The sequence below is a fragment of the Nostoc sp. genome, from assembly GCF_036919675.1.
Lineage (GTDB): Bacteria > Cyanobacteriota > Cyanobacteriia > Cyanobacteriales > Nostocaceae > Nostoc.
The window spans coordinates 1-57,671 of record NZ_JBALCP010000134.1; the positions used below are offsets into that span (position 1 = coordinate 1).

At 42.4% G+C, this 57,671-nt stretch carries 53 protein-coding genes and 4 pseudogenes (1 of these 57 running past the window's edge); 32 read left to right on the top strand and 25 right to left on the bottom strand.

Translation table 11 applies throughout. The features are described 5' to 3' along the window. Positions 1-58: 58 nt before the first annotated feature. Together V7K49_RS29960 and V7K49_RS29965 are read right to left on the bottom strand one after the other, a co-directional pair. Positions 59-460, bottom strand: a pseudogene (locus V7K49_RS29960) (DUF262 domain-containing protein); the annotation flags it as partial. A gap of 14 nt (positions 461-474) precedes the next feature. Beyond that, positions 475-621: pseudogene (locus V7K49_RS29965) on the bottom strand (NUDIX hydrolase); the annotation flags it as partial. Positions 622-723: 102 nt separating this feature from the next. On the opposite strand from V7K49_RS29965, the gene V7K49_RS29970 reads away from it, so the two are divergent. The 3 genes from V7K49_RS29970 (at position 724) to psb34 (ending at position 3,500) form a co-directional block, all read left to right on the top strand. Then, positions 724-1,776 carry a dipeptide epimerase gene (locus V7K49_RS29970; protein ID WP_335208879.1) on the top strand — a complete coding sequence of 351 codons (1,053 nt, stop codon included), beginning with the start codon at positions 724-726 and terminating at the stop codon, positions 1,774-1,776. After that, positions 1,760-2,806: a DUF1611 domain-containing protein gene (locus V7K49_RS29975; protein ID WP_335208881.1), complete on the top strand. Its 1,047-nt coding sequence runs from the start codon at positions 1,760-1,762 to the stop codon at positions 2,804-2,806. Before V7K49_RS29970 ends, V7K49_RS29975 begins: the two co-directional genes overlap by 17 nt. Positions 2,807-3,311: 505 nt before the next feature. After that, positions 3,312-3,500: a photosystem II assembly protein Psb34 gene (gene psb34 / locus V7K49_RS29980; RefSeq protein WP_335208883.1), complete on the top strand. Its 189-nt coding sequence runs from the start codon at positions 3,312-3,314 to the stop codon at positions 3,498-3,500. On the opposite strand, the gene V7K49_RS29985 is transcribed toward psb34, so the two are convergent. Next, positions 3,466-5,766, bottom strand: coding sequence for a glycoside hydrolase family 10 protein (locus V7K49_RS29985; RefSeq protein ID WP_335208885.1), 2,301 nt, complete (start codon positions 5,764-5,766; stop codon positions 3,466-3,468). The two genes, psb34 and V7K49_RS29985, sit on opposite strands and share 35 nt — an antisense overlap. 240 nt (positions 5,767-6,006) lie before the next feature. Further along, positions 6,007-6,231: a hypothetical protein gene (locus V7K49_RS29990; RefSeq protein ID WP_335208887.1), complete on the bottom strand. Its 225-nt coding sequence runs from the start codon at positions 6,229-6,231 to the stop codon at positions 6,007-6,009. Positions 6,232-6,432: 201 nt separating this feature from the next. On the opposite strand from V7K49_RS29990, the pseudogene V7K49_RS29995 reads away from it, so the two are divergent. The 3 genes and pseudogenes from V7K49_RS29995 to V7K49_RS30005 form a co-directional block, all read left to right on the top strand. After that, positions 6,433-6,891 (top strand): annotated as a pseudogene (locus V7K49_RS29995) (IS630 family transposase); the annotation flags it as partial. Between the two features lie 40 nt (positions 6,892-6,931). Further along, positions 6,932-7,192, top strand: a complete 261-nt coding sequence (locus V7K49_RS30000) for a threonine dehydratase (protein WP_334866436.1) — start codon at positions 6,932-6,934, stop codon at positions 7,190-7,192. 54 nt (positions 7,193-7,246) lie between these two features. After that, positions 7,247-7,384, top strand: a complete 138-nt coding sequence (locus tag V7K49_RS30005) for a CHAT domain-containing protein (RefSeq protein ID WP_334866434.1) — start codon at positions 7,247-7,249, stop codon at positions 7,382-7,384. Between the two features lie 402 nt (positions 7,385-7,786). Here the strand turns inward: V7K49_RS30005 and V7K49_RS30010 are convergent, their stop codons facing one another. From V7K49_RS30010 to V7K49_RS30020, 3 genes are all read right to left on the bottom strand, one after another. Further along, the gene (locus tag V7K49_RS30010) at positions 7,787-7,996 is read right to left on the bottom strand and encodes a hypothetical protein (protein ID WP_273764590.1); all 210 of its coding nucleotides are present in this window, start codon (positions 7,994-7,996) and stop codon (positions 7,787-7,789) included. Positions 7,997-8,508: 512 nt separating this feature from the next. Further along, the gene (locus tag V7K49_RS30015) at positions 8,509-9,108 is read right to left on the bottom strand and encodes a hypothetical protein (protein ID WP_335208889.1); all 600 of its coding nucleotides are present in this window, start codon (positions 9,106-9,108) and stop codon (positions 8,509-8,511) included. 98 nt (positions 9,109-9,206) lie between these two features. After that, positions 9,207-9,773, bottom strand: a complete 567-nt coding sequence (locus V7K49_RS30020; RefSeq protein WP_335208891.1) for a DUF6658 family protein — start codon at positions 9,771-9,773, stop codon at positions 9,207-9,209. A 339-nt stretch (positions 9,774-10,112) separates the two neighbouring features. Between V7K49_RS30020 and V7K49_RS30025 the strand changes: the two genes are divergently transcribed. After that, the gene (locus tag V7K49_RS30025) at positions 10,113-11,033 is read left to right on the top strand and encodes a lysylphosphatidylglycerol synthase domain-containing protein (RefSeq protein WP_334866428.1); all 921 of its coding nucleotides are present in this window, start codon (positions 10,113-10,115) and stop codon (positions 11,031-11,033) included. Between the two features lie 12 nt (positions 11,034-11,045). Here the strand turns inward: V7K49_RS30025 and V7K49_RS30030 are convergent, their stop codons facing one another. Together V7K49_RS30030 and V7K49_RS30035 are read right to left on the bottom strand one after the other, a co-directional pair. Then, a complete protein-coding gene (locus tag V7K49_RS30030) occupies positions 11,046-12,368 on the bottom strand; it encodes a hypothetical protein (RefSeq protein WP_334866426.1) in 1,323 nt (440 codons plus the stop codon). A gap of 443 nt (positions 12,369-12,811) precedes the next feature. Further along, positions 12,812-13,114, bottom strand: coding sequence for a ribbon-helix-helix protein, CopG family (locus V7K49_RS30035; RefSeq protein ID WP_335208893.1), 303 nt, complete (start codon positions 13,112-13,114; stop codon positions 12,812-12,814). Between the two features lie 104 nt (positions 13,115-13,218). On the opposite strand from V7K49_RS30035, the gene V7K49_RS30040 reads away from it, so the two are divergent. The 9 genes from V7K49_RS30040 (at position 13,219) to V7K49_RS30080 (ending at position 23,793) form a co-directional block, all read left to right on the top strand. Beyond that, on the top strand, positions 13,219-14,223 hold the full coding sequence (locus tag V7K49_RS30040) for a DEAD/DEAH box helicase (RefSeq protein ID WP_335208895.1): 1,005 nt from the start codon (positions 13,219-13,221) through the stop codon (positions 14,221-14,223). Then, the gene (locus V7K49_RS30045; RefSeq protein WP_335208897.1) at positions 14,183-15,304 is read left to right on the top strand and encodes a hypothetical protein; all 1,122 of its coding nucleotides are present in this window, start codon (positions 14,183-14,185) and stop codon (positions 15,302-15,304) included. Before V7K49_RS30040 ends, V7K49_RS30045 begins: the two co-directional genes overlap by 41 nt. A 21-nt stretch (positions 15,305-15,325) precedes the next feature. Beyond that, positions 15,326-18,025: a DDE-type integrase/transposase/recombinase gene (locus tag V7K49_RS30050; protein ID WP_335208899.1), complete on the top strand. Its 2,700-nt coding sequence runs from the start codon at positions 15,326-15,328 to the stop codon at positions 18,023-18,025. 2 nt (positions 18,026-18,027) lie between these two features. Then, the gene (locus V7K49_RS30055; protein WP_335208900.1) at positions 18,028-19,179 is read left to right on the top strand and encodes an AAA family ATPase; all 1,152 of its coding nucleotides are present in this window, start codon (positions 18,028-18,030) and stop codon (positions 19,177-19,179) included. Then, on the top strand, positions 19,169-20,551 hold the full coding sequence (locus tag V7K49_RS30060) for a TniQ family protein (RefSeq protein WP_335208901.1): 1,383 nt from the start codon (positions 19,169-19,171) through the stop codon (positions 20,549-20,551). The genes V7K49_RS30055 and V7K49_RS30060 overlap by 11 nt, the downstream gene beginning before the upstream one ends. 863 nt (positions 20,552-21,414) lie before the next feature. After that, positions 21,415-21,660: an NAD(P)H-quinone oxidoreductase subunit L gene (ndhL, locus tag V7K49_RS30065; protein ID WP_334866424.1), complete on the top strand. Its 246-nt coding sequence runs from the start codon at positions 21,415-21,417 to the stop codon at positions 21,658-21,660. Positions 21,661-21,684: 24 nt separating this feature from the next. Beyond that, positions 21,685-21,996 carry a DUF3007 family protein gene (locus V7K49_RS30070; RefSeq protein WP_273764580.1) on the top strand — a complete coding sequence of 104 codons (312 nt, stop codon included), beginning with the start codon at positions 21,685-21,687 and terminating at the stop codon, positions 21,994-21,996. A 77-nt stretch (positions 21,997-22,073) separates the two neighbouring features. Further along, a complete protein-coding gene (trpA, locus tag V7K49_RS30075) occupies positions 22,074-22,901 on the top strand; it encodes a tryptophan synthase subunit alpha (protein ID WP_334866421.1) in 828 nt (275 codons plus the stop codon). Positions 22,902-23,136: 235 nt separating this feature from the next. Beyond that, entirely contained in the window at positions 23,137-23,793 is a 657-nt protein-coding gene (locus V7K49_RS30080) for a heterocyst differentiation related protein (RefSeq protein WP_335208903.1), read from the top strand. A gap of 237 nt (positions 23,794-24,030) precedes the next feature. Here V7K49_RS30080 and V7K49_RS30085 read toward each other — a convergent pair whose 3' ends face one another. After that, complete coding sequence (locus V7K49_RS30085) at positions 24,031-25,953, bottom strand: serine/threonine protein kinase (RefSeq protein ID WP_335208905.1); 1,923 nt, start codon at positions 25,951-25,953, stop codon at positions 24,031-24,033. Positions 25,954-26,116: 163 nt separating this feature from the next. Between V7K49_RS30085 and V7K49_RS30090 the strand changes: the two genes are divergently transcribed. Further along, positions 26,117-26,605, top strand: coding sequence for a hypothetical protein (locus V7K49_RS30090; RefSeq protein ID WP_334866415.1), 489 nt, complete (start codon positions 26,117-26,119; stop codon positions 26,603-26,605). A gap of 603 nt (positions 26,606-27,208) precedes the next feature. On the opposite strand, the gene V7K49_RS30095 is transcribed toward V7K49_RS30090, so the two are convergent. Beyond that, the gene (locus V7K49_RS30095) at positions 27,209-27,721 is read right to left on the bottom strand and encodes a DUF6174 domain-containing protein (protein ID WP_335208906.1); all 513 of its coding nucleotides are present in this window, start codon (positions 27,719-27,721) and stop codon (positions 27,209-27,211) included. Positions 27,722-27,978: 257 nt separating this feature from the next. Here V7K49_RS30095 and V7K49_RS30100 point away from each other — a divergent pair, with 257 nt between their 5' ends. Continuing rightward, positions 27,979-28,164, top strand: a complete 186-nt coding sequence (locus tag V7K49_RS30100; RefSeq protein ID WP_335208907.1) for a DDE transposase family protein — start codon at positions 27,979-27,981, stop codon at positions 28,162-28,164. A gap of 99 nt (positions 28,165-28,263) precedes the next feature. On the opposite strand, the gene ctpC is transcribed toward V7K49_RS30100, so the two are convergent. Continuing rightward, complete coding sequence (gene ctpC / locus V7K49_RS30105) at positions 28,264-29,547, bottom strand: carboxyl-terminal processing protease CtpC (RefSeq protein WP_335208909.1); 1,284 nt, start codon at positions 29,545-29,547, stop codon at positions 28,264-28,266. A 265-nt stretch (positions 29,548-29,812) separates the two neighbouring features. Then, complete coding sequence (ispG, locus tag V7K49_RS30110; protein WP_273764568.1) at positions 29,813-31,039, bottom strand: (E)-4-hydroxy-3-methylbut-2-enyl-diphosphate synthase; 1,227 nt, start codon at positions 31,037-31,039, stop codon at positions 29,813-29,815. Positions 31,040-31,465: 426 nt separating this feature from the next. Here ispG and V7K49_RS30115 point away from each other — a divergent pair, with 426 nt between their 5' ends. The 3 genes from V7K49_RS30115 (at position 31,466) to V7K49_RS30125 (ending at position 33,064) form a co-directional block, all read left to right on the top strand. Continuing rightward, on the top strand, positions 31,466-31,588 hold the full coding sequence (locus tag V7K49_RS30115) for a hypothetical protein (RefSeq protein ID WP_334866406.1): 123 nt from the start codon (positions 31,466-31,468) through the stop codon (positions 31,586-31,588). Between the two features lie 93 nt (positions 31,589-31,681). Continuing rightward, the gene (locus V7K49_RS30120) at positions 31,682-31,915 is read left to right on the top strand and encodes a type II toxin-antitoxin system RelE/ParE family toxin (RefSeq protein ID WP_334866404.1); all 234 of its coding nucleotides are present in this window, start codon (positions 31,682-31,684) and stop codon (positions 31,913-31,915) included. A gap of 111 nt (positions 31,916-32,026) precedes the next feature. Beyond that, complete coding sequence (locus tag V7K49_RS30125) at positions 32,027-33,064, top strand: isochorismatase (RefSeq protein ID WP_335208910.1); 1,038 nt, start codon at positions 32,027-32,029, stop codon at positions 33,062-33,064. A gap of 98 nt (positions 33,065-33,162) precedes the next feature. Here the strand turns inward: V7K49_RS30125 and V7K49_RS30130 are convergent, their stop codons facing one another. Then, on the bottom strand, positions 33,163-34,056 hold the full coding sequence (locus tag V7K49_RS30130; protein ID WP_335208912.1) for a M23 family metallopeptidase: 894 nt from the start codon (positions 34,054-34,056) through the stop codon (positions 33,163-33,165). A gap of 37 nt (positions 34,057-34,093) precedes the next feature. On the opposite strand from V7K49_RS30130, the gene V7K49_RS30135 reads away from it, so the two are divergent. Both V7K49_RS30135 and V7K49_RS30140 read left to right on the top strand, forming a co-directional pair. Beyond that, complete coding sequence (locus V7K49_RS30135) at positions 34,094-34,354, top strand: hypothetical protein (protein ID WP_335208913.1); 261 nt, start codon at positions 34,094-34,096, stop codon at positions 34,352-34,354. 32 nt (positions 34,355-34,386) lie between these two features. Further along, positions 34,387-35,595 carry an HhoA/HhoB/HtrA family serine endopeptidase gene (locus tag V7K49_RS30140; protein ID WP_335070482.1) on the top strand — a complete coding sequence of 403 codons (1,209 nt, stop codon included), beginning with the start codon at positions 34,387-34,389 and terminating at the stop codon, positions 35,593-35,595. Positions 35,596-36,040: 445 nt separating this feature from the next. Here the strand turns inward: V7K49_RS30140 and V7K49_RS30145 are convergent, their stop codons facing one another. From V7K49_RS30145 to ispD, 3 genes are all read right to left on the bottom strand, one after another. After that, a complete protein-coding gene (locus V7K49_RS30145) occupies positions 36,041-36,388 on the bottom strand; it encodes a DUF760 domain-containing protein (RefSeq protein ID WP_273764562.1) in 348 nt (115 codons plus the stop codon). A 180-nt stretch (positions 36,389-36,568) separates the two neighbouring features. Next, positions 36,569-37,111: an SMC-Scp complex subunit ScpB gene (scpB, locus tag V7K49_RS30150; RefSeq protein ID WP_322728545.1), complete on the bottom strand. Its 543-nt coding sequence runs from the start codon at positions 37,109-37,111 to the stop codon at positions 36,569-36,571. Positions 37,112-37,284: 173 nt separating this feature from the next. Further along, entirely contained in the window at positions 37,285-37,965 is a 681-nt protein-coding gene (gene ispD, locus V7K49_RS30155) for a 2-C-methyl-D-erythritol 4-phosphate cytidylyltransferase (RefSeq protein WP_335208915.1), read from the bottom strand. A gap of 69 nt (positions 37,966-38,034) precedes the next feature. Here ispD and V7K49_RS30160 point away from each other — a divergent pair, with 69 nt between their 5' ends. Continuing rightward, the gene (locus V7K49_RS30160) at positions 38,035-38,994 is read left to right on the top strand and encodes a glycosyltransferase family 9 protein (RefSeq protein ID WP_335208916.1); all 960 of its coding nucleotides are present in this window, start codon (positions 38,035-38,037) and stop codon (positions 38,992-38,994) included. A 410-nt stretch (positions 38,995-39,404) separates the two neighbouring features. Here the strand turns inward: V7K49_RS30160 and V7K49_RS30165 are convergent, their stop codons facing one another. Continuing rightward, positions 39,405-40,319, bottom strand: a complete 915-nt coding sequence (locus V7K49_RS30165; protein ID WP_335208917.1) for an aromatic alcohol reductase — start codon at positions 40,317-40,319, stop codon at positions 39,405-39,407. A 401-nt stretch (positions 40,320-40,720) separates the two neighbouring features. After that, the gene (locus tag V7K49_RS30170; RefSeq protein WP_335023805.1) at positions 40,721-41,191 is read right to left on the bottom strand and encodes a CRR6 family NdhI maturation factor; all 471 of its coding nucleotides are present in this window, start codon (positions 41,189-41,191) and stop codon (positions 40,721-40,723) included. An 810-nt stretch (positions 41,192-42,001) separates the two neighbouring features. On the opposite strand from V7K49_RS30170, the gene V7K49_RS30180 reads away from it, so the two are divergent. The 6 genes from V7K49_RS30180 (at position 42,002) to V7K49_RS30205 (ending at position 51,096) form a co-directional block, all read left to right on the top strand. Then, positions 42,002-43,348: a glutamate-cysteine ligase family protein gene (locus V7K49_RS30180; protein ID WP_335208918.1), complete on the top strand. Its 1,347-nt coding sequence runs from the start codon at positions 42,002-42,004 to the stop codon at positions 43,346-43,348. Between the two features lie 906 nt (positions 43,349-44,254). Continuing rightward, positions 44,255-44,701, top strand: coding sequence for a Fur family transcriptional regulator (locus V7K49_RS30185; protein WP_334866385.1), 447 nt, complete (start codon positions 44,255-44,257; stop codon positions 44,699-44,701). 1,116 nt (positions 44,702-45,817) lie between these two features. Further along, entirely contained in the window at positions 45,818-47,599 is a 1,782-nt protein-coding gene (locus tag V7K49_RS30190; RefSeq protein WP_335208919.1) for a DUF3685 domain-containing protein, read from the top strand. Positions 47,600-47,656: 57 nt separating this feature from the next. Then, positions 47,657-48,367: a diacylglycerol/polyprenol kinase family protein gene (locus V7K49_RS30195; RefSeq protein WP_335208921.1), complete on the top strand. Its 711-nt coding sequence runs from the start codon at positions 47,657-47,659 to the stop codon at positions 48,365-48,367. 1,459 nt (positions 48,368-49,826) lie between these two features. Further along, a complete protein-coding gene (locus V7K49_RS30200; protein ID WP_335208922.1) occupies positions 49,827-50,435 on the top strand; it encodes a DUF4360 domain-containing protein in 609 nt (202 codons plus the stop codon). 136 nt (positions 50,436-50,571) lie between these two features. Next, entirely contained in the window at positions 50,572-51,096 is a 525-nt protein-coding gene (locus tag V7K49_RS30205; RefSeq protein WP_335208923.1) for a hypothetical protein, read from the top strand. A gap of 159 nt (positions 51,097-51,255) precedes the next feature. Here V7K49_RS30205 and V7K49_RS30210 read toward each other — a convergent pair whose 3' ends face one another. Next, positions 51,256-51,501, bottom strand: a complete 246-nt coding sequence (locus V7K49_RS30210; RefSeq protein WP_334866536.1) for a hypothetical protein — start codon at positions 51,499-51,501, stop codon at positions 51,256-51,258. Between the two features lie 29 nt (positions 51,502-51,530). Here V7K49_RS30210 and V7K49_RS30215 point away from each other — a divergent pair. After that, positions 51,531-51,602: pseudogene (locus tag V7K49_RS30215) on the top strand (P-loop NTPase); the annotation flags it as partial. 52 nt (positions 51,603-51,654) lie between these two features. On the opposite strand, the gene V7K49_RS30220 reads toward V7K49_RS30215, so the two are convergent. From V7K49_RS30220 to V7K49_RS30235, 4 genes are all read right to left on the bottom strand, one after another. After that, a complete protein-coding gene (locus V7K49_RS30220) occupies positions 51,655-53,109 on the bottom strand; it encodes a dihydrolipoyl dehydrogenase family protein (RefSeq protein WP_335208924.1) in 1,455 nt (484 codons plus the stop codon). Positions 53,110-53,393: 284 nt separating this feature from the next. Further along, positions 53,394-54,494: a threonine-phosphate decarboxylase CobD gene (cobD, locus tag V7K49_RS30225; protein ID WP_334866373.1), complete on the bottom strand. Its 1,101-nt coding sequence runs from the start codon at positions 54,492-54,494 to the stop codon at positions 53,394-53,396. A gap of 26 nt (positions 54,495-54,520) precedes the next feature. Beyond that, a complete protein-coding gene (locus V7K49_RS30230; RefSeq protein WP_103137906.1) occupies positions 54,521-54,805 on the bottom strand; it encodes an HU family DNA-binding protein in 285 nt (94 codons plus the stop codon). 648 nt (positions 54,806-55,453) lie between these two features. Further along, a complete protein-coding gene (locus V7K49_RS30235; protein WP_335208925.1) occupies positions 55,454-56,026 on the bottom strand; it encodes a Uma2 family endonuclease in 573 nt (190 codons plus the stop codon). Between V7K49_RS30235 and V7K49_RS30240 the strand changes: the two genes are divergently transcribed. Beyond that, positions 56,025-56,273: a hypothetical protein gene (locus V7K49_RS30240; protein WP_335208926.1), complete on the top strand. Its 249-nt coding sequence runs from the start codon at positions 56,025-56,027 to the stop codon at positions 56,271-56,273. The genes V7K49_RS30235 and V7K49_RS30240 overlap by 2 nt on opposite strands. Positions 56,274-56,546: 273 nt before the next feature. Here the strand turns inward: V7K49_RS30240 and V7K49_RS30245 are convergent, their stop codons facing one another. Continuing rightward, on the bottom strand, positions 56,547-57,671 hold the end of the coding sequence (locus V7K49_RS30245; RefSeq protein WP_335208927.1) for an AMIN domain-containing protein. It continues 1,299 nt past the right edge of the window; 1,125 of the gene's 2,424 nt are visible here — the last part of the coding sequence; its start codon lies off the right edge, out of view — the gene reads right to left on this strand; it ends in the stop codon at positions 56,547-56,549.

The window sequence follows — 57,671 nt, forward strand, 5'->3', positions numbered from 1 at the left end:
TTGGAAAATGTGCCTCGAATGTTACAACTTCGAGCTGCTTATCTCAATGGTCAACTTACTAACTGATATTTTTGCAAAGGTGAGATGCTCCCAAAGTAATCTGATGTTTTATAATCTCTTCATGAGAAAATACCGAGGATAAAACTACAATTGTTTCGGAAACATTAACTTTATGAAGATAAGTGAAGATTTTCTTTTCAAGGTCGAAACCTACAGCAAATCGAGAATCTTGACCATTCTCTTTTCTGTGAAGACAGTTGTAGAGTGCTCTGAGTCTTTGAGTACCATCAATAACATACATATATGATGCTTGCTCTTCAGTTTGAGATGAAGTCATAAAATCGTCCTGAGAAAACATGAAATTTTTCTCAGGACTTCGCCAAAAAAGTAGAGTTCCGATAGGTAGACCGTTATAAATACTGTCAAAAAGTTGAATAATTTCTTCTCTACCCCAAACAAAGCGCCTCTGAAACTGAGTGCAACGTCAGGCTTAATACTGACAAAATAATCATCTATGATTTTACCATTAGGTAATTCTATTTCATCTTGCCTCACATGACACCAAGGATAATCTAAAACCATTTTTGATTTCAAAATCTTCCATTTTTTTAAGTTGATCATAAATAAAAAAGCAATGAATGTAAAAAAGTATAACAGATGCATCTGATAATCTAAACTTTGAACTTACACTGGCTTTTATGTAACATAATATATATAACCAGTATGCAAATAAATATAAATTTATTTACAGTAAACAAAAGGTTTCCGTTGACTATTAGTCGAGGTACAACGGCACAGACAACGAATGTATGGGTGAGGATCTCGCATGATGGGATCGAAGGCTGGGGGGAAGCATCGCCATTCGGTGTGGGTAATCATCGGCAATCAACTGATACAATCAAAGACGCTTTAGAGCAAGTTGTGCCGCTGTTGCAAGCATTCAGCCCCTTACAGCGGCAGCAAATTGAGCAAGTGTTTATACAAACTCAAGTTCCTTCTGCTGCTAGAGCAGCCTTGGATATGGCAATGCACGACTGGTTAGGTAAGCGCGTAGGATTACCCTTGTGGCAAATTTGGGGACTCGATCGCAACACCATAGTACCGACTTCAGTCACAATTGGGATTAATTCCCCTGAAGGTGCCAGGGCTAGAGCGCGAGACTGGTTACAATTTACTGATGTCCACCTTTTCAAGGTGAAGCTAGGTAGTCCAGATGGCATAGATGCAGATAAAAAAATGCTCCTAGCAGTGCGAGAAGAAGCACCATTAACAGAATTATTTGTTGATGCCAACGGGGGTTGGAGTTTAGAAGATGCGATCGCAATGTGCAATTGGCTGGCTAATTTAGGTATAAAGTATGTAGAACAGCCATTGCTACGTGGACAGGAAAAAAGTTTAGCAAAACTCAAAGAACACTCACCCATGCCCATCTTTGTCGATGAAAGTTGCTTCACAAGCTCCGATATTCCTGATTTGGCAAACTACGTGGATGGCATTAATATCAAACTGATGAAATCAGGGGGACTAACCGAGGCAATGCGAATGGTACATACAGCGCGAGCTTATGGGTTGCAAGTAATGTTCGGTTGCTACTCTGACAGTTCGCTAGCTAATACAGCAGCATTACAGCTAGCGCCACTAGCTGATTATTTAGATTTAGACAGTCATCTCAACTTAATCGATGATCCCTTTACGGGTGCATTGCTAAAAGAAGGGAGAGTTTTGCCAAACGATTTACCAGGTTTGGGGGTACAACACAGTGCGATTACCACTTAATCAACGAGTAGCTATCTTGCTGCATGAAGGAATTAGCGGGTATCACGGCAAAACTGGGCTAGCAATTTTACGTTACAGTGAAGCCCCAATCGTAGCCGTAATCGATCGCGAGTCTGCTAGCAAATCTCTGACAGAATTAACAGGTATCAAGCGTGATGTACCAATTGTGGCATCGATAGCCGCAGCCCTGGAGTACAAGCCAGAAGTCTTGGTAATAGGCATTGCTCCAGGAGGTGGCGCTGTACCAGATGATTACTGGGTGGAAATCAAAGACGCTTTAGAAGCTGGAATGTCGCTGGTGAACGGTTTACATACACCAATGGCAAATATACCAGAGTTAAATGCACTACTCAAACCTGGGCAACTAATTTGGGATGTACGAAAAGAGCCGCCTAATATAAGTGTTGCTAGTGGAATAGCCCGCACCCTCCCGTGTCAGCGGGTGTTGACAGTGGGAACCGACATGGCGATCGGTAAAATGTCAACTAGCCTAGAGTTACATTGGGCATCAAAACAACGGGGCTGGAGTTCTAAATTCCTCGCCACCGGTCAAACTGGGGTGATGTTAGAAGGGGACGGCGTAGCTTTAGATGCCGTGCGGGTAGACTTTGCCGCTGGTGCTGTGGAACAAATAGTCATGCGCTATGGCAAAAACTACGACATCCTGCACATTGAAGGACAAGGTTCACTGCTACACCCTGGTTCAACAGCAACTCTACCCCTGATTCGTGGTTCGCAACCAACTCAACTGGTTTTAGTACATCGGGCGGGACAAGTTCATGTACGTAATCATCCCCATGTAGTAATTCCACCTTTACCAGAGGTAATTCAGCTTTATGAAACTGTCGCTAGTGCCGGTGGTGCTTTTGGAAATGTTCCTATAGTGGGTATAGCCCTTAATACAGCACATCTAGATGAGTCTGCGGCTGAGGAAAGCATCGCTCAAACAATAGCAGAAACTGGACTACCTTGCACCGATGTAGTCCGTTTTGATGCCAATGTGCTTTTGGATGCAGTGATGAAGAATTAGATGTAGATTTTACTTCATCCGAAAATGATTGCAACAGATGGAGTGCTAAATCCGATTACCAGTGGAGATGCGAAATCGCCGCACTAACGTGCCTCTACTCTTTTATACCATTTTGGATTTAATAGCGATTCAAAAAATGTTTGCGATAGATTACCCCACCCTAACCCTGCCCTTAGAAAGGGGAGGGAACCGGATTTCTGATCTCCCCCCAATACATTGGGGGGATTAAGGGGGGTGATATCTGGATAAGCGGAGGGTTTTGTCTATGTGTCGCATTCTTTTTTCAAATTGGAATTTAGATTTTGCAATTTAAAAAATTGCGTAAACGTATAGCGGTGAGTCAACAGACATCTTGCTTTCCCCGGCTGGGGCAGCTTCGCCTAAATCCCCCATCCCTGATAAGTCAATTCCTACTACTTATCAACTTTTTTGTCAAGTACTTTTGACAACTTGTAACAATATTGCTAAATTTAGTTACATAAGTAAACAAAAAAGAGAAAAAACTATGTACACCACCACTAATGAAGACGGCATTCTCAATAACTACGCAGATGAACCCAAGATACACTACGCCGAGTATCCAGCAATTTGGGAACAACGTAAATACGTTTTGCAGGGTCTTTTTGCGACTTTAATTGTCACTATTTTGCTAATTACTCTTACTGCCGACTGCGAAAACCCTGTTTTCCATTAACTTGGTCAAAGAGGACATCGTATTTATCAAAAAATGCGATGCCAGTATTTACAAATGTAGCAAGTTCTGCTTTTGGCGAGATACTCAAATTCCAGCGATTAAATCCGTCGCGGGTTCCTGGTGCCAGGCTGTAATCAAAAATGCTATTAATTGCTAGCTTTAGAGAATTTCCTGAACCTAATACTCCTAGTTTGAGTTTACCTGCTGTGGAAGCTGACTTGAATTCAGTCCAACCATTAATAGTTCCGGTATCAGTGATCATTTTGCCATTACAAAGATTTTTAGCAGAACTCCCAGCAATAGTTAAACAAACTTTGCTCAGTTGAGAATCCCATCTGTTACCGGGTACACCATTAATTTCGCTTTGTTTACTCCAAGCAGCCATTTTGAAACCTGCTTGATTATTGGCAGTCAAACCGAGAATTAAACTGCCATTGTTGTTACTACCACCATTTCCAATCACAATAAATCCGTTACTCAGATTGCCTGGTAATTTTCTCAACGGATTATAGGGAAGTGACTTTTCAAAATAGTTGACACCGATAATACCAGAAAATGGCACATTACTCTTTGCTGAACAATTAGGCTTTTGGGCAGTACATTGGCGACCAGTAACAATCTGTACCGGAACAGGTTCTGCGGTGGGAAGCAAACCAAACCGGACATTAGTATAAACTAATTCACCCTCCAGGATAGTACCATCACTTAATACCTCCTTAATATTTTGTCCCGTTCTGCGGATTGGAGCATTACCTAAAAACTCTTTGGGAACTCGCAGCCCTGCTGAACCTGTATCTAATAAGATCCGCTTTGGCTGACCACCTGCGATCGCCATTTCCAGAAAATAGCCGCGAACACGTTGACCGAGGGAAGGTTTTGGATATAAAGGTAGGGATATGGTATCAAAAGTTGGCTTTCGGGGTATATTTTGAGAGATGTCACGCAACGCTGGGTTTGGGAAAAGAGCCGCAAATGCTGACTGGCGTTGCGCTACTGGTTCAGATGCGATATCCCAAAGGCTTTCGTAGTAGAAAAAGCCGATACCTAAACCGCGTTGTTGCACTGCTTCTACCTGGGATTGAATTTGTGATATGGAAACTGGACGATTTCGTAACCCCGCCATAATACCGATACCAGTTGGGATGACTTGTTTTGTTTCTAAAATTTCTGGACGGGTAATTTGAGCGATAAAACTTTCCAAATCATTACGGTACACTTGCATGACTAACTCATCGACAATACCCAACCGTACCCAGTTGAGCCAGTCTTGCAGTTGCACCTTGTAGGCGAAATCATAATAATTAGGAGCAACTGAGAAGATAGCATTCGGTTTTCGCGCTTTCACGGTTTGCTGGAGGTCTACCATGAATGCCGTGATTTTATCTGCCCGCCATTTTATCCATGCTTGGGCTTGGGGATTAGGTGGAGGAGGCTTGCCAGTTTCTTGAGTATATAGACTAATTGTGTACTTATCGTAACCAAAATCCACAGGTAAACTCGTATTATCGTCAAATTGAACGCCATCAGCATCGTATTGAGTAATGACTTCCATCACGAGTTCGGTGAAAAACTTTTGCACTTCCGGGTGAAATGGATTCAACCACGCTACTTCACCCGCAGCACTAATTGAAGTTTGAGTCCCATCCGGCTTTTGTGTCAGCCAATCTGGATGCTGGGATGCGAGTTCCGAAGTTAGGGGAACCATGAAACCAAATTCAAACCAGGGTATTGCTAGTAGCCCTTCTCTGTGCGCTTGGCTGATAATGTCTGCAATCACATCTTGTCCATCTGTTCCCTTGAAGAAAAAGGGGATACCCATTTTTTGCATGATGGCACTGGGGTATTGTGTATAACCATCGTTCCACACTACTGGATAAACAGTGTTAAAGTTTAACTGCCGCAGTTGGCTCATGGCTGCAAGCACCTGTGAGCGATTTCTGAAAACGCTAAAATCATTACCACTCAGCCACACCCCCCGAATTTCCTGACGAGGTTGAGGAGGTAGTTGGGCAACTGTAGGGGCAAAGCTGTTGAGTAGCAATACCGCAACGAACGATACCAGACATAATAATGGCAGCAGACGCTTCCTTAAAAGCCACCAACCTTGACGAATGAAAGGCGATGTTTGGCAACAAGTTACAACTCTACCAGACGCTTTGTGTAGCTTACTCCTATGTCGAAGTAAGCCTCTACGCACGGGGTTAAATAGTAAGTTAGTTAGAGTAGCATTAATTTCTATGCTTTTTTCCCAAAACTGAGTTGTCATTACTGCTGCTTACTAAATGAGGTTAATTAGTTATATTTCATTCCATATCAACGTTAAATTGCTGCACCAGGAAAACTGATACAGTAATTTAGCTGCAAGATAGGTGACGCATTTATAGAGTTAGTAGTGCCAAATAGAAAAAATAACTATACTCGATTTAGCCTATTAACCTGAGTAAAGCCAGATTTAGTTCTGTTTAGATTTTCTTTACGAATCAGATATCAGGACAGGTTATGACTATTATCCACGCATTAATAAACGGTAAAGAAGCATTCGGCTAAGTTCATTCTGTTTATCCATTTCAAGAAGGATTATATCTCCGTTTTTGAAAAAAACTTGAAAGTATTTAGCATCAAGGTAATCGTCATTGTTTTTACCTTCATCCTCTACTTTTGTTTCCTTGATATCTTTATACTTTAGGTAATGTATATTGTCTTCTACGTCTATAACGTTAAATACTATCATCGCCCTTGATTGCTTTTAAGTTAAAGGTTACAACCTTGAGAATAAGTCGTAGAGCAACTCTAAGTCTGTACCAATTTGTTCAAAAGTAAATAACTTCTGATGATGCAGAATTAAAATTTTTCACAATTTTTACTGGAGTTGAGAAAATTCTCCAGGCAAGAAATAGCTCAAATGCCCTTGCAACAAGTGTTGTAAGGGCAGATTGTCTACGCAGATGAGTCAGGTATGGATAATCGAGACGACTATGGCTATGGTTAGAGCCCTAAAGGCGAACGCATTCATGCCTTGAAGTCAGGACGCAGAAGTGGTCGGGTAAATATGATCGCAGCCTTATGTGAGCAGTAGTTGCTGGCACCTTTCACGATCATAGCAGCCTGCAATCGAACGGTATTTCAGACTTGGCTGTTAACCTGATTGATACTAGTGCTGAAACCGGGGCAGAAGCTGGTGATCGATAATGCCACCTTTCACAAAGGTGGACAGATTCAGCAGTTAGTTGAAGCCGCAGGTTGTGAGATTTGGTACTTGCCGCCCTATTCACCTGACTTGAATAAGATTGAGCGATGTTGGGCTTGGCTCAAGAGTCGGATTTGAAAGCGGCTAGACCGTTTTGAAACTTTGAGAGAGGCTATGGAGCATATCCTTCACCTAGCATCCTAACTAAAGTGGCGACGACTATATTAGTGGGATAGGTTCAGGCTTGTTTGGTGTTTTATTCCAAAGTGTTTCCAATTTTGTCGGAAATTTATTTGGTTTTTTTGCCAAGCTGTTCGGATTTACTAAGTCTGATTATTTTTTGGAATCTGATCAGGGGCAAGGCATAAACCAAGCTTCTGTAAAAGAGTCAATTGAAACGAATCGGGATAACACTGCTAAAATTCCAACCACTAACCGCCGTCGTCCTAATGCCAGACTTGACGACTACTTCCTCAACATGGCTCGTGATATGAAAAAGAACTAACAAAAGCCATAAATTGGAGGGTAATCTTAGTAATACGTAGCCCCAAAGCGATTAATGTATGCAGGTGCAGCGCGGGTGGTAGTGTCTTTATGGAACGTTAATGATGAAGCGACATCGTTCTTGATGAGCCAATTTTACAGCCAAATGTTACAGCAAGGGAAAACTCCCGCTGCCGCCCTCAGAGCCGCATAACTAAAAATGTGGGAACAAGAAAAGTGGCGTAACCCCTATTCTTGGCCGGCTTTTACCCTGCTGGGTGAGTGGCGTTGAACGAATGTTCGTACTTAGAACTAAAGTCCTTACTACGAACTTGCTTACCCATCAATTTAAACTTGAGATACTACTAGAAACTAAGCACAATTATACTTAGTTTGTGCCTAGCTCTCGCATTTTTTGATGTCGCATGAGCATACAATCAGTTTGTTCAAATACTTCTGCCTACACTGCTATAGTGTGAGGACACTTTTTTGGAAAATCATCCAGCCACAATTAACGGATTTCTATGTGCGATAGCACCTTTAATAAGAATAATATCCAATTTGAGGCTGGACAAGAGCTAGAGATATTTTTTAGATTGAATGTTTCCTTGATTTTTTAACTTACCAAATCAACTAAGGCGTTGCTCCGAAAGCGGACTATAGATGAAACTGAGCAGCCGCGATAATTCTCAGAAGTGAATACTGATAGTGTGATATTAGCTTCACCGGGATCTAATATGCGTTTTACCTTGCAGGTTTGCATTTTGTTGTTGCAGTAAGCAATAATGCGATCGCCAGCCTTGACATCCAACGCTTGAATTTTCAATTAATACCAACCTCGCCCAAGAATTTGTTTAGCTAAAGGAAAAATATATTGCTATATTTTCCTTGCTCAACAATTGCAATGTTTATTTTAGTATAACACAAAAATCAAGATCATTAATATTATCAATTTTATCTTGGTAATGTCAAGTTGATTTATGCTCAAAACTCTATTAAATGCTGGATTTTCAGGAAATAACGATCCAATCCCAACCTTCGCGCAGGGTTTAGTACAGCACGGCATAAATCCAGCTACCATCTCAATGAATAAGACTTGGGGCAAAATCCCTTGTTAAAGGTAGGCAAACTGACGCCACAGTCTACTAGGTCGGAAGCCTCATCTTCAAAATCCAGATGGGGTAAAGCTTTGCTTTGCTTTAACTTCTTTGCAGAAGATAGGAAACGTCTTTGCTCTAAAAACCAAGCAAAGCCTGCGTAGGCAGACTTTGCTTAGGTAGCCCCAGACTTTAGTCTGTGAGCGCTTTCATATTTTTGCAGGAGATTGAATAACTAATTTCAATCAACGTCTTTAACTGTCCTCTTCATTGCGTTGCCAGCATCCTCAGCCCCACGCTGAACATTTTTACCAGCATCCTCAGCCCCACGCTGAACATTTTTTGTCACGTCATCAGCAGCATTCTGGGTATTACCCTTAATATTTTCAATTCCTCGCTGAGTTCCCTTAACAACACCTTTGCGAACTTCTTCAGCTGAACTGCCGATATCTTCACCCAGGTTCTTCACTCTTTCACCAAGGGGTGTACCTTGCTTGAAATTTTGGCCATATTCCCCTGGACTGTTAACCCCTTTTTGGTCAATGTTCTTTTGAGCATTTTTTGCCATCGCATCCCCTCTGTCATTCGCTGCCTTTTCATCTTTCGCTCTAGGATCTACATCACTAAAGTTATTTATTCCACCAGCAGGTGAAGAGAGAGGATAATCTTTTGTGGGATCGTATCGTTTGGAATAAGGTGATTGAGCGTCAAGCTTTGGTGGCTGTGTTGCTGTTCCTGGATCACCACAAGCTTGTGTCAGAAATAAGAACATTCCTGCTAAAAAAACAGTTAAAACTTTCAAGGGACGAATGTTTTTCAGCCAATTCATTGCTTTTTTCATACTTCTAACTCCTGGGATTTTTGTGACTAAGTTAAACTTCAATCAAGATAACATTTGGATTGATTTCAAATGCCAAGCATTAAGACAAAATAAAGGTTCTATCTGCCTAATGCTGGATTTTTTTGTAATTCAGGTCTTGTACCCGCTTTATCTGACTTATCTTTCAAAAAGCCGGAAGCTTCTTCAACAGCCTCTTTTACAGTCTCAAGACGATCTTTAACCCGTTCTCCTATATTTGATTCATTCTGAATCAAACCACCTGGTTCAGGTTGTTGGGAGTCCTGATCTGTGATGATTGGCAGTTTTGCTTCTTTATTGACTCGATCCGCTGGTGTCTCACCACTAGGATAAAGTATCTCGGATTCTCTATTTGTAGCAATTAACAATTGTGAACTTGGTTGTAAGCTAGCTTCGTCACGTCCCTGATTGGCTTTTGGGTTTGTTATTTTTGGATCGGTGGACATTCGGTTGTTGGTATACTTGTCTCCACCATTCTTATAAGGATTGTTTGCTCCGCCAGCTTGCACAGCGGGATTTTGTGGATTTGCACCTTGAGCATTTGCCCCACTACAAGCAGTGCTAACTATTAACAATAGTCCAGCGAAAAAGATAGTTAATATCTGGCGCAATCTTATTTTTTTCAAGAATACTCTCACCGCGTTCATGTAGTCCTCCTTACCAAAATATTAATCAGCTAATAGTTTACTGAACCATTGGATTGGTCAGCAAATTGTGCTTGTCTTGATGTGCTCACTTTCGATAACCTTTATTAAGGATATGAATAATAAAATTAACTTTACCTCTAGCGCAGGCCACATTTTAATTAGTAATCATAGAATATTTTTATCTAACTCTAGAGAGATATAAAATAAAGTAATATACTTTTCGGAAAAAGAACTACATCAACCTGTTTGATCCTTCAAAAGCTTTGAATAGGTAGCTGATGTACTGTAATAGTTGAGGCATTCAGCCCTTGTTGATCTAACCGTTAAATTACTAAATTCATGAAGCAATTTTTACGCTGGATAATTTTGGGCGGAACGCTGTTTTTTTTAGGCAAAGCTCTGAAGGATAATTGGATTGAAGTGACTGCTATCCGTATTGATGGGGTAGGATGGGCAATTATGGCGATCGCTACAGGCGTCACTTTACTGGCACATACTTGGGCAGGCTGGATCTGGACTTGGATTCTGCAAGAGTTAAATCAACCTGTATCATCTCCCCAATTCATCCAAGTTTACTTAAAAACGAACATAGCTAAATATTTGCCAGGTAATATCTGGCATCACTACGGGCGAATTATGGCAGCAAAAAATGCCAATATTTCTGCTGGTGCAGCTACCTTAAGCGTTTTGCTGGAACCGCTACTGATGCTAGCGGCTGCTTTAATCATCATTGTCCTATGCAGTAGCCAATTTGCGGCAGCTAATACTACCCTTGTTCTGCAAATATTACAATTGCTGAGTTTAGCTGTAGTCCTTTGTGCTATTCATCCTTGGTTTTTAAACCCAGTTATTCGCTTTTTATACAGATTGAAAGCAAAAAAGTCTGCTGTCACCACTGAGGCAACTGTTCCCTTCAGTCTTAAAAGCTACCCTTTACGACCTTTGTTAGGAGAATTGGGCTTTATGGGACTACGTGGAACTGGGTTTATATTAACTATGTTCGCCCTGGATTCACTGAATGTGAATCAAATTCCTTTGTTGTTAGGGGCTTTCAGTTGCGCTTGGTTGTTAGGGTTTATCATTCCGGGGGCGCCTGGTGGGTTGGGTGTGTTTGAAGCGACTGCATATGAACTTTTACGACACCACTTTCCAGCCGCCTTAGTATTTAGTGCGATCGCTCTATATCGCCTCATTAGTATTCTAGCTGAAACTGCCGGTGCAGCTTTGGCTTGGTTAGACGAACGCCTTGCTAAATCATGAATCAAGCGACACTCATTTTTGTCTATCTACCTTCATCTGTGAAAATACACGATAATCATCCAGATTCAACTGGGGATTACTGCTTTGATCTTCTTCTTTCATCTTAATCAAGTTGTATTCTACGTTTTCTGCATAAATTGCAAACGTGATATTAAAAATCTCGATAAAATTGATTATCCACTTGCATTCATCTTCAGGATATTTTTCGTAATAACGAATTAGATGAGCAATCCTAAGTTCTAAATGCCTGCGGGAATTTCTACAAATCAAAATAGTCTTTAGTAGGATAATCACCAATGTTAGAGAGTGACCTGGAGTAACCAATAATATAAATAATGACGAAGGTTCTTTCCCATTTTCTGTTGTCAAACAATCAATCACTCGATTACAGGTTCTCAGGAACAATTCTTTAGTGATAATTTCTTGATTATAATTTTCCTTCCATAAAGATAACTTCTCTGCGAACTGCTGCCGCAAAGTTTCGATTAATTCTTGATTATCTACAGAAAAAAAGAGATATTTGTCTATACTTTTTTTAAATTCTTCAAGAGTTTGATCTTGAGTTTGTTTGATAAATATATTGGCAATATTTTCATGGCTAAATACACCCTTTTTTAAAACAATTGTTTTTATCAAATGCAGAACATTATCTCCCAAAGTACTGGGATTATTGTAGCGGTTTGTGCTTGAGACAGCAGATTGAGAACGAGCAATATACATTGCTAGTTCAAACTTATATTTGTCTTTTATCTGTCTATAAAGCCTTCTAGCAGCCTCTTGTTGCTCTCGGGAATTATTCTCATTAACAGATTGATCAATTAATAAATAAGAAGTGTAGCGATTAGCCCAATGACCTTTAGATAATTCGTCATGTTTAGTAGCAAATAATTTTATTTCTTGGTAATCTTTGCTGGATATAAAATTTTCTAGCCAGCTTTTACGGATATTTATCTCTAGAAAATCATCGGTATCTAATTTCAGACTTTCATTAGCAAATAAATTAACTAATTTTTGGATATATTTGTCTTTTCTGTTGGTTTTCCAATTATTAATTATTATGTAGATACACCGCTTAAGTGTATTACAGAACTCCTGTTCGTTATCATCTAAAAAAATGCTGTATATCCCAGGTATAGAATGGGAATACTGTGAATCAAGACCGTCTATAAATAAACCTTTGAATTCCCGCAAAACATCATCTGGCGATAATCTTTTGACAATTTTGACGAAGAAGCTATAAACCTCCTCTTGTGCAATTTGCACATTTAGTTGTCTAGAGTTAGACGTAACATAATCGGGATCTTGCTGACTAATTGATAAACTATTAGCGCTCATTCCAGTTATCAGGACAAAAAGGCTTCCTGTTCATATTATTACCAGCTTAACCTTGGTGAACAGTAGCATCAATCTATTCTTTAGAGATTCAGTAATCTTTTTACACAAATTTGATAAACTCGGACTATAAATAAAGTATTAAACACAAATTCTTTGATAATTCCTCAAAGAGCTAAGTGAAATTACTTAGTCTAAACAATCAGAGCCAATACAAAACTATATGGGCGAGTTGATTTACCATTAAATACAACACGCCCATACCTTCTACAGGTGTGACTTTACCCATAACTTTGCCGCAACTAGAAGCATAAGCTTGCCAGAGAAGAGATTGTCAAGCTTGATATTGCGTCAAACAATTTATCACTTTTCTCTACTTTTGAAACTATAATTTTGCCGCAAGTCGGGATTGGAAGCATAAGCTTGCCAAGAGTAATTATAAATTTTTATTTCTTTTGCCGCCCTATAAACACAGTTACTAAGTGATTCAACTCGATAAACTGGATTTCTAGCAAATCAGTTCTTTCCTCTGTGAGTTGAACTTGTTCGCGCAACTTCTCTATAACCTGCTCCAACAAGTCCACCCTGTCTTCAACCGAATCTTCTGGTAAACCCAAATACTGAGCGATCGCCTCCCTAATTACTTGAGTCCTGTCTTTCTCATCAATAATGGCACGAGCATCCAAGGCTTCCAGCATAGTTTGGGACAATCTGATTGATATAGTTTTATCTTTACCAATTTTTGACATATTCTTTTTGAGATACCACCGTGCTATTGTTGAGATACAAGAGATACGGTTAAGCTACCAATGGTCTATAAAATTACGCCTAAATACAGGGGTGAAGTAAAACTATGCCGTCATGTTTTCTGCTAAGAGATTGGCAAGAGCGATTTGTAAGAGCGTATCAAACAAACCTCAAAAAGAATTTTTTGCTTGAAGCCTGTACATCAGCCGGAAAAACCGCTGGAGCGCTACACGCCTTTGATTCTCTCAAAAGCGTTTTGGACTGGCGCTTCTTAGTTGTTGTCGTACCTGCGGAACATTTAATGCGGCAATATGCTCAAGATGCATTCAACCTCTTTAATATCAATCTTTTTTACTCAGGAACTGTTAAAAGTTTAGGTAGGCTGCCCACGCCAGAAGAGTTACTACCACAAGGTTATCACGGATTAGTGGTCAGTTATCAATGGCTAACCAGCTTGAAAAACGCTAACTCACTTTTCAATGATTTGTCTCGATCTGTTGCTGGCAAAGTATTTCTGGTTCTTGATGAAGTCCATCATGCTAGCTGTGACCTAGCTTTTGGTCGAGCTTGCGAAACGGCGTTTCCAGATACGATTATCTCTCATCGATTGATGACTTCTGGTACACCGTTCCGTTCTGATAACAAAAGAATTTTGGGAAACTGGCTGACTTATGTGCAACTAGAGCAGAACACTTACCAGTGCATCCCTGATTTTCGATATACATTAGCTGATGCTCTCAGCGACCAAATAATCCCTCCTTTTTCATTTGTAACTATGGAAGGAGAATTTGCCTACCGTCGAGGTATCGCTGTCTACAATGGTAGAACTTTTCTCAATGCGAGTGATGAGCAACAGTTAACCGATGCTCTGAATACAGCTATTCATGTGGAAGGTGATTGGGTTAAAGAAGCTATTTTGTGGGCGCATAAACGGATGCAGCGTGATCGAGCCAAAGGACTCCCGGAATGCGCGACTTACGTGAGAGTTCCAACAATCCTGGCGGCACGGCAGATGAAAGAACGTATTCTTCACCTTACCAGCGAAAATGCTCTAGTCGTAGTTTCTAGGGATGACGAATCCGACTCAAATACTAATTTTCAATGTTTATGAGTCCCGTCAAGGACAAAGAACTGACCTAATTGACGATAGTGAAACTTCCCGACTTGAGGGCGGGAAGTTAGATGAATTGGGCAGTCGCCACCAAGAACGTCTTCGAGCTGCAAATCGTGCAGCAGAAGCGATTCCACTTATAGGTGAGTTACTAGGCCGCTCACTTATCGCCATAGATGTAGCAGCACTATTAGGACGCGACATAAAAGACCCCAAAATCCTTACAGCAGAAGAACGAGAATATGTAGACAAACGGGATTTGATTGGGTTGAGAATTCAACAGTACATATATACTAACCCAATTCCTGAAGATGAGGATAGAGAACCAGCTTACAGCCGCAAACTCAATAATCACATCAAAGACTTGCTGGGGATTAAAGACCGTTCCAAATCTGTGCGGATGGATAATCCTAAAAAGGCTGCTGAGAAACTACTTCAGTTTTATCAAGGAGATAGACTTAAGGATTTGATTGACCACTTAAGCCAGAGTTTAAACGCGAATGCTGTCGAGAGTGAACCAGCCAGTGAGCGGTCTAATCACCGAAATAACCAACATCCTTCTCCCGATACAGTACTATCTTCGATTTCTCCTCCTTCTACTGATATTGGAAACACTAGGGCAATGGAAGCTCACAAAAATCAATCAGTTTCTGACGAAATAAAATCAACGATAAAACAAGCACCAATTGACGCATGGGTTGAGTCAGAAGAAATATCTGCGTCAGTCTCTTCGCAATTGCCTATGAAATCAGTCTCTGACACTGCCGCAAGTGTACCTCTCCTGATGCCTTCTATGAGTGACAACGGCACGTTGGAATTTGTAGGCAATTATAAAGTTACGGAGAGCGAAGTAACGCAGTCGCAAAACTCAGATACAAACATGGAGTTGACGGCAGAAGAACTGGCAAAACGCTTAAAGATTAAGCCACGGTCAGTTATGGATACGTCGTACAAAAAACCTGCTGAATTTCCCCAATGGTCGCAAAAACGAGATCCTGATGCCATAGCTTGGCAGCGTAGTGACAAGAGAAAAGGACGCATTAGTTTGTTCATTCCTGTTCAAGAAGCATCACAGGAATAATTGAGTGTCAGGAGATATTCGATGCTATCAAATTCTGTTTTTGATGCCTGGTGTTGTCGCCTTCATCTATCTCAACAAACGCAACATTTAATTGAAAAAATCCGCTCATCAGAACCATCCCGCCGCGTAGGTGGTGGACGCAAAAACGTTTCTGGGCGTTATCCCAGTCGAAAAATGGGAGCTACTATTCAATTTGAGTCTCACCGTGTTGAACTTCCTACTATCTACGAATTTGAGCATGATGAGGAAGTTTTAGAGTTTTACGACCAACCCCCTCCAATCAAGTTGGACTATCAAGGTAAAAATGGGCGAAATCTTGGAGTTTTGCATACACCAGACTTTTTCGTAATTAGAAGTAATTGTGCTGGTTGGGAGGAGTGCAAAACTGAGGAGGAGTTAAAAAAATTAACCGACAAAAGTCCAAACCGGTATTTTTGCGATTCTGAAGGTAGATGGCGCACTCCACCAGGAGAAAATTATGCACAACAGTTTGGGCTTTACTACCGCCTATGTGTAGACACCCAAATTAATTGGGTTATCCAGCGCAACACAATTTTTTTGGAAGATTATTTTCGAGATGAGTCTTTTCAGTCAGGAACTGTAATTAATGCAGAAATTCAGCAGTTAGTATCAAAATCACCAGGAATTTCCTTGGCTGATCTACTAAATCATGGGACACAAGCTAGTGCAGACGACATTTATGCTTTGATTGCCACAGAGCAATTATACGTTGATTTAAGTGTTGCACCATTAGCTGAACCAGAACGAGTTTGTGTTTTTCCCGACGAGCAGACAGCTACTGCCTATAGTTTGATGCTAAAAACAACAACTTCATCAACTCCCATAAGTTTTTCTGCGATTAACCTTTCTCCTGGGACATTAATATCTTGGGATGGCAAAGGCTTAAGTATTATTCATGTTGGAGACACTGAAGTTACTTTACAGGACGAACTGGGGCAATTGATTCAACTGAAAAAAACTTTATTTTTAAATCTGGTTCAGCAAGCAAAAATAAAAAGCTTACAAAAATCTGAAACACCAGATATAAAAGCAGAATCTTGGGAGCAATTTTATAAAGCAAGCCCTGAAGACCAAGCAGAAGCCCTTCTTCGCTACAAAGCTATTGAGCCATACTTAAATGGAAATCCACCTGAAAACGAAACAGTTCCAGAGAGGACAATTCGCCATTGGAAAATGAAGTATTTAGCAGCACAACAGCAATACAGTTGTGGTTATATCGGGCTTTTCTCGCATCGCAGTGCTAAAGGCAACCGCACGCGAAAACTACCAGAAGAAACCTTAGTGCTGATGGAAAAATTTATCCTTGATGACTATGAAACCCTCAAACAAAAGAAAATGTGGGAGGTACATAGTGCTTTAGTTAGGGTGTGCGAGCAACAAAGTGTTATTGCTCCAAGCTATAAAGCGTTTACAAAAGAAATAAAGAAACGTTCTAGTTACGAACAAATCAAAAAACGCCAAGGTCGTCGGGCTGCATACAAGCAAGAAAGTTTTTATTGGGAACTGAACAGGACAACACCCAGACATGGCGATCGCCCATTTGAAATTGCTCATATTGACCATACAGAATTAGATGTTGAATTGGTGTGTTCCCGTACTGGCCGTTCATTGGGTAGACCTTGGGTAACTTTTTTGATAGATGCTTATTCCAGAAGATTTTTAGCTGTTTATTTGACTTTTGACTCGCCTTCCTATCGCTCTTGCTTGATGGTGTTACGATTGTGCGTTCAACGCCACAACCGTTTACCGCAGATAATTGTGGTAGATAACGGTGCAGAATTTCATAGCGTTTATTTTGAAACGCTATTAGCCACTTTTGAATGTACGAAAAAAAATCGACCTCCAGCCAAAGCGCGGTTTGGTTCTGTATGCGAACGTCTGTTTGGTACTTCCAACACTCAATTTATCCATAACTTGCTCGGTAATACACAGATAACTCGTAACGTTCGCCAAGTAACCAAGTCAGTTAACCCTAAAAATCAAGCTGTCTGGACACTGGGCTTGCTTTACGAATATCTTTGCGCTTGGGCTTATGAAGTTTACGATACAGATGAACATCCTGCTCTTTTCCAGAGTCCGAGGGATGCTTTTGCTGCTGGTATAGCGAGCGGTGGTAGTCGGCTTCACCGCATGATTCCTTACGATGAAAACTTTCAGATTCTGACCTTACCTACAACCTCTGAAGGAAAAGCGAAAGTTCAATCTGGAAGCGGCGTAAAAATTAACTCAATCTATTACTGGTCTAATAGTTTTCGTGACCCGCAAATTGAAAATACCTCTGTCCAGGTAAGATACGAGCCATTTGATATTGGTATCGCTTATGCCTTTGTTCGAGGACTATGGGTACAGTGCATTTCTCAATATTATGCAGAATTTCAAGGTCGTTCAGAAAAAGAACTCAAGTTAGCTAGTGCCGAGTTACGCAAACGCTCCTCAAATCATGCACGACAATCAAGAGTTTCAGCCAAGAATCTAGCGGAGTTTTTAGCTTCAGTAGAAGCCCAAGAAGCCTTATTAGAGCAGCGTTCTTATGATGCAGAAGCGTCTGAAGTCTTTAGGGTAATTGAGGGTGGAAAAGCTACTTTCAGTCGCAACGAAGAACCAAAAGTTATTCAAATTCCTTTTGGTAATACCGACAATCAAGTGACTGAAATTGAAGCAAACACTCCAGAAACACTTGTAGTTTATGAGGAGTTTTAGTTATGACAATACTTACCGGATTTCCTCTCAAGCTCCTTGAACAATCTGCCACAGAAAGGCTTGCCTATTTCGAGAATTACACGGTAGCACATCCCCGACTCAAAGAGGTGTATGAAACTCTAGTGCGGACAATTGCTGAACCAGCAGGTGCGTCATTTATTTTTGTCTATGGCCCTAGCGGTATCGGTAAAACAACTTTAAGACTGCGGGTTGAGCAGAAATTAACAGAGTTAGCATTACCTAAGTTGGAAAGCGATCGCGGTTGCGTTCCTGTTGTTGGAGTTGAGGCTGTAGCTCCAGAATCGAGAAACTTTAACTGGAAAGATTACTATACACGCGCCTTAATAGCCTTAGAAGAACCACTAATCGATCACAAATTTAATTACGGTGTACGGGGCATTTATCGTGATATTTTCGGAAAAATTAACGTTGAGTCTAAAGTGGTCGCATCTGCTCTACGCAGAGCTTTAGAAAATGCTCTCAGTTATCGCCATCCAGATGTATTTTTCATAGATGAAGCGCAACATTTTGGGAAAATGGCAAGCGGACACAAGCTACAAGATCAGCTAGACTGTCTTAAATGTGTGGCAAATATGACAGGCATCTTGCATTGCCTTTTAGGAACATACGAATTACTGACATTCCGTAATTTAAGCGGTCAACTCTCACGCCGTAGCGTCGATATTCATTTCCGCCGTTATTGTGCTGACACCCCAGAAGACGTACAGGCTTTTAAAAGTGTATTGTTGACTTTTCAACAGCAGATGCCACTTGCAGAGCCTCCAGATTTAGTTACTCATTGGGAATATTTTTATGAACGGACTTTAGGATGTGTTGGCATACTGAAAAATTGGCTAACACGCGCTCTTAAAGATGCTCTGGATCGAGAAGCAACAACCGTCACTCTAAAAGACTTACAAAAACGTGCTTGGTCGGTTGCTCAGTGTCAGAGAATGTTCAAGGAAATTCAAGAGGGCGAACGACAATTATCTGAAACAGAAACAGACGTGCAACACTTACGTTCTGCTCTAGGACTTGGAGCAAAGACAATTGCACAGCCAGAAGAAGCTCCAAAAAAGACTCTTCCACAAGGAAAAGTTGGCAAACGCAATCCCAAAAGAGATCCTATTGGAGTGAATCAAGATGTTAGCTAATGGATTAATAACATACGAATGTTGGGATTTAAAAAAGGTTTCTATTCCATCTCGTAGTCGGTTGTATCAATTAGAGCCTGTTGGTATTGGTACTTCATTGGTAGAAAGCTTAACTGGTTATATATCTCGACTAGCAGAAGCTCATTGTGTAACCCCAAAAGTTTTAATATCCAAAGAACTTGTGTCCTTTATACCCAAGACTTACAGAACTACAAATCTCTTTCAAATGCGAAGCTTGACTGGGGCACTCAATGGATTAGGGACGATGGCATTTGATTTAGTCACAGTGCTAGAGTCGATGACTCTACGTAGTGATTTGCGCTTCCTCACTCTACTAACATGGACTAATATCTTCCCCCAGAGGAAGTTACTTCGTTCTAGACGAGCTTGGTGTCCCTACTGTTATGAGGAGTGGTATTCCTCAAAAGATAAAGTAATTTACGAACCCTTAATTTGGTTTTTTGAGGCAGTTACAGTTTGTCATTGCCACAATCAATCTTTATGCCAGCAATGCCTTCACTGCAAACGAGATATTCCCCCACTAGCTTCCTATTCGAGGCCAGGTTATTGCCCGTATTGCTTAGAATGGCTTGGTGTTACTGCTGATTACCCGTCTTCTGATAACACCCCACTGAGCAAGGAAGAGATTATGTGGCAAATGTGGGTTATCAAGACTGTTGGAGAATTACTCGCTACTACCCCTCGCTTATCAAAACCTTTACAAAGGGAAATAGTTGCCCAATCGTTCTGTAGGTATGTAGAGCAATTTACTGAAGGAAACACGGCTGCTTTTGCTCGTATGCTCGAAATTCCCAAAAACAAGGTTTGGATGTGGCAGATGGGAAAAGTCTTGCCAGAACTGAATGTAATTTTGAAAATCTGTTTTACTCTTCAGGTATCTGTGCTGGATTTTTTGACTCAAGAGACTGCTAAAGAAAATTCTAGTCAATTTTCTGCTATGCCTCAAAAGCAAGTGGTAGATAGCAGCAGAAAAAAGCTTGAAGTAAAGTTTGATAGCGATCGCACTCAACAATTACTTGAAAATTTGCTTCAAAGCCATGAACAACCGCTACCTATGACAGTAGTCGCCAAACGCCTCGGGTATTCTAAGCGAGTTCTTTATAGGAATTTCCCAGAGTTATGCCGAGCGATTTCAGCCCAGTATGTTAAGTATATGAAAGAATCTCGCATCAGGCGAATCGAACAGTGCTGCGAGGAGGTAAAACAGGCTGTTCAGCAATTTCACTCTGAAGGTATTTATCCTAGTGAAGCAGCTATTTCACAGCTATTGACTAAACCTGGATGTTTTCGTGACAATGAGGTTCGCATTGCCCTTAAAGCCGCCAGAAGAGAAATTGGTTTGGACGCATAACCTTGCCGCCCTTGATTGGAAGCATAAGCTTGCCGTTGCGGCAAAGTTATGGCTAAAGTCACAACAGGAGTCTTTTGGCATTTTAAATTTTTAATGGGGGTGGAGGGACTTGAACCCACACGACCTTTTACGGTCAACGGATTTTCATTCTCCCGCAGTTTTCACTGCTACCTGATGACAATAGCCAGATCAGATTTTGAGAATTGGACTCTCCCTTTACCCTCGACTTAACGTTAGGGTAGCTCCCGTCGGGTCTCTGCACCTTCCCTCAATTTTGGATTTTAGACTTCGGCTTCTCTACGAGACGCTGCGCGAACGCTCAGTCGAACGATTTTGAATTTTGGATTGAAGATTAATCGCAAATTTCAAATCGCAAATCTCAAATTTTTGGGCTTGGCTCAGGATTGCCATGTCTGTAACCAGATTTAGGTTTCCCTGAGTTTGAGAGCTTCCACTTGAGGGATTTCTCCTTCAAGGCTCAGTTATCTAAGTCCGTAGCGTCTACCATTCCGCCACACCCCCGCAGGTACTTGGCAACTAGTATAACTAGTTATTTCGTAGAGGCAGTAAATACCTCCTCATCTATTCCACCATCAATTGTGTCTTTTGTCCAACTAGATTGAAAATATTTTTTCCAGATAGGGCGATTGTGTTCCAGAGTTGGAAATCTTCCTTGTTTCCTCACTAATCAATCTGGATGAGTTTTCTTTCTTGTCTGACTAGAGCATTTGTTTGCTAGTGGATTTACGATTACAGAATAATACTACCTTTTATCAGTCTAATCTGGACATAGACGAGGAATTCTGGCGTAGTTATGTTGAAAGCGTCATGATTATACTTTCCTCAGTCTGGCTCTTCAGCCTATGATGGAAAACAGAAGCTTAGACAAAAAAGTTATGATTGTCGCCCTGCTATATCTGATTTTGGCTGGAGCTTACCTTCTGGTAATCCCGATTGCTATCTTGCTGTACCTGAAGCAGCGTTGGTATGTAGCTACCTCCATCGAACGTACCTTTATGTACTTTTTGGTATTTTTCTTCTTTCCGGGTTTGTTGGTTCTATCGCCGTTTGTAAATTTTCGACCCCGACGGCGACAAATTGAAGTTTAACGAGATTGGTAGGTCATAACTCTCATGCGACGGATTGACGCTATTGGAATTGGCTTGGGTGTTTTTATTGCCGGCGGCTTGGCATATGTAGGATTGCAGCTAGTCGGTTTGGATAATCAGAAAGCTGGTATATGGAGCCAAGTCTTACTAGTCAGTGGGTTAGTTGGCTGGTTAGCCAGCTATTTTTTCCGTGCGGTGGGACAAAAAATGACCTACCACCAACAGCGGGAACAGTATGAGCAAGACTTTCTCCAAAAGCGGCTAGATGAGCTTACTCCTGAAGAACTAGCACGAATTCAAGCTGAAATAGAACAAGAAGAGCAATCTCAGGTGTAAAGTTATCATTGATGAGTCCAGAGTCCAAAGTCCCAATTTTGACTCTTGACTCTTGACCTTTGACTCTTGACACTTAAATGACTGCGATTTCTCATTGCTTTGAAACCCTTAGACGGAATCGTGAGTGCGCTCTGATTCCGTTTATTACTGCTGGCGATCCAGATTTAGAAACAACAGCAAAAGCGTTGCAGGTTCTAGATCGCAGTGGAGCCGACATTATAGAACTGGGCATACCCTACTCCGATCCTCTGGCTGATGGGCCAGTAATTCAAGCTGCTGCTACCCGCGCCCTGCAAAGGGGAACGAAATTAGAGCAGGTGCTGGAAATGTTGCAAGAGATTACTCCTAAACTGCGATCGCCCATTGTCCTGTTTATCTATTACAACCCAATTCTGCACCGTGGAATTGAAAAATTTCTTCAGCAAATTGCTGCTGCTGGGATCGCAGGATTGGTAATACCTGACTTACCCTTAGAGGAAGCAGCAGGCTTGCTCCAAGCAGCTAGTGAGATGGGAATTGACGTAATCTTATTGATCGCTCCCACCAGTTCTGCTGAACGGATAGAAGCGATCGCTCGTTCATCCCTTGGATTTATTTATTTAGTCAGCGTCACAGGGGTTACAGGGATGCGATCGCAAGTGGAAAACCGTGTGTCTGATTTACTCAAACAAATTCGTTGTGTTACTGATAAACCCATTGGTGTAGGCTTTGGAATCTCCGAAGCTGCCCAAGCCCGTCAGGTAATGGAATGGGGCGCAGATGCAGTGATCGTGGGCAGCGCTTTTGTGAAAAAGTTGGCCCAAGGCACACCAGAGCAGGGACTAAATGCGATCGCTGAATTTTGCCAAAGTCTCAAAGCAGCCATCAAGACCACTAACAACAGTACAAATACTCCTCTTGATTAGACGGGGAAAGTAGATTAAAAAGTATAACAACGCAGTTTTTCTCTTCTTATTTGGTAGACAATTTGACCGTTATGGTTTTGAATATTAACATCAGATATCATGATCTAAAAAAACTAGCTGATCCGCTCGCTTATAGTTTGAGTATTATGTGAAGTTAAGTAGGTATAAATTATGTGTGTGAGAGGGAGTCAGTCACAAATGATTATAGTTACGTCGCAATTGAGGGGCAAAGGCGATGAGTGAGAGTATGGCGTTTATCGGCGGGGTCGCCGTAGCTGGGCTGGCGGCTCTGGTATTGCTCAAAGGGACAAATACCCCCCTACAATCTAATTTTACTGTTGCTTCGCAAATGCCAGGGGCTGTAGTCGCGCCGGGAGTACAGCCACAAATATATCCTTACGGGCCTTATGGGCAACCAATGTATCCCAGTCAGCCACCGACTGCTCCTACTTCTGACCAGCGCCTAGAGATGGAGAAGTTGAACACGCAGATGCAGTTGGAGCGTTTAAAAAACGACAATGAACAGCTGAAGTTGCAAAATCAACAACTCCAAGGCCAAGTTCAAAATTTCAATACTCAGCAACAGTGGCAACAAGCCCAGCAGTATAACCAACAAAAAGTAACAGCACTCCAGCCGCAAAATCCTTGGTGGTCTTCATCCATGCTCTGGGCTGTGGGAGGTGCGGCTCTCACTATTGGTGGTGGTGTTGTCGTCGCTGGGGTATTGGCTTTATTCTCACCACGGCAGCGTCCAGCCCGTACTGTACAAGTGATTCACCCCTACCAAGGAAATACGCCGTCCTTGGTTCCAGTCCGTCGCGCTGAGTTTCTGCCTACTTCTCGGATGGAAGCAAGACGAGTTGAAGCCCCAGAATACGACGAAATGCACTAGGGAAAATAAACCAATTCGCAATTCGCAATTCGCAATTCGCAATTAAACTAAGCCAGACACTTGGAGCGAGGTTTTTACCTTTTCCCTTGTTGATAAACCACAGATAAACACCGATTTAAAATCTCGTTTCCAGGTTCTACCTGGAAACGTTCTTCATTGGGCTGCTGCCGCGAATTTAGGAGGTGGAGCCTGCTTTTAGGCATTCCCAACGAGGTAAACAGTATTTACTGATAACTATTAAAAGCCACTTTTAGGAGTTTCTGTGGTATTGGGACTCTCTTTAGTGGCAGGTTGGTTAGTATTGGGAAGTTTCTGTTGGGTACTCTTGTGATTACCTTGATTTTCTAGTTGACTTAGTGCCTGTTTTGCTAGATTTTCGGCTGCTTGTTTAAATAATGGTTCTATTCTATTTCGCCAATATTGAGTATTAGGCAACTTTTCTTGATGGTTTCTATAATCTAAAACTTTATCCCATTTACCATCATCCAGCGCTTTGTTGATCTCATTAGATAATGCCTCTGCTTTCGCCCAATCTTCCTGCCACTGGGCAATCATTTTGCGTGTCTCTTGGATACTAGAAGCCGCATTTGCCGGAATTGATCTCAAAAGTGCGATCGCTCCAACTATATCTCCTGATTCATACTTCTGTCTTGCTTGTTCTACAATATTGGCACTGTTATCACTAGGCTGCGCTCGTTCTGATTTCCCAGTGTCGTCAGTTAACCCCTTCGATTTTTCTGGTAATGGAGTTACTACATCCCTCGATTTTGCTTTTGGCTTGGGAGTCGGTCGAGTCGCAATCAGGGGACTATCATCTACAATCTTAGTTGCAATGCCCTTTTCGCGCAGGCAAGAACCCCATTCTTGATTATTGGTTATCACATCCGAGTGGGCCCAAGCCAAACGACCAGATTTAAGTTTAACTTCTATCCAACCTCGTTTTGTGCGCTTGCCAGTCACCTCGAAATTGGTGTTATCAGCAACTATTTGCAAAACATTATCAGAATTTATTGAACTAGGTTCAGAACGAATATTGGAATTTCCAACGACAACAGCCGAGCATTTGTTTGCTAAGGCGGTATCGTTACCTGTAAGATTAGAAGCTAGATTTTTCACATTTGGATATACATTTGTTACCAAAGCAGCCGCACCACCCGCCAATAATATGCCAATTAATATCGGCCATGGATCAGATTTGCTAGAGTCTTGACGGGCAGGTTTGACAGGATTTGCTGGTGCAACTGCAACAGTTTGCAGCCGAGATACTTGACGCTGAGATTTGGCTGCTTGGTAACTGGAATTTTTGGCAGATTCTTGAGGTGTGGAAAGTGCAGGTACAGGATTAATCGCGTCTTTACATGCTTGCAGTGCTTCCGTGGCGTTTTGGTAGCGGTCTTTGAAGTGATAATGTACCATCTTGGACAACACTGCCGCCAGTCGGTAGTTCACAATTACAGATTGCTGCCAAATGATTTCGCCCGTTTCTGGGTCTTCTTGCAGTTCTGTTGTCGATAATCCTGTTAGTGCTTGAATAGCGATGATACCAAGGGAATAGATATCACTGTTAGGGCGCGGTTTACCTTGCCCTTGTTCTGTGGGCATATAGCCAGGAGTGCCAATAACTACTGTGGGAGAGGGTTGTCCGCCCACTGTCACCAGTTGTGTACGCAGTTGCTTTACTGCCCCAAAGTCCACTAAAACTAACTTATTATCTGAGGCCCGACGGATGATATTATCTGGTTTGATATCGCGGTGAATCACGCCTTGGCGGTGGACAAATTCGAGAATTTCCAGAACTTCTTGTAACAGTTGAACTACTTGGCTTTCACCCCAGCGCTTACCAGGTATAAGTTCCTCAGCTAGGGTATGTCCTTCAATATATTCTTGTACTAAATAAAATTCTTGATTTTCGTCAAAGTATGCTAGTAGCCTGGGTATTTGGTCATGGTTGCCTAGTTTTTCTAAGGTTTCGGCTTCGCTGTGGAACAGGCGTTTAGCAGTATCAAAAACTCTGGGGTCAGTTCCGGGTTTGAGGTGCTTGACAACGCAGATGGGGTTGCCGGGCCGCCTAGTATCTTGGGCAATGTAAGTTTGACCAAATCCTCCCATCGCGAGGACTCGAATTACATGGTAACGATGGTCTAGTAGCTTGCCGATCATATTCCCTCCCCAGAGTTATTACCTAATTTTTCAGCTGGTAATAAATATCTCCAAATTTTCTTCAATGAAATCCGCTATCTTGAGAAAAGATTTAGATTAAAAACGCAGCTTTTTAATAAACGCAGACTGTTTATTTTTCTTTTAGTGCCCCTGTTTATTACCAATGCCACCTAAAATAACAAACTCAGTTGCATGGCAGCAGGCTGAAATCCTCATGCAACCTGCTTTCATTCGCGTTATCGACAATATCCGCAAGTTGCTTGATGAATCTTCCTGGACAGGAACTTACCACGATGTCCTGATTTGGCCGCCTAGCACCACTGATGAAATCAAAGCATTGGTGACTGAGTTGTTGCAAGCAATGGAAACTGCAACGCCCCAAGAAGCAGATGGAATCAGAGAGACTCTTACTCGTCTGCCGATGCCCCATCCAGGATATCATCTACGTTTGCAGCGTCAACAGCAAGAAGCGAGTATCGATTTGTGGGAACTATGTTATCAAGTGTGTTTTCTGGAATACAGCCCAGACAAGGAAGCTGCTGATGTTGATACTAGTTTAATTGATGAACTGGGTGAAGTGGATTGGCTGCGTTTGGATGCTAAGGCAAAAGAGTTAGTTGAGCAGGCGTTTGCTAAATTGCCAGAAGGGTAACAAATAAAATGGTTAATATTCAGTTCTACTTTCAATACCTCTCTCAAAAAATTAGATAGTTCATTTGATATATGTTGGATCTCGGCTTGTATTTTTATTACCAGTTATTCCCGAATAGGAGTACCGTCCCTGACATCGCCTTTAACTGTGAGACATTCGCACAGCAGCACATAGAAACTTGAACGCCAGCAGTTAATAGACCTCATGCAAAACTCAAAAAATTAGGAATGTCATTTTGAGCGGAACGCAGTTGAGAGAAAAATCTCACTACTCTGTTTAGCTCCGCTCAAGATGACAATTTAAGCATTTATGCAAGAGGTCTAAGAGGTTGTTTGAAAAGTCTAAATTGTTACTCGCCTGGGCGACTAGAAGTCGCACACCAGGTGCTTATGGGGGAAACCCCCAAGATCGCACTGGCTTGGCTACATAGACAAAACCCACCTCCGTGGGTTAAAAAACCTTGATTTTTCGTTAGTCCACGGAGGTAGACTAAGCTTCGTGTAGTAGCGAATTATATTCGCCTAAAACTTTTCAAACATCCTCTAATGATCAAGGTAAGCATACCTATTGCCTTAATATCTAATTTTCTGGTTGCAACGACGACTATTTAATTACCTTAAAATTCTCAATTGTGAGATATTTTTCTTCATCAGCTATCTGACTGTTGTAATCAATATTAATTTTGGTTGGATAGCCGAATCTAGCACTGTATTCCACATTCAGGCTGAAGGCTTTACGCTTGATAGCATCTTGAATCACATCAAACAGCTTAGGAATTGTGTTGTAGTTTTGAAAAAATTCTGGATTAACTGGTTTACCTGTAGCTACAGAAGTGACGGAAGTTGTTTGACCATTACGTACTTTAATGACTACTGGTCCCCTAGCATCGGCTATACAAAAGCAACTATTGCTCAATGTATAGTCATAATTGGAAATATTTTGCCCACTCCAGAAACGGCGATTAAATTCTAATCGCTTTTGTGAGCGCCTTAAATTCCAGTTATTACTCGCTGGCGATTGTGCTTGTGCTATCTCTATGGGAGATTTGGACATTACTGGTAGGTTCAGTCCGAAAGATAACAATAACCCCGCACTGATAATAATAGGTAAACGCATATCAATCTATTGAATTTCAGAAGTATTATACATGTATTATATATTAATTCATCTACTTATTATTTAAGTACACTTTATATTTTTATTAAAATTCTTTAGTGGGTAGCCAAGGGCAAATAGCAAATTTCTGGCTGTAAGGAACTGGTTGTAAGTGTAGTCTATAGCTAAATCAGATCCGACACAATCGCATACACGGGAGAATATTTTCTGTATGCCTTAGAATCCTTACTGTAAAAAACAAAGTTTTTATTTCAAGTATGAATGATTCACAAACTTGGTATATTGTCAAGCGTTCTGTTGGTAATTGCGAAATTCTCCCCAGCGATAAAGTTGGCGACGATAATCTAGAGATTATAGAACAGTGGGGGCCTTTTAGTTTGCAAGAAGAAGCGATCGCTCGGCGTGTCGGACTTATTAGGGCTGGGAAGTGCCAACCAGTTTAAGTTAAAAGTTAGGAGTTTGGAGTTAGAAGTTATGAGTTGACAATCATGGTTTTTATTCCTAACTCCTCACTATTGACTCCTAACTTTATTCCTAACTCTTCATTTTTCTGCTGAAGCTGTGCTCTTAGCAGCAATTTTTTTACCTATCACTTCCACTGCTTTCGCGAATTGGGGATCTTCTAGGGTAGCGAGTTTGTCACGTTCATGGAGCCATAACTCCTCCATCTGCTGTTTGGTCAAATCTACCTTCACATCTGGAGCAATACCTTTATGATTAATATCTGTACCGTTAGGGGTATAGTAATGAGCAATTGTTACCGCTAATCCTGAGCCATCTTCCAAGGGACGCACCGATTGCACTAGTCCCTTACCAAAGGTTTGAGTACCAACCAAAGTAGCACGCTTGTTGTCCTGCAAAGCCCCTGAGAGGATTTCACTTGCACTAGCTGAACCTTTATCTACCAAAACCACCAACGGTTTATTCGTCAAGGCGCGTCCATTTGCCTCTTCTTTTGATGCCTCTCCTTGGCGTTCAACGGTGGAGACTATCTTACCTTTATCTATCCACATCCGGGCAATGTCTACACTAGAGAAGAGTAAGCCACCTGGATTACCACGCAGATCCAGAATATATCCAGCTACTTGCTTGGTTTCTAAATCTTTGATGGCGATTTGCATTTCTTGACCAGCATTGGCGCTGAACTGATTCAAGCGAATGTACCCAAGGTTACCTGCTGGAGTTTTCTTTTGGGAATACTTAACTGAATGGATTTCAATCTCCGCGCGCTTGATGTCAAATTCTTTTGTCTGAGCGTCGCGCTGAATCGTTAGATTGACTTGCGTTCCTGCTGCACCTCGAATCAGGGATACTGCCTGATTAATATCCATCCCCTTGGTATTTTTGCCGTCGATTTTGAGGATGACATCTTTTGCCAAAATACCAGCTTTAAAAGCTGGTGTATCTTCAATTGGCGCAATTACAACCAGTTGCTTCGTTTTTTCATCCTGACTGATCGTGATCCCAATCCCTGTGAGTTTTCCAGAGGTCTCCACTTGCATACTCTTGAATTCCTCTGGGTTCATAAATCGGGTGTAGGGGTCTTCTAGCTTTTTCAGCATTTCCCGAATGGACTTATACGCTTCCTGCGGATTACTGTAGGACTTGCTCAAGTACTCCTTACGAACAGCCTGCCAATCTACCTGATTAAAAGTACCGTCTACATATTGGCGCTGAACAATTTGCCAAACTTCATCTACCAATTCTTTGGGACTTGCTTTAAATAAAGCCTCACCTCGCGAGTGAATGCCAAGGCTAGTAACAGCGATCGTGGAGAGTGTCACTACCGTAGCACCCAAAACAAGCCTACTTTTTGTAATCACCATAATGACAGCTGCGTCAGAGGGAAAATATATAGTCAGTATGCTCAATCTAACACAGGCTACCACTGTACAGATGGAGGATGTATTCCTAATTTCAACAAAATACTTGACAATCCGGTGACCTTGCTAGTTTAAAGATACAAAGTTTTTGGGCATGGGGCACAAAAGGCAGAGGGGCAGTTCTTGCTGGGGGCAAGGGGGAGAATGAAAATTACCTCTTTCCCCTCTGCTCCCCTGCTTCTTCCCCAGTCCCCAGTCCCCAGTTACCTTACGGTTCTACCCAGCGATCATCTGCTTTAATTAGGTTAATTAATTCCTCTACACCTTTATCTTCTGAGACTTTTTTAATTTCTTCTCGGCCACGATACAAAGAAATATAACCAGGTGTTTTGCCAACATAGCCATAGTCAGCATCTGCCATTTCTCCGGGGCCATTGACAATGCAACCCATGACTGCCACGTCTAATCCAGTCAGGTGTTTAGTGGCTTCCCGGACTTTGTGCAGCACTTCCTCTAGGTTAAACAAAGTGCGTCCACAGGAAGGACAAGCGACGTATTCCACCATCGTTTTTCGCAATCCCAAAGCTTGGAGAATGCTATAGCAGACGGGAATTTCTTTTTCTGGTGCTTCTGTAAGTGAGACGCGAATTGTATCGCCAATGCCATCAGCAAGTAAGGTAGCAATACCAGCCGTGGATTTAATTCGTCCGTATTCGCCATCACCGGCTTCCGTAACGCCTAAATGTAGCGGATAATCCATACCCAGTTGATCCATGCGCTTGGCCATAAGGCGATAGGCGGCTAGCATCACTGGTACTCGTGAGGCTTTCATGGAAATTACCAAGTTGCGGAAATCCAAAGATTCACAGATGCGGATAAATTCTATGGCAGATTCCACCATGCCTTCTGGAGTGTCACCGTAGGTAAATAGCATCCTTTCAGCGAGGGAACCGTGATTTACCCCAATTCGCATGGATTTACCTTGGTCGCGCAAAGAAACTACCAGAGGTTCTAAGGTTTCGCGGATTTTATCGCCAATTTCGTCAAATTCGGTTTTAGTATACTCAGTTCGATTAAGGTTTGGCTTTTCAAACACATACAAGCCCGGATTAATCCGTACTTTCTCTATGTGCTTGGAGACTTCCAGAGCGATTTTCAGCCCATTGTGATGGACATCTGCCACAACTGGTATGTCTTGGTAAGTTTTAATTAATTTTTGTTTAATTTCTGCTAAAGCTTTAGCATGAGCCATACTCGGAACTGTGACACGGACAATTTCGCAGCCAATTTCGTGCAGACGACGAATACCAGCTACCGAACCATCAATATCAAGAGTGTCTTCGTTAATCATTGACTGTACCACAACGGGATAGCCGCCCCCAATGGTGACATTTCCCACTTTTACAGGACGGGTTTTACGCCGCTTGATAGTTGTATCAAAAGTGGGTTGATCTACTGTGGTGTTAGAAGTTGTAAGAGTTGGCAGAGTTTGCATAACCCTATTAGGTAAATTTCCTGTAGCTAAAATATCAGATTTGATAAATCTCTGTTTCCCAGATTGCCACAGTTGGTGGCTCTTTTGGACGATCAGATCGAAAAAAATGGAGAATCAGAATCAGACAGGCAAAGAAATAAAGACCAATTAAAAACTCTTCTAACTGAGTAGCGTTAACGATCGCACAGCGTTCCTTAGGAAAGCTTAACGAGGAATCAGCACAAATGTAGTTGACGATGTTTTACCTTATGGTTGGTTTACAGATGAGTGGTTAGATCAACGGTTGGCAATGTTGCAAAGTTTAGATGAGAGCGATCGCTAAATCTGTTATTTTATAATACAAATATACTATTAAGGAAAGAGGTTGAGGAGCGATCGCCCCTACTACCAGCTAAATTAGACTTATCACCAAATGCTTTAACTCCTATGCTAGAAAAAACATCTACATTCCAGAAAGCCATAGAAGCAGTAGAAGCGTTAGATCCAGAAGCTCAGGATATTCTTGTAGATTATTATCCAAAAGCGCCTCAAACAACAGCGACGGGATGACTTATTAAAAGAAATTGTGCAAGCAGAAAGTGATTATGCTCAGGGCAATGTCCGGCGTGGTTCAGTTGCAGATTTGATGGCGGAGTTAAACGAGTGAAAAATTTGGTTTGGAGTCCAACTTTTGTTCGTGCTTTTAAGCGTCTAGTCAAGAAAAATCCAGAGTTACGTTCTCAAATTGAGCAAATATTACAACAAATCGCTGAAGACTCATTTAAACTCAGTTTACGTAGTCACAAGCTAAAAGGTGATTCATCGGGTAGATACTCATGCTTAATTGATTATCGTAATCTGATTTTATTTAAATTTGTTACAAATCCTGAATCATGAGAGGAAGAAATTTTGTTGCTAACTTTAGGTTCTCATGATGACGTTTACTAAATTCACCATTATTTTTAACTAAGGCAAGCCTAATAATTAGAAAATAAGTACAGATTTTAAATGAACACCCAAACAACAACCCAACTAGCCATTCCCCCACATTTTAACCCTGAAGAAGTGGGCGAAGTCTGGCGCGTACCTTACCAAGAACGTGCCGCCGAAGCTGAAATCTGGGCAAAACAACATGATATCAAACCTGCATCTTTAGATAAAACCCGTATTTGCCTACTATTAATTGATGTCCAAAATACCTTCTGCATCCCCGATTTTGAATTATTTGTAGGTGGAAAATCTGGGAATGAGGCGGTGGATGATAATGTCAGATTATGTGAGTTTATTTATCACAATTTGGGAGTAATTACAAAAATTGTACCCACCTTAGACACCCACACAGCAACGCAAATTTTTCATCCGATCTTTTGGGTGAACGCCGCCGGAGAACATCCCACCCCAGCAGCAACTAGCATCACACCAGCAGATATTCAACAAGGTATCTGGAAAGTTAACCCAGCAGTTGCTAACAGTGTTACTAATGGGGATTATGAACTATTAGAAAAACATGCTTACCATTACCTTAAGCAACTAAGTCAAGATGGGAAATATCCGCTCACTGTTTGGCCTTATCATTCTATGTTGGGCGGTATTGGTCATGCTTTAGTTTCATCGGTAGAAGAAGCGATATTTTTCCACGGCATTGCTCGTCAAAGTCAGACGCAATTTGAAATCAAAGGTGAAAACCCCTTAACAGAAAACTATTCCATCTTACGCCCAGAAGTATTAGAAGATTTTGAGCAGCGTCCACTTGCTCAAAAGAACACGCACTTGATTAAGCAACTTTTAGAATTTGATGCAGTAATTATTGGTGGTCAAGCCAAAAGTCATTGCGTCGCCTGGACAATTGACGATTTATTAACAGAAATTAAACAGGTAGATGCTAGCCTTGCTCAAAAAATCTATCTCTTAGAAGATTGCACTTCCCCCGTTGTTGTTCCCGGTATTGTGGACTACACAGAACAGGCAGATGCAGCATTTGCAAGGTTTGCAGAGGCAGGAATGCATATCGTAAAATCTAGCGAAAATATAGCATCCTTTTTTTAACGCAAAGGATCGTAAAAATTCGGTAGAGGAACACAGAGATTTCTTCTGCGTTCCTACCCTGTGAGAAGGCGAAGCGCCTATGCGTTTCAAAAGGAACCTTATTTCTTCAAATAACCCTTTGGATCTTCTGCTACCCAACCCAGAGATGAGCTAGAACGCACTTCAAAATGGAGATGCGGTTGGCTGGAACTTGGTTGTCCACTAGTGCCTACTGTTCCCAGTAAGTCTCCTTTTTTCACTTGCTGACCGACAGTAACTTTGATCCTGTCAAGCTGGGCATAGCGGCTTTGGAGTCCGCCACTGTGGTTAATAATCACCAACTTGCCATAAGTACCTTGATCATTAGCAAAGGCTACGGTTCCAGGAGCGATCGCTTGTACAGCACTACCTACTGGTGCTAATAAGTCAACACCACTATGAAAGAAAACTTGACCTGTCGCAGGATTGATTTGCCAGCCATAAGCTAATCCTACAGTTGCCACTTGTGCTAAGGGATAGCCAGACAGAGATGCCCGGTTTGGTGTGCCTGTATCAGTAGGTAAAGGGGACTTAGTTACAACACCATTGGGCGACCAATTTACCCCTGGAACAAACACGATTCTGGGGTCTTGTTGGCAGCCATTCACCTCAAAAAGGCTATCAGCACGAACTTTGTATTTTGCCGCCACTTCTCGCCAAGTTTCACCGCGAGGCACTTCGACTACAACCCCATTGTAGGGAGGAATTTGAAGTACACTACCAACGACTGCAATCGCACCGTTCTGTAAAGCTGGATTCATGCCGATAATAGTTGTGGGAATGAGATTGTAGCGCTGCGCTATGCTCTCCAAAGTTTCGCCACGAACAACTTTATGGCGTTGGAAGCGAGATAGGGCTGGAGTTGGGCAACCACCTACAGCAGCGTTAGCACTGTTCGAGTTTGGCACTATGGATACTAGTCCCAAGGCGCTAACTAAACTACAGAGAAACAGTTGACGAAAAGGTAAAGTCATGTATACAGGTCAGGAGCGCATTAACTTTAGATTTTAGATGGGAAGAGTGGGCAGTGGGGAAAGAGGCAGAGGGGCAGGGGAGGAAGTTGCACCAAGTCTTTCCACTCTGCACCCAATGCCCAATACAACTCTTGGAGAGGCTGCGCCAACGGCAACGGCTCCATCGAGCGTTCGCGTAGCGTCTCGTAGAGAAGCCGAGATGCTCAGTACAAGTGCCCCAATCCCCAATCCCCAATTCCCAATTCCTTATAAATTGATCTATCCACTTGCCGTTAGCTTGACTACACTTAGAAATTAGCAACTGCATTGCTGTCCTTAAGCAGAATGATTATGAAGTTATCTTTAAAGCAATTGGGCGTTTATGTATTTTTACTGGTGTTCGGCTGTGGTGCAGGTTTGTTTGGGAGTCGCTATCTCTTGCTACAAAATCCCTCGTTCCAACAGTTAAGAAATGTGACAATGGCTTTGCCTCCAGAATCCATAGTTCCAAATTCTCCTAACGCAGCTATTGGGGCTACTGGGGGCGAGAATGTGAATTTTATTGCGACAGCAGTACAAAAAGTTGGCCCGGCTGTGGTGCGAATTAATGCCACCCGTAAAGTAGCCAATCCGATCTCTGACGCTTTGAAAAATCCCCTCTTGCGGCGATTCTTTGGAGAGGATGAACAACCAATTCCTCAAGAGCGTATTGAGCGCGGTACGGGATCGGGATTTATTTTGAGCGAAGATGGAGAATTACTCACCAACGCTCATGTGGTAGCAGATACAGATACAGTACTAGTAACTCTCAAAGATGGTCGGAGTCTAGAGGGGAAGGTGGTAGGAGCTGATTCTGTGACAGATGTCGCAGTGGTGAAAATAAAAGCGAATCATTTACCGACAGTGAAGCTGGGCAATTCGCAAAACTTAATACCAGGAGAATGGGCGATCGCTATTGGCAATCCTCTGGGTTTAGATAATACTGTCACTATTGGCATCATCAGCGCTACAGATCGCACTAGCACTCAGGTAGGTATCCCAGATAAGCGAGTCAGCTTTATCCAAACTGATGCCGCAATTAACCCTGGTAATTCTGGTGGCCCCTTGTTAAACGCCCAAGGCGAAGTGATTGGTGTTAACACTGCCATCCGCGCTGATGCTCAAGGACTCGGTTTCGCCATTCCCATCGAAACCGCCGCCCGCATCGCCAATGAACTTTTTACCAAAGGACGTGTGGAACATCCCTTCTTAGGTATTGAAATGGCAGACCTTTCTCCGATCAGAAAACAGCAGATTAATCAAGAAAATCAACTGAACATTCAGCAGGACGCTGGAATTGTCATTAGAGGAGTCACAGACGATTCCCCAGCCAAGCGCGGAGGACTGTTTCCTGGAGACGTGATTCAAAAAGTTAACGGTAAACCAGTCAAAACCTCAGCCCAAGTTCAGAAGTTGGTAGAGGCCAGCAAAGTTGGGGACATTTTAGTGATCGAAGTCAACCGCAGCGGTAAAATTCAAACCTTTAAAGTGCAATCGGGTGCTTATCCTGAAAGGAAGTAGTCAAGGTAATTCGTAATTGACAACTAACGCTCGTTCCGAGGCTCAATTACTCGCTCTAAGCGAACGCGAACAGCGTCTCTAAGAGTTGCCATATCGTTGGCGAACGCGAACAGCGTCTCTAAGAGTTGCCATATCGTTGGCGAACGCGAACAGCGTCTCTAAGAGTTGCCATATCGTTGGCGAACGCGAACAGCGTCTCCCAGATAAGCCTCTTGAGAGCGAACAGCGTCTCCCCTTGGGAGAAGATAAGGCTTTACCCTGCGCTATTACTACCGCAATGCTTTCGTAATTCGTAGTTGTAATCAGTGCTGGCTCTGTACCCTCACTGTCTTGTTGACCACCAAACTAGAGATTTTGGTGTTAGCTCTGTACCCTCTTAATTACGAATTACGAATTAGTAATTATTTGGTCAATAGTCTCAGAATGTTTGACTACTGACTATTGATTATTGACCATTAGACAAATGCTCTAACTGCATTCTTTGTTCCATCTGGCGCAGAAAATACCCTGTCATCATGGCCGACGCTAAAAGCCCAGCTAAGTTCTCCCTATCTGTAGTGATTTGCACATTGAAATTTTCTACAGGGAGCATTCCCACTAGCCCTTGGACATTTTGGGAGATGATTTGTTTAATTTCGGGGCTGGCGGACTGAGCAATCCTCGCTAAAACATCAGGAGACTGATGCTGTAGATATTTGAGTAACTGATTGGGGTATTCCTCAGAGTGGTCGGAAAGAAGTTGATTAGGGTGTTCCTCAGAGTTGTCATTCAAGAAGTCAGGATTAAACACCATTGGCAGTTTTATTTAGCTTAATTGCTAACTCTACTTTAAACCATTGTACAAGGGTAGCGCATTCACTACGGGTATAAGCCTTTAAAAGCAGAGGGCATTGGGAATGGGGCATTGGGCATTGAGCAATTCAATTTTGGATTAAATTTCAATCTAAAATCTAAAATCCAAAATCTAAAATTCTTACTCCCCACTCCCTACTCCCTTCAGTTCTAGTTCTAGTTCTAGTTGTTCTTCCTTCTGGCTGGTGGAAAGTATTTGCGGGAGTTGTTCGATTTGGAAATATTGGTGAAATTTCGGCGTTACTTGGAGCGAGTAGGAGCGAGAATCGCTGTCTCGGCGCTTTCGGATGAAACCAAGTTCGACGAGTTCTGGAACGTGCTGATATACTCCTGAACCGCGCAGGTTAATCAAGTCGCTTTGGAGTATGGGACTATTGAGGGCGATCGCTGCCAAAGTCCGCAATGCACCTACTCCCAATTCTACTGGTATCATCGTTTGCACTAAATCATGAAAGTCAGACCGTAGTTGCAAACTATAACCATCTGGGGTTTCTATTACCTCTAAAGCGCTATCTCGGTGGGCATAGTTGTCCATTAGTTCAATTATGCCTTCTTTGACAGTGGCGCGATCGCACGCGGCATACTCGGCGATTTCGCCGAGCGACAAGGGTTTACCCTTTAAATAGAGAATTGCTTCTATCTTCGTCGCTGTGGCTGTAATCATTTAATCATCAGTCATTGGTCATTAGTTACTAGTCATTAGTTACTAGTCATTAGCAGATGACAACTAACAATCAACAAGTGTGTGGCATTATATCCTAAATTGCCAAAATTATTGTTTGAAACGGGCATGAGAAAAAACCTAGAGAAAGTTTCCCCTCTACCTCTTCATTTTGATCAAAAGCCTCTACTTGTGAGAATAAATTCTGCGATCGCTAAATCTTGTCGAGTGGTCACTTTTAAATTTGTCTCCTCTCCCTCGACAATTCGGACTTCAATACCGCACCTTTCAAACAAAGCGGCATCGTCAGTTACTTCCCAACCTTGACGGACACCTTCAGCATGGCACTGTTTCAACAACTTGACATCAAATCCTTGGGGAGTTTGTGCCGCCCACAATTGTCGTCTGTCGGGTGTTTCTTGAATTATGCCTTGTTCGACAATTTTGATGGTGTCTTTGACGGGTACACCAGCAATTAAACCGGGACAGTGGCGAATCGCCTCGGCACAAGAGTTAAATAAATCTGAAGTGACAAGGCATCTGGCCCCATCATGAATCAACACTTGTTCTGCGGCTACTGGGAGGGACTGCAAGCCATTGTAAACAGATTCTTGGCGGGTGGAGCCACCTTGGATCAATTGCACTGGTTTAGTCAGCTTCAGATCGGCGATAATTGTTTTAAAGTCAGACCAGTCAGCAGGCTGGGAAATAATCCCGATCCAATTGATTGTACTTGCGGCTTCTGCGGCTAATAGAGTCCAAGCAATAATTGGTTGCGATCGCAGTTTCAGTAGGAGTTTATTGCGGTTACTCCCCATTCTTTTTCCGATTCCCGCAGCTGGAATTAGTAAATACACAGAATTCCTCAATCTTTAAGCTATATATTTTCCCCTAAAATAGGGAGCGAGTAAGCGTCAATAAATATTATGCGAGTAGTAGCCCTTGTACCTGGCGGAATTGGCGACCAAATTCTCTTCTTTCCGACTCTAGATGACCTGAAGCGCCATTACCCTAACGCTCAGATAGATGTCGTTGTTGAACCCCGGTCAAAGGCTGCCTACCGAGTGAGCAAGTCAGTTCACGAGGTGCTGAACTTTGATTTTCAAGACCGTAACAGTCTGGCAGATTGGGGTAACCTGGTAGGTATAATTCGCGATCGCGAATACGATGTTGTCATTGCTGTGAAGCAAAGTTGGTTGCTGGGTCTTTTGCTCTGGTTGACAGGAATTCCCATACGCATTGGCTACCAAGGCAAAGGTTCGGTTTTTCTGAGCCACACTGTGCCATTCAAACCATCCCAGTATGCGGCGGCATTATATCATGATTTGCTCCAACCATTGGAAATAAATAGCCCTGTCCCAGAGTTAGCAGTAAATGTGCCAAAACCAGATATTGAGTGGGCACAAAAGGAACAAAAACGCTTAGGGGTGCATGAAACAGGCTATATCTTGATTCATGGCGGTTCTGGCCAGTTATCCCAGGCTAAAGAACCGGATAAAATCTACCCTGTTGAGAAGTGGCATCAAATTATTCAAGCCTTCCAACATAAGCAGCCGGATCTGCCTGTGGTGGTGATTAAGGGACTTGATGATCAGCAGTTTATGCGATCGCTTCTGGAGTCTTCTCCAGATATCAAGGTGACTGCCCCAGATGATATTGGCAAGTTAACTGCTATAATTTCCGGGGCTAATTTGATGTTGTCTACTGATAGTGCGGCACTACAACTGAGCGTTGCAGTCCAAACCTATACTATCGCCCTATTTGGACCCAGCGATCCAGCTAAGTTGTTGCCGAAAAACGATAAATTCCTGGCCATTGAATCCCCCACGGGAAAAACGGCGGATGTTTCACCAAACGCAGTTTTGGAGAAAATTTGGGGTGGCTAAACCAGCAGTTTGTCCCAATTTCTGCAATCAGTCTATTGGATATCCAATGTAGTTATGCGTTTATTAAATGACCGCAAAACCTGGACATTACGGCTAGATTTTGCGGTCATTCAGTATTAAAAAATACGCTAGAAAACTAGATTTTTCTCTGCATTTATGCCGGAGAGGACTAAATCCATGTGCCATTAGTAGTTTATAAAGAAATAATTGATGGTTAAGGATTGTTCGTAGTTTGCGCCTTAGCGAAGACAGCGCAAACTACGAATTTATCAAATCAAAGTTGACTGTGCCAATTTTAGATTTTAGATTTTAGATTTTATAGCTGTAGCCATATTAGTTAGGACGCTGCTTGCTTGAGAACGGTTTCTATAGCATCACGTAAATTATCGGATTTGGCTGTAACCATGCACTCATCTCTTCAAATTCTCCCTTAACCACCTCTCAACATCCACAACCTCCTTCCCATCTTTCCAATTAAAGCTTTTCTCCAAATCCCAACTCACACCCCTCCCTTCTGCAAACACGACCCTATACTTCTTGAGCGAATTCTCTGGATCTTTCGCCAACTCCCTCTTTAAAAACTCCACACTCCACTTTTCCCTCCTCACCTCCCTACCCAGAACGCTCTCCACAATATCCGCCACCCGCGCATACGTCACTGTATCCCCAGCCGTAAACACTACCTCATTCCTGAACCTCGGATTCTCCATAAAGACAATTTCCGCTGTCAGTGCCCCTATATCCTCCGGTGTTGTCACTGTTACAGCCGTCTCCCAGCTTCCTAGCGCTCGCACAACGGATTCATCTAAATCAACAACCCCAAAGAATCTCTCAAAGAGAAAACTCGTGAACATCCCCGTAGACACTATCACCCATTCCGTTTTGCTTTGGCCTCGCAATAAATCTCGTACGTCTAATTGCACGTCGAATAGTTCTTGGGCTGAACCTCGGCCAATAACATCATAATCCACCCCAAATTGCCACGGTAAATACCTCGCCACGCCCGCATCTAGGACTGCATGGGCGATTTTTAGTTGGATACTACTTCCGGCTACAAAGCCCACACAACTAATGACAGTATGATAGGGTCTGAAAAGGGCAGATAGGTCGGAACTAGAGCTGTTAACAACATCTCCAGGGAGAAACCTGATGCCTAGAGCTTTCAGTTTGTCTAATTCGGTCTGCTTTGTCGGTGTGCTGGGAAAGTTTATTGTGCTTTGGCGGAGGAGAACGGTGATGGTTGTGTCTGTTGGGGCGAGTCGTGCGAGATTGTGCAGCATAGAGAGGCCAAGTTCGCCTGCGCCGAGGACGAGGATGGAGGTCATGATTAATGAATACGAGGCTAACGTTTTATCTCAAGCAATTCACGATTTAAATACAGTAGTTGTTGCACTTAGTACAGTTTTGCGTAAAAACGTAGCGTTTTTAATGCAGGAGAACGCATTAACATTCTAAGGGAATACATTGGCATTGTATGGAGATGCATTAACAAAGCAAGCCAACGCATTAACAAAGCAAGCCGACGCATTAACAATGTAAGCCGACGCATTAACAATGTAAGCCGACGCATTAACAATGTAAGCCGACGCATTAACAAAGCAAGCCGACGCATTAACAAAGCAAGCCAACGCATTAACAAAGCAAGCCGATGCATTGGTATTGCAGAATATTGCTAAATTTAATTCGCTACGAATTAATGAAATGCTGTACTTAGCAATTTAGCGATTTAAAATATCTCAAAAAAAGCATCATCTAATTCATAACCCAGCATTTGGGCCATAGACTTCAGCCGCGATAGGCTGGGGATGCCCTGTTGTTTGAGCCAATCACCTAAAATAAAGATTTTATGCATCAAAAATATTTCTAAGGCTTCAGGATTGTACTGAATACCTTCTTGAGAACTGAACTGGTGTGGTACAAGCATGGCAGCATAACGAACAAACTCTCCAGCTTTCCAATCTAGTAAAAATGCTAACCAGGGGTATTTGGCATCTAGGCGCACAAACCATAGCCGCACCTCTGGAATTTCTGAGAGTTCCCGTGGATCGCCAGGTTCGAGATCGTAATTGATATCAAAACGTAGCTGCTGTTCATGGGATGCTACCCCAGCTTGCAGCAGTTGTTCAATCACCGTTGACGCAGGCGACAGATCCAGATTGTTAATGAAGTCATTATTGAGTGCGATCGCGATTGTCATTAATTCAGCAGCCACTTTCTTGATGCTCAACTGTAGGATCGACAATCTACAGTAGCAGCTTTCAGGGATTGACGCTAGATTGACCTTCACTCACTTTGACTTTATGAATCCGCTACAAAGATTGAAGCTGAGTCCATAACGGATTGTCGCCAATTGGTGACAGGCACGTACCTCACGACAATCTCTGCTAACTTCGGTTCCTTTGGTGGGCTTACAACGTTCAATGTGATGGTAACAAAGTTGCTACTGCCTCAATCCAAAGTGGTGTTCCCAATATCCCACCGTTTAGTAATACGCAGGGCAGTTGGAAGTCTACCTCAGACAAAGAGATTACTTCCACGGGACAGGACTTCAATTACCCAACAGCGACATTACCCGGCACAATTAGCAGAAGCGATTTTCGTGCGATATTTGATCCGGAAAATGGGATAGTGAAAGAAACAGTGACACTGAGGACGTTCTCACTAAAGGCAAATCCACTCAAAGATTATCCCTCGATAGTGCAGACGTTCACTGTCACGCGGCAACGTGTAAAACCTGGACAATCAAGTGAAGGCGTGCAATTTTAACCAGCCTCGCCACAAGACCTGGATACCAGTTGATGTTTTGCTTCGATGTTCTAGGTAGCCTTCAAGACGAGCGACAGCAACCAAGCGCCCAACTAACTGTTAGCACCTTGGGTAGTTTAGGAGATTTAGCTTTCAAAATCCGAATTGGGATGTATAGACGGGGAATTAGAAGAGGTAGAAACACTTAATGAGCCGTGATGACAGCAGGTAAAATATTATGCTCTTGTGGAGGTAGGTCTAGATGAATGTATTAAAGCGTCGTATTGGTCTTGAGCAAGAATTTTTTCTGGTAGATGAGACTGGTTATCTGAGCGAGCGCGCCGATGAGTTTTTGGAAGGTTGTCACTTAATGGCGCAAACACAAGGTTTAAACCCAAAGTACTTTGTGCCAGAGTTCGTCAAAAGCATGGTAGAAATTAACACACCTCCTGCCGACACTGGTACAGAACTAGGAAGAGTTTATCTCAAAAATCTCAAATTGGCGCTTTCTGCGGCACAACAGATGGGTTTACGCCTTTACCCTCTGTCTAGCTACCCTTTGCACATTACACCCGTTATGCGCGATCAGCCTAATTACCATATCCAAGCGCGGACTGTCGGCTATGAGAAATTTTTACACGCCGGCAAATGTACAGGTACACACCTGCATTTGGAAGTCCCGCCTGGGGTAATTGACCCTGGTGTTGCAGTATCCTACAACTCGACATCAACAGACCGAGAAGAACTACTAAATATCTATAATTTAGCTACAGCTTGCGACTCAGCACTCATTTCTCTGACGCGGGCGTGTCCCTTTTATGAAGGACAGGCGATCGGACTAGCCGCGCACACAACTCGTTATCGAGGTAGTGAAACCTTTGGCTGGGAAGGAGTTTACACTGATTTACAGCCAGTCGGTGGACTCATGCCTTATGCATTGAGTGTGGAGGGTTTAGTCGAACAGCAATTTGCTCGTTATTATACTTGGTTGCAAGCGATGGAAAAAGCTGGAATTGAACCGAACCTGTTCAAAGAAGCAGGAGTCAGCTTACTCAAGTCAGCTTGGAATCCAGTTAGACTCAACAATCTCGGCACAGTGGAAATCAGATGTATAGATAGCAACTATCCCTTAATGATTTTAACTGTAATTACACTGCTTGAGAAGGCGGCTGAGCGAGTCAGGCGTGAGAAGTTAACAGTTAGACCAGCGAAAGAAATGCAGAGATTTGAAGTAGTTGGCGATCGCCTATATGTACCAGATTTTGAATATCTATCAGGTGAATTGCTCTATACCTCAGCTACAGAGGGAGTTAAAAACCCCAAAGTTAAGGCTTATGTCGATTCAATTTTGCAGTTTGCGAGCGCTGCGGGTGGCGAAGGAGCAAATTTTCTGGCGAAATTGAGCAAACACCTCGATCACTATCAGACGATAGAAGCTGGGATATTGCAAGAGTTTACCCCAACAACTGCTCAACTTCCATTAGATGACGGTTTGCGTTTAGTGCGTGAATGTTGTGACAAGCTAGAAGCACAGGTTTCATGGATAGACACAGAAAATCCCCTAGCAGCGTTGGATGCTGATGAAGGATTGTTACTACAGCAGCATTAATCGAAACAGAGTGCAAAGTTTTTCATAAATACTTGAGGGGGTAAGAGGTTGTTGGCGTTGGCAACTATCTCTTACCCCCTTAAAATGATTATCATTATTGTTGAAATTTAGGCTTTTGATTTTTACTGAGTAATTTATTCCTTGGAAGTCCCTTAATACTTACTCTTTATCCCTTGGCGTACTTGGTAAATCAGCGCTGTAGGCGACTGTTAACGCAGCGTAAAGCCTGCGGCATGGCAACTCTTAGAGACGCTACGCGTAGCTTGCTTCCCCGCAGGGGTACGCTTAGGGCGAGTTATCGAGCGTCACCCAAAGAGGCGGTTCGTTTAATAGATATTAAGTGCATTTTTATAGCGAATTGGTATGAAACTTTTTTGCTGACCTATACAAGGTTTATACACAAGTCTAACCTTCTCAAACTTATTTGATACTTTTGCTTAGTTTTCGCTCGTTACAACAAATATACATCTAGTTGCAAGCCTTGATATGAACCGCTGGCGATGCCTGCGGCGGGCTACGCCTACGCAATTCACGTATAGCGGATTTGGCTACACTTAAATATTACTTTTATAATTACAATAATTACTTATATTTAAATAAAAATTGCTACACCATTAACATAGTATCTGATTAGAATTAGCCTACTTAAAAAAGGCAACGCCTGCCCCAAGGTGGACATTTACAGCAATTTTAAGTTAAAGTTGTAATGAGTTTGTTTTAGATAAAGGTCTGACAAAGTAGCCGTCAACAACCAAAAAAATCATTATCACCACCTGTCACTTCCGCAGCATCAAAAGCCAAAACACAAGTACAGGTAAAAAAACGTTGTGCAATATCATTGCATATATTAAATAACCAATAAACGTTGAAATGGGAAAATTCCCTTAACAGTTCACAAGCTGTAATATGCAAAAACAAACAATTCCGACAAAACCAATTCGTTCCTTAGAAGATGCCCTTGAGCAGTGTCAAATCCTGGGTATGCGCGTTAGTCGTCAGCGTCGCTTTATTCTGGAATTACTTTGGCAAGCAAATGAACATCTTTCTGCTAGAGAGATTTACGATCGCTTGAACCAACAAGGTAAAGAAATCGGTCATACGTCTGTTTATCAAAATTTAGAAGCATTATCTAGTCAGAGCATCATTGAGTGTATTGAACGCTGTGATGGGCGTTTATACGGTAATATCAGTGACTCTCACAGTCATGTCAACTGTATAGATACAAATCAAATTCTTGATGTTCATGTGGAACTGCCAGAAGATTTTATCCGCAAAATTGAAGAACAAACAGGAGTACGGATTACTGAGTACAGTATTAACTTTTTTGGCTACCGCAACCCGCAAGAAAGCTGATGAGAGTTAGGAAGTGAGAGACGCGATTAATCGCGTCTGTACAGGAGTTAGGAGTTAAAAGTCTGGATTCTAGCTTTCCTAGCTAATAAAACCTAATAACCATTAGTCTCATCAATGGGGTTATTGCTAAAAACTGTCTCGTGATCATCGGCATGATCATCTAAATCTACTGGTAATAATTGTGCCTTCGCAGCTTTCAATTAGTCTGCTCATAGGGAATTTGTTCCAATTATTATCTGTGTTTGTCGTAATTTTTACAGTGTTTAAGAAGGGCTATTGCGATGCCTGCGGCGGTAAACTACGCAAATATTTCAATCTTTGAAAGGAGTCTTTGGAGAACAAAGCATCATCATCGATGGCCAATTTTTTGTCAGTCTCAGCGAGGATGGTATCAAATAAGCAGGCGTTGGTGAGATTCGCTCTTATTAAGATTTGTCCCTATGAGGTTTACCTATTGTAAGTTTGGTTTAGCTAAATTTGCCCTGATTAACTCCACATTCGATAAGTTTGTCTGCTGAAAATTGTTTTCTAAATCCCGAAATTTAAAGTACAATCCTGGCAAAGTCTTATAGCGGTTCTCAATTGCATAGAATACAGACCTAACAAGAACAGCCCCTTCCCGATCAGGAAAGGGGGGTAATAAGTAGTCGGACAAAAATATTTACAGTCATTGCGAGCGTTAGCGTTAGCGCTTCTAGAGTCCGGTGGATATGAGCCGATCCTGAGCGCAGTAGCATCGTCTTGATCCCACCAATTAGCGGATAGCCTAACAACCATTGACTCAGGCGATGATAAATTTCCCATAACAGATAAGACTTTTAAGTATTAGCAGCTAACTGCAATAGTTCATAATCTTGCAGTCCGTCGCAGTACAAAACGCCCAACAAATGCAGCATTAGGGGTTGATGGACAAGGGCAGATAATTCTCTTAACTTCGATTGGCTGGCAAATAAGCCTGTGTGTTTTCAGAATGTAAAGAAATTTTGAGCGATCGCCCCGCTGAAAATCCTCTGATTTGATTGATTGCGAAAACAGGTAACAATGGGGAAGACAAAGTTTTGTATCAAAGCTGTTTTCTGATTGGTAAAAAACAGTGATTGGGTAATTGAGTAGACTATGAGCGATCGCCCTCTAAAATTATTGTTAATCGACCAAGACCCAATTTTTCGTTTGGGATTAGGGGTAGCTCTGGAAGCAATCACTAACCTGCAAGTTACAGGAGTGGTAGAAACTGATACTGCTGCCTTGCAAATTTTAGCAGAAATTGCCCAACAGGACCCTAACCAGGTAAATTTGGTGGTTTTGGAATTCGGTAATGGTCGCTCCACCACCAGTCAGCAGCTAGGTTTACAATTCTGTCGGCAACTCAGAGCCTTATATCCCAACCTGCCAATTTTGCTCCTCAGTTCTGTTCAAGAACAAGGACTACTATTGGCTGCGAAATCCGTTGGTATTAATGGCTACTGCCCCAAAGGCACACCACTTCCTGAGTTAGTCGCCGCCATGCAAGAAGTTGCAGATGGTGGTTCCTATTGGTTTCAGGACAAGGAAGCAATAATCACTCCTAATTCCTCACTCCTCATTGCCCCTAATCCCCAGAGAGGGCCGCGAGTTCCCCACTCCCCACTTCCCTTTTTTAGACTGCGAAATAATTTACGTTTGTCAGGAATTGCTTACATTGACGCTACCCTAGCCGCAGTAACAGCACAATTACAAGTTCCCGGACTACCAGTACTAGATCGAGCAATTCTGGCTGGACAGCGGCGAGAACTGCTAGCGGCTCGTTGGTTAATAAATCGGTTGTTGGTTTCATCACAAGAAAGGCAAGACGAACATATCACCGTTGCTGATCAGCCGCCTCTGGTTCCTTCATTGAGTAGTGCCATTCAACAAAGGCAAACTGTGTCACCTTTACTTAGTCCGGGAACACTACAATCTGAGTTGTTTGCATCTTGCGTTACAAAACTTCAATTATCTTTACGAAATGTCACAGATATCCCTTTAGAAATTGACATCTTTCGTGAAGATAAAAAACGGGAATTACTTTATCTTATCCTGCAAAAATTGGCTGAACAGTTGGATGAACTGCGGGCTTCGCAAATAGAGATAAATCAATTATATGAGGTAAAATTTATCCTATTACGTGATTTATGGCAAGTAACAATTACAGAGTTTTTTGGGAAATTTTCTCGGATAAAATTAGGAAATAAAAATATAGAAATTGTTAAATTTTTGCTCCAAAATACAGAGGTTGTGCAAACAGATATTCTCAATAGAATTCCTCTAACTTGTGAGTTTTATTCTTATCTACTATTTCAAACAGAATTAAACATTGATAATACCTCCTATCCAGTAGTGAGCGCTGAAGCCAAGTCCCAAGCATTAATGATTTTAGAGAACTTGTTGATTCAGGTAGCGAATGGGGTAGTGCAACCACTGTTAAACTCTTTAGCAGATGTAGAAGCCATTAAGAAAAAATTTTATGGGCGCCAATTAATTTCCACACGAGAGATTGAACGATTTAGAAATGATTTATCGTGGAAATATCGTTTAACTAATTATATAAATGATCCAAAAGCAGTTTTTGAAAGTCGATATGAGCTATTTGTAATTGCCCCTCGCGGCATTGCCAATACTTCAGTTTATGCTCCTCGAAATCAGGAGTTAGTAAAACTTTCTAATATTCCTTTAGTAGTGACGTTACTCCTAGAATTTAGTGATGCGATCGCACCGCGTTTAAAATCACTATTAGCTTTTTTAGGTAGTGGTATAGTCTTCATCCTCACCCAAGTAATTGGTCAAGGTTTAGGTTTAATCGGTCGTGGTATTCTTCAAGGTATTGGTAGTGTTTCGTTAGTAGAAAAGAACTTTAAACGAAATAGCGATCGGTCTAAATGAAGAAGCAGGGGAAGAAGTACTATTGATAATTGATTAATGCCCTATGACAAATGACAAATGACTAACAATGATTTTATCGGGCTAGCAATTTCTTATGTTTACGCGATTAGTCTGCTTGTGATTGGCGAGGGACTGCGTAGGCTGTTTGCTGTGAAGCCGGATTTGACTCGCAAAGTGATCCATATTGGTGCAGGGATGTGGGTCTTTGGCGTCCTGCTGCTGTTTAAGCACTGGGAAATCGGAATTATACCTTTTGCTACCTTTATCGGACTTAACTACCTGTTTTACCGCTACCGAATCATCGGCGCAATGGATACCCAGGATAGCTCACCCGGCACAGTTTATTTCGCTATCTCAGTGACACTGCTTTTCGGGCTACTGTGGCGACCAGACGGGCCAGTAGATAGCGCTCCAATCGCTGTAGCCGGGATAATGGCGATGACCTGGGGGGATGCACTAGCAGCATTAATCGGTAAGCGCTTCGGGCAGCATAAATACCAAGTTGGAAATTCTGTGCGTTCCTGGGAAGGTTCGGCAGCAATGTTTGTAGCGAGTACAGTGGTCATTTTCTTGGTGCTGTTGTTGCTACCAGGTTCGTCACTGAGTCCCCTAGCAAGACATTTTAGTTTGGGATGGACTTTATTCACTACGGTAATAACTGCTACTTTCGCCACCCTAGCAGAGGCAGTCTCACCCCACGGTACAGATAACCTCAGCGTGCCTCTGGTAGCTGCGGGGGTAGTGTGGGTAGTGATGCAGGGATTTTAATGCACTCCCAATTACCTCGTTCCCAGTCTCCGGCTGGAATTTAAGTCACTAATAATACTAATAATATACATATAACTACACTAGCCATTGACACCACCTCACAGTTAGCCCCCGAAAAGTTTGGAGTGGATACTTAGGAAACTGGATGATACTTGTGAATTTCGCGGTTGGCTGTAAATCCGTAGTCTGTGATTAGCTGGTGGCGGTGAGGTAAATCAGTGGAAAGTTATCAGTGGGGAGTCAAAGTTTGAGACTTTATGTAGATTCTCAATAAAAACAGCTATTTACACTGCGATGCCTGCGGCGGTACACTGAGCGGCTTGTCTTGAGCGTACCCCTACGGGGAAGCAAGCTACGCGCAGCGTCTCCAAGAGTTGGGCAGGCTGTTCGGTATCGCACTATTAAATCAGTGATTTATAAGTAGTCGGACAAAAATATTTACAGTCATTTCGAGCGTTGGCGAACGCAAGAGCGTCTCTAAGAGTTGCCTCTCGTTGGCGCAGCTTCTCGTAGAGAAGCGTACTCCAACTCTTGGAGAGGCTGCACCAACGCTCCATTCGCAATGACATTGTGTAATTAATTCTGTCTGACTACCTACCCCTAATTTTTAGCACCTAACTTTGGAGCACTGCTTTTTGTATACTACTATTTTGAAGTTGGCGGTGTTCAGAAACACAATATGTCTGTGATCAATAACACACACTTGCTGATTGAGACGATTATATGATCTTGCCAACATGGACATACAGCAAGAACGCATCTAACAACCCAAATTCCGCACCCCGACTGCCACAATCGGTTTTTTCGTCTTTTGATTCATATTTGATGTTCTATTTCATACAAAAGGCATCAAATTAGGATTGGGATGCCTACAGTGCTCACTGAGCTTTGCCGTACCCCTACGGGGAAGCAAGCTACGCGCAGCGTCTCCAAGAGTTGGGCGGGCTGTTCGGTATCGCGCATTGACAAAACCCCAAAAGCTGAAAATTCGTAGTATGACACTTTAGGGTGCGGAATATGGGTTACAACTCGATGTGCATATTCTTTCTACTAACTTCAGTGATCCTACAGTTATGCTTCACTGTCTGAATTGAGCAGAAATTATCAAAGCATACCTGAAAGGATTTCCCACAATTCAAGAAGGCAGAAGGCTGGAAGTATCAATCGAAATTTCAGTTGTGGCTCATTGCCCACTAGTATAACAAAATTGTGTCGAGATTCGTAACACCAGACACAAGGCATCCTTGCTCCAATCCCATGCTTTTAAGCGTGAGATTGGAGCAAGGATGCCTTCTAAGCTAAAACACATTTAATTTGCATATTAAATTTTCTCAATATCTTGTGGGGTGAGTATCTTGCCCGCCCTAATTATGCAACTCGAATGCCGATTAGCTTACCTCCTGCCTTCAAGATGCATTTTTCATCAAAAAACAACTCTAATAGCATGAGTACAATCCATATGAACTTTAAGCAATTTGGTGTATTACTGTCTATATCTACAATTTTGGGAATGAACGTTATTGCCACCAAGGCTTTGGCTGAAACACCGCCTAGTCAAAAACCGCCTAGTATTACTTTTAGAAATGCAATCGCGTCTGGTGGATGTATTGTTACAGATCAGCTTCTTGGATCTGACGGTAGAAGCTTATCGCTCCTCTTGGATAAGTTCAAGGCATCCGAAGGTGGGCGTCAAAAGTGTATTTTACGTATTGATACTATAATTCCAAGTGGTTTCCAAGTCCAAGATGTACAGGTACTGTACCAAGGAAGTGTTGGAGTTAATTCACAGAGTAAAGGTGTAACCTTAACCAGAAGCTATATCTTTAATGGTGGTGCTCTTGGTGGTATAGTCTCGGCTCGCCCTATAACTACCGTGTTTAAATCTAGCGATCTTCTTTTTCAGGAGCAAGATGATATTCTTGTTGCATCTGCTTCATGTGGTGGACAAGGACAATTGGGTGCTAATGTGATTGCACAATCCTCATCAGGAAGCTCTATTTTTGTTGATTCAGCCGATTTCAGTGCTGGGGATGTGATATTTCGTATAGACCTAAGTCCTTGCAGATGAATAGACCGTGAAACGCCTCACAAAATTCCCAATTTTGTGGTCTTCAATGAGTGGTGGATCTAAATCCCCCACTTATTGATTCTACCGAATGTATTCTTCTTTAAGATTCCAAATTTATCTAGATGGAGAGTAGATTATGTTGAGATTAAGTGATGCACGTAATTTTTTCGTATTAATACCCTTGTTTTTTTTATGTTATGATGCCAATTCATATAGCATTGCTATTCCAATAGAAAATCAGCCACAATTTTCTGTTAATAAAGGATGTAATATAAATTTCGAGCCGAAAACAAGTGAGTTGAAACTTAGCTCTAAGATAGCTGTAAATGCACAATTGTCAAGAGCTAGATGTATCATTAGAATTAATACTTCTAATACTACAAAGCAATTTAGGCTCGTGCCTTTAGCTTTCAAAGGCGAAGTAAAAAAAGCACCAGCACAAGTAGCTATCTCATCATTTGTAATTGGCGATCAACCAGATCGTTTCTTATATCAAAGTCCGTTATATGGGAGTCCTTTGAAGTTTGATTTGACCAATAAAATACTTCCGACTAACTATACAACTAAAGAAAGAAGTGTTTTAGGCATTAATTTAGTATTAATAACGACCGGAGGAGAATCAGAGTTGACAGATATCAGGTTTGCACTTCAACAAAAATAATAGACTTCTTGCAAAAGTCAAAAAATCAGGAATGTCATTTTGAGCGGAACCCAGTGGAGAGAAGAATATTACAAGATGTTTAGCTCCGCTCAATATGACAATTTAAGTATTTATGCAAGAGGTCTAATAAGCTTAATTCTGATGAAGTTGCGTTTACAATCAAGGTGCTGTCATATCGGCAAAGGTAGCGAGAACTGCAAAGTCAGTACCCTTGCTGAAGTCGGTAATAATATCAGTACCTTCCTCAGAGAAAAAGATAAATTGATCTGAACCTTTGCAACCTGTGAGGATATCATTACCCTTACCGCCAGAGATGGTATCATTGCTATTATCACCAGCGATCGCTTCATCACCTGGAGTGCCAGAAATAGTATCGTTTCGGTTAGTAACAGTGATGTATAGCACCAACTGTGATTGCAACCCTAGCAATAGATGTGGAATGGGGCGAATTGGATTATTTATTAATAGATTTACCTCCCGGTAGAGGTAATGCTCAAATAATAATTATCCAAGAAACCCCAGTTTGTGGAGTTATTCTAATAACAACTCCCACCCCACTCACAAATTCCAATTGCGGCGAAAATGGAAGAAGCCTTCTAAAAACTCTTGCAAAGCAATATTGCTATTTAACTTCTGCTTACTCCACTCTCTTGCAGTTTGTTCCAGAATTTCTGAGAAACTGGGATAGACGGGAGATAGATTTACTAAATCTTTGACTTTAATTTTTTGGGACATTGCCAAAGCAATCAAATTAATCAACTCTCCAGCTTCTGTCCCCAATATCGAAGCTCCCAAAATTTCACCGTTGCGTAGCACAATTAATTTATACATGCCAGTGGTTTCGTCCCTAAGTTGGGCTGCTGCCACTGTTTTAAAATACTGTCGCAAAACTAAGACTTTATCTCGACCAAATTGGCGTTTTGCCTGCGCCTCTGTCAAACCCACTTGCGCCACCATTGGTACAGAAAACATTGCCCAAGGAATGGAGTGATAATTTACTTTTAACCTGGGGAAAAAGAGTGCATTGTTCAGGGCAATTTTTGCTTCATAATTAGCGATATTGGCAAAGTCGTAACCACCAATTACATCACCACAAGCGTAAATGCGGTGGTTAGTAGTTTGTAGTTTATCATTCACTACTAAGCTACGCCGATGCCATTTTACGCCTACCGTTGCCAAATTTAGGGATTCAAAATTCGGCTGTTGTCCAGTCGCCACTAGAATTTCATCAGTTTCAATGGCTTTATCTCCTGCTTGAATCCACTTTTTATCCTCAATTAGCCTCACCTGAGTTACTGGTTTATCAGTGAGGACGCATACACCTTCAACTTCCAACTGTGCCTGAAGCAGTATGGCTATCTCAGGGTCAAGATGGGGTAGAACATAGGGATGCTTGACTACCAGCGTCACACTGCAACCAAACCGCGCTAAAGTTTGAGCGATTTCAATGCTTTGGGGAATCCCGCCAATAATTACCCAATTTTTGGGTAATGTCGCTCCTTTTAAGGATTGCCAAATATTAGATAGGGTAAAGTAGCCAGTGGCTTGCAATCCTTCAATCTCTGGAATTTCTGGACGCGAACCACTGGCCAGCAAATAGGTACGGGCACGTAGTAGGCGATTGTTAACAGCAAAAGCGAGTTGGGGTGAAGATTGAAATTGACCACTACCAACGATGACATCTACCCCCAGCGCAGCTAGGATGCCTGGAGAATGCTGTTCTTTGAGATTTGAGGCGACGCATTGAGCATACAGCATCGCCTCTTGCCATGCCATAGATATGTGGCATTCTTCTGAGGTATCAGTGTGTGTGGCATGAATACCAAAACTAGCGGCATCATTCAACTTCTGCGCCAGTTTACCGATTTCGGTAAGAGCATGGTGATCAGTAAACCCGTAGTCTACTTTAGGTTCCACCAGGGCAACTGTAGCACGTAGTTGGATGGCAGTAAGGGCAGCGTAGTATCCAGCAAGACTGCCACCAATAATTACAACATCGTAGTCAACGGTCACGCGAATTTAAAGTTAGGAGTTAGGAATTAGGAGTTAGGAGTAGAGACGCGATTAATCGCGTCTGTACAGGAGTTAGGAGTTAGGAATTAAAACCCTTTTTATAGGGCTTCTGGGTTGAGTTCAATATAGACCTAACCCCCAGCCCCAACCCTTGCAGGGAAGGGGAGTAAGATTCAAAGCCTTTCTCGTTTTAGGAGAGAGGAATGGAAGTGAGGTCAGAATGGATTGCATACAAACGATCGCTCGCTATAAACTCATAACTCATAACTTATAACTTATAACTCCTAACTCTCTTTTAGCGCTGTTAGTAAGCGTTGGTTATCGGACTCTTCACGTACAGCAACCCGGAAAAAGCGATCGCCTAGTTCTTTAAAACTAAGGCAATCGCGGATTAAAATTTGGTGATGCTGGAGTAATTGTTGCTGTAACTGCGAAGTAGACTGTTGGGACTCAACTAGTAAAAAGTTAGCAGCACTTGCTTGGGGTTGCAATCCTGGAATTTCAGCTAAACCCTGAAAGAGTTGGTTTCGTGCAGGTGATAGCCATGCCCAGGTTTGCTCTTGAAACTCCGTATCCTGGAGGGCTGCAATTGCTGCCGCTGCCGCTAGCGTATTTACGGGCCAGGGGTCACGCCATAGCTGCCATTTAGCCAGCCAGTCGGGGTGTGCGATCGCATATCCCAATCGCAGTCCTGGGAGACTGTAAAATTTGGTCAGCGATCGCAATACTACTAAATTTGCATATTCCTGCACCACCGGAATCAGGCTTTGTTCCTCATTGGGCGGCACAAAATCCATAAATGCTTCATCCACCACAACCAAAGCAAATTGCTCCAGGTAGGGCAAAATAGAGTCCCGCGAAAATAGTTTTCCGGTTGGGTTGTGGGGATTATTCAGGAGTAGTCCTTTATCCAAAGTCCGGGAAGTTCTGAGTGCTGGAAGTCGACACTCAGACTTCTGTGTTTGTCCCTTGTCAACAATCAATGACGAATGACCAATGACTAATGACAAAGGACACTCCAGCACTTTAGCGTTGTACGCCCTCAGAGTTCGGTAGTAGTCGCCAAAGGCTGGAGTTATTAAAGTTGTCGCGGCTAATTGAGCTAATTCCCTACCGATCAAAGTGAGTAATTCTGCGGAGCCGTTACCCGGCAGAATCCACTCAGGTGGCAATTGATGGAAGTGACTGAGAGCTAGTCTCAGTTCACTATAGTTTGGGTCTGGATAGTGCTTAAGATTACCAATTTGGGACAGGATAGCAGCGATCGCGCTGTTTGGAGGCCCCAACGGGCTGATACTAGCAGAAAAATCCAGAATAGCGTCAGGGGGACAGCCAGCCAGTGCTGCTGCCCAGGCTAAATTTCCCCCGTGTGCAGGTTGCCGCATTAAAAAAGGGTTCCAGAAGATAGAACCTATGATTTTGGGGGTGCTACCTTTTCTCTAAACAGTTTTCCTGCCGAGAAAGCAGGAACCCTCGTCGCTGGAATTTCCATTTTTTCATTTGTTTTCGGGTTGCGACCTTCGCGGGCTTTACGTTCCCGTGATTCAAATGAGCCAAATCCTACCAGCGTTACCTTATCACCAGAGGAAACTGCTTCAATAATCGTTTCCAAAGCGGCAGTTAAGACTGCATCCGCTTGTTTCTTGGTAACACTAGCCTTTTCAGCTACGGCATCAACTAATTCACCTTTGTTCATGTCAAACTCCTGAAGGTTTACTTGAGATTCTTTACGGATGTAATTTGGTACATCTGTACTAAATCTTTGTTCGCAGAAATACAAAAATCATCCTTTGGGAGTATTTTTACTCAAAATGGCTGTACATCCCATCGGCTCGACTTTTCAATGAATCATTCTAAGGTGTTGTAGCCTGATGTGGATAGATGAAACCATTAATTTATATAGATTTCAGGATGTTTTGTCATTTTAGGGTACTTGTTTCACTAAAAACCACCCAAAAACTAGGAAAAAATACTTATTAAAACTGCGATCGCCAAGGGAATAGGGGAGTGGGAAGGTGGGAGATGGTTAGTATTTGTTGAGATTAATTAAGGATTTGAAGAGTTATTGAAAATCGAAGCCTCTGATCCCCGACTTATTAAAGAAGTCGGGGATTTTGTTGACTTTTCACCTCATCTGGAAAAATCAAAGCCTCTCCCTGTCCTGACTTTAATCCCTCTCCTTACCAAGGAGAGGGATAGGTTTTGCGTAGCATAACCTTTCTTGAGGTTTTCTTGAGCTATTCGATAAACCATAAATTGTGTCCAGAGAGACTTGTGTGAACACAGTAGGCATTACTAGGGAAGATGTTTGGCGATAATTATGGTCAATTTGCCGGACATGGTTTTACTTTTCCCTAGCAGAAATTTTCTGTTGCACCCAAGCCCGAAAAGCACGGGTAGTAGCAATTTCCCCATTCTTCTTCGCTTCTTGCATAAACTGAGGAATCTCCTTGACCGACACAGGCGTAAAAGTAGGGCTGGTTTCGACTTCTGAGTATTGCCCACCTGCAAGTGTGTAGACTCGCAACACACTGCCGTTATAACGCCAAAATTCAGGGACTCCCATCGCAGCATAAAGCTTAAGCTTGTCTATTGCAGACCTGGAATATTCCACTTCCAGCACAAGGTCAGGGAGCGGGTCGGTGGCGAGGTCAATATTTTCTTTATCCCGAACTAATGCTTCATTTTGGATGTAGTAGCTACTATCTGGCTCGGCTCCCCGCTGCAAATCATCCCGCGTTAAAGTTAATGAACCAGCGCGTTTAATTTCCCAGCCCAACTCTTCGCACAATACCCCAACAAAAACCTCTATTAAGCGATTTGAGTTTTCGTGCGGCATCAGTGGGATTATAATTTCTACGGTTCCATTGTCATAAGCCAGTCGGGAGTTACGATCTGAACCCATTTCAGCCAGCATGGTTTTAAAAGTTTGCCAGCTGATGTTTTGGAGTAAAACCCTATTTTCTGCGGGTGTTGTTATCGCCACCGTAGTTCATGCTAATACTTATGGTCAACTTAAAGCTGCTTTATTCAATGAATTTCCACCAAAAGAAAAAAGCAAGCGCAGAAAAACTAAAATAACTGATTTAGGTTTTGCTGAAAATGACTTGTGGATCGCTCTGCAACAAAATCTCACCATTGTCTCAGCCGATCGCGATTTTTAACATATTCAAAAAGTCAGAACATTATCTGTTGAATCTTGGCTGACAAGCTGAAAAATCATGTTTTTTCAAATCATTGTTTATCCTAATTTAACGTGAATTCGACGCCTCAGATAGTGTGTGTCTAATTAGCTAAATACAAAAGACCTCTAAGAGGTTTTACTACGCAAAACTGTCCCTCTCCGAGTCGGAGAGGGACAGACTTGAACTTTAGTTCAAGGCAGGGAGAGGTTCGAGGATTTGAGCCAGAGGTGACTCATCTACCCATTATCTTTATTATCTGCTAGGAACCTTCAAGCCCCGACGCTCAAGGATTTGGCGCACTTGTGGGCTGGGGGTGTAGTTATAGCCGTAGGAGGAGTTATCAGAGTCATCCATAATCTGAGGTGTGAGCAACACAATCACCTCATTGCGCTGATTCTGTCTGTTTGTACTTCTAAACAGCGAACCAATCAGCGGAAGATCACCCAAGATGGGAATTTTAGAAACAGTTGTTCGGTCTGCATCTTGAATGATGCCTGAGAGAATTAAGGTTTGACCATCTCTCAAGCGAATCGAGCCAGAATTAAGAGAGCGCTCAGATACCAAGAATATTTGTTGGCTACCACCTCCGCCAACATTTATGGTAGCTGGAGCTTGTGGTGCCTTGACAACAGGAGCTACCGATAGAGAGACAAAACCGTTATCGTCAATCCGCTCAATTTTGACAGCTAGAGTTAAACCTACTCGGTCTTTTTCCGCTGAAATCGTTTCTGTAGCAAGATTTGCATCGCGAACTATTTCCCTTTTAATATTGCCTACCACTTCCTGAGTCAGGTTTACATTAGCGGTTTGGCCTTCTTGCACAATTAAGGTAGGGTCTGTCAAAATCTTGGCGTTGCCATTTTGTACTTGAGCCTGCAAGCTAGCGAGAAGACGTTTAGGGAACTGGAATAAACTTGGCAAAGCTGTAGTAGCTGTACCAAGGACACCTTGTGTAATACTTGATGTGCCATCAGCGTTCCTTGTAATGATGTTATCGGTCGCTGGGGTGATATTAGAGAAACCTGGTTGTAGGGGGTTGCCAGTAGGCGCAATAGGTTGATAGAAAGTGCCACTTCCTGGGTTTGCAATTCTAGTAACGTTGCCATTTGCATCTACTACTACCGTACCTGGAGTAGTTCCTGGAATAGCTACGCCTGTGTTGGGGTCAACGGAAGGCGTTCCTGTAACGGGATTCTGGATGACAGGTGTACTAGTCACACTGGTTGATGTTTCAGCTCTTGTAGCTGGTCTGGAACCGCCAAAATTCAGAGATGCTGCACCACCATCATTAGTGAAGTAGTTGTTACCAACTCCAAAAGAAAAGCTAGTGTTGTAATCCTGGGTGTTCAAGAGGTTAACATCGATAATCTTGACGTT

Excerpts from the sequence above, each read along its gene's own strand:
- V7K49_RS29970 (WP_335208879.1), top strand. The coding sequence starts at position 724 with ATGCAAATAAATATAAATTTATTTACAGTAAACAAAAGGTTTCCGTTG.
- psb34 (WP_335208883.1), top strand. The coding sequence starts at position 3,312 with ATGTACACCACCACTAATGAAGACGGCATTCTCAATAACTACGCAGAT.
- V7K49_RS29985 (WP_335208885.1), bottom strand. The coding sequence starts at position 5,766 with ATGACAACTCAGTTTTGGGAAAAAAGCATAGAAATTAATGCTACTCTA.
- V7K49_RS29990 (WP_335208887.1), bottom strand. The coding sequence starts at position 6,231 with ATGATAGTATTTAACGTTATAGACGTAGAAGACAATATACATTACCTA.
- V7K49_RS30005 (WP_334866434.1), top strand. The coding sequence starts at position 7,247 with ATGTATGCAGGTGCAGCGCGGGTGGTAGTGTCTTTATGGAACGTTAAT.
- V7K49_RS30015 (WP_335208889.1), bottom strand. The coding sequence starts at position 9,108 with ATGAAAAAAGCAATGAATTGGCTGAAAAACATTCGTCCCTTGAAAGTT.
- V7K49_RS30020 (WP_335208891.1), bottom strand. The coding sequence starts at position 9,773 with ATGAACGCGGTGAGAGTATTCTTGAAAAAAATAAGATTGCGCCAGATA.
- V7K49_RS30025 (WP_334866428.1), top strand. The coding sequence starts at position 10,113 with ATGAAGCAATTTTTACGCTGGATAATTTTGGGCGGAACGCTGTTTTTT.
- V7K49_RS30030 (WP_334866426.1), bottom strand. The coding sequence starts at position 12,368 with ATGAGCGCTAATAGTTTATCAATTAGTCAGCAAGATCCCGATTATGTT.
- V7K49_RS30035 (WP_335208893.1), bottom strand. The coding sequence starts at position 13,114 with ATGTCAAAAATTGGTAAAGATAAAACTATATCAATCAGATTGTCCCAA.
- V7K49_RS30040 (WP_335208895.1), top strand. The coding sequence starts at position 13,219 with ATGCCGTCATGTTTTCTGCTAAGAGATTGGCAAGAGCGATTTGTAAGA.
- V7K49_RS30045 (WP_335208897.1), top strand. The coding sequence starts at position 14,183 with ATGACGAATCCGACTCAAATACTAATTTTCAATGTTTATGAGTCCCGT.
- V7K49_RS30050 (WP_335208899.1), top strand. The coding sequence starts at position 15,326 with ATGCTATCAAATTCTGTTTTTGATGCCTGGTGTTGTCGCCTTCATCTA.
- V7K49_RS30055 (WP_335208900.1), top strand. The coding sequence starts at position 18,028 with ATGACAATACTTACCGGATTTCCTCTCAAGCTCCTTGAACAATCTGCC.
- V7K49_RS30060 (WP_335208901.1), top strand. The coding sequence starts at position 19,169 with ATGTTAGCTAATGGATTAATAACATACGAATGTTGGGATTTAAAAAAG.
- ndhL (WP_334866424.1), top strand. The coding sequence starts at position 21,415 with ATGATGGAAAACAGAAGCTTAGACAAAAAAGTTATGATTGTCGCCCTG.
- V7K49_RS30070 (WP_273764580.1), top strand. The coding sequence starts at position 21,685 with ATGCGACGGATTGACGCTATTGGAATTGGCTTGGGTGTTTTTATTGCC.
- trpA (WP_334866421.1), top strand. The coding sequence starts at position 22,074 with ATGACTGCGATTTCTCATTGCTTTGAAACCCTTAGACGGAATCGTGAG.
- V7K49_RS30080 (WP_335208903.1), top strand. The coding sequence starts at position 23,137 with ATGAGTGAGAGTATGGCGTTTATCGGCGGGGTCGCCGTAGCTGGGCTG.
- V7K49_RS30085 (WP_335208905.1), bottom strand. The coding sequence starts at position 25,953 with ATGATCGGCAAGCTACTAGACCATCGTTACCATGTAATTCGAGTCCTC.
- V7K49_RS30090 (WP_334866415.1), top strand. The coding sequence starts at position 26,117 with ATGCCACCTAAAATAACAAACTCAGTTGCATGGCAGCAGGCTGAAATC.
- V7K49_RS30095 (WP_335208906.1), bottom strand. The coding sequence starts at position 27,721 with ATGCGTTTACCTATTATTATCAGTGCGGGGTTATTGTTATCTTTCGGA.
- V7K49_RS30100 (WP_335208907.1), top strand. The coding sequence starts at position 27,979 with ATGAATGATTCACAAACTTGGTATATTGTCAAGCGTTCTGTTGGTAAT.
- ctpC (WP_335208909.1), bottom strand. The coding sequence starts at position 29,547 with ATGGTGATTACAAAAAGTAGGCTTGTTTTGGGTGCTACGGTAGTGACA.
- ispG (WP_273764568.1), bottom strand. The coding sequence starts at position 31,039 with ATGCAAACTCTGCCAACTCTTACAACTTCTAACACCACAGTAGATCAA.
- V7K49_RS30115 (WP_334866406.1), top strand. The coding sequence starts at position 31,466 with ATGCTAGAAAAAACATCTACATTCCAGAAAGCCATAGAAGCAGTAGAA.
- V7K49_RS30125 (WP_335208910.1), top strand. The coding sequence starts at position 32,027 with ATGAACACCCAAACAACAACCCAACTAGCCATTCCCCCACATTTTAAC.
- V7K49_RS30130 (WP_335208912.1), bottom strand. The coding sequence starts at position 34,056 with ATGACTTTACCTTTTCGTCAACTGTTTCTCTGTAGTTTAGTTAGCGCC.
- V7K49_RS30135 (WP_335208913.1), top strand. The coding sequence starts at position 34,094 with ATGGGAAGAGTGGGCAGTGGGGAAAGAGGCAGAGGGGCAGGGGAGGAA.
- V7K49_RS30140 (WP_335070482.1), top strand. The coding sequence starts at position 34,387 with ATGAAGTTATCTTTAAAGCAATTGGGCGTTTATGTATTTTTACTGGTG.
- V7K49_RS30145 (WP_273764562.1), bottom strand. The coding sequence starts at position 36,388 with ATGGTGTTTAATCCTGACTTCTTGAATGACAACTCTGAGGAACACCCT.
- scpB (WP_322728545.1), bottom strand. The coding sequence starts at position 37,111 with ATGATTACAGCCACAGCGACGAAGATAGAAGCAATTCTCTATTTAAAG.
- V7K49_RS30160 (WP_335208916.1), top strand. The coding sequence starts at position 38,035 with ATGCGAGTAGTAGCCCTTGTACCTGGCGGAATTGGCGACCAAATTCTC.
- V7K49_RS30165 (WP_335208917.1), bottom strand. The coding sequence starts at position 40,319 with ATGACCTCCATCCTCGTCCTCGGCGCAGGCGAACTTGGCCTCTCTATG.
- V7K49_RS30170 (WP_335023805.1), bottom strand. The coding sequence starts at position 41,191 with ATGACAATCGCGATCGCACTCAATAATGACTTCATTAACAATCTGGAT.
- V7K49_RS30180 (WP_335208918.1), top strand. The coding sequence starts at position 42,002 with ATGAATGTATTAAAGCGTCGTATTGGTCTTGAGCAAGAATTTTTTCTG.
- V7K49_RS30185 (WP_334866385.1), top strand. The coding sequence starts at position 44,255 with ATGCAAAAACAAACAATTCCGACAAAACCAATTCGTTCCTTAGAAGAT.
- V7K49_RS30190 (WP_335208919.1), top strand. The coding sequence starts at position 45,818 with ATGAGCGATCGCCCTCTAAAATTATTGTTAATCGACCAAGACCCAATT.
- V7K49_RS30195 (WP_335208921.1), top strand. The coding sequence starts at position 47,657 with ATGACTAACAATGATTTTATCGGGCTAGCAATTTCTTATGTTTACGCG.
- V7K49_RS30200 (WP_335208922.1), top strand. The coding sequence starts at position 49,827 with ATGAACTTTAAGCAATTTGGTGTATTACTGTCTATATCTACAATTTTG.
- V7K49_RS30205 (WP_335208923.1), top strand. The coding sequence starts at position 50,572 with ATGTTGAGATTAAGTGATGCACGTAATTTTTTCGTATTAATACCCTTG.
- cobD (WP_334866373.1), bottom strand. The coding sequence starts at position 54,494 with ATGCGGCAACCTGCACACGGGGGAAATTTAGCCTGGGCAGCAGCACTG.
- V7K49_RS30230 (WP_103137906.1), bottom strand. The coding sequence starts at position 54,805 with ATGAACAAAGGTGAATTAGTTGATGCCGTAGCTGAAAAGGCTAGTGTT.
- V7K49_RS30240 (WP_335208926.1), top strand. The coding sequence starts at position 56,025 with ATGGTTTTAAAAGTTTGCCAGCTGATGTTTTGGAGTAAAACCCTATTT.
- V7K49_RS30235 (WP_335208925.1), bottom strand. The coding sequence starts at position 56,026 with ATGCTGGCTGAAATGGGTTCAGATCGTAACTCCCGACTGGCTTATGAC.